The organism is Xylophilus sp. Leaf220 (assembly GCF_001421705.1).
GTDB lineage: Bacteria > Pseudomonadota > Gammaproteobacteria > Burkholderiales > Burkholderiaceae_C > Xylophilus.
Genome location: NZ_LMKO01000003.1, coordinates 1 through 54,376, shown reverse-complemented (window position 1 = coordinate 54,376; position 54,376 = coordinate 1). Strand labels below are relative to the sequence as shown.

Sequence of the window (54,376 nt, the reverse complement as noted above, 5' to 3'; positions counted from 1 at the left end):
GGCAAGAGCCCGATTACCGTCAAGAACGCGCCGGGCTTCGTGGTCAACCGCATCCTGGTGCCGATGATCAACGAGGCGTTCTTCGTGCTGGCCGAAGGCCTGGCCACGCCGGAGGACATCGACGCCGGCATGAAGCTCGGATGCAACCAGCCGATCGGCCCGCTGGCGCTGGCCGACATGATCGGGCTCGACGTCTGCCTGGCGGTGATGGAGGTCTACCTCGCCGAGTTCGGCGACAGCAAGTACCGCCCCTGCCCGCTGCTGAAGGAAATGGTGGCCGCCGGCCGCCTGGGCCGCAAGGCCGGCGAAGGCGTCTACTGGTACTGATGCGCAGGGGCATCGGGCGGATGCGGAACCAAGGCGCGCCGACCGGCGCCCTGCTCGCACCCGGTGCCGGAAGGGTCTTTCGTGATTCAGTTGCACACAATTATATAGAACGCTACATTGCAGCCATGCCTACGACGCTTTCCCCCGACAAGATGCTGCAGCTGGACCACCAGCTGTGCTTCGCCCTGTACTCGGCGTCGCTGGCCATCACCAAGCTCTACAAGCCCCAGCTCGACAAGCTCGGCCTGACCTACCCCCAGTACCTCACGATGATGGTGCTGTGGGAGCAGGACGGCCAGACGGTGTCCGAGCTGGGCGCGCGGCTGTCGCTCGACTCGGGCACGCTCACTCCGCTGCTGAAGCGCATGGAAGCCGCCGGCCTGCTGGCCCGGCTGCGCGACGTGACCGACGAGCGCCGTGTCCACATCACCCTCACCGCTGCCGGCCGCCGCCTGAAGGCGCGCGCCGCCGGCATCCCCGCCTGCCTGCTCCAGGCCAGCCAGTGCTCTCTGCCCGAGATCGCCGAACTGACCGGACAACTGCAGACGCTGCGCGACCGGATCCGGTCGGCGGCCTGACGCGCCTGACGCGCACTTTTTTCTTTCTCTCTCTCCCCCTCATCCAAACCGAAGGAATCACCATGGTCAAGAAGCTCGAAAAAGTCGTCTACACCGCCCACGCCCACACCACCGGCGGCCGCGAAGGCACCAGCAAGTCCGACGACGGCGCACTCAGCGTGACCCTGTCGACGCCGAAGGCCATGGGCGGCGCGGGCGGCGCGGGCACCAACCCCGAGCAACTGTTCGCGGCCGGCTACTCGGCCTGCTTCATCGGCGCGATGAAGGCCGTCGGTGGCAAGGTCGGCGTGAAGGTGCCGGACGATGTGTCGGTCGACGCGAGCGTCTCCTTCGGCCCGATCGAGAACAATGCCTACGGCATCGCGGTCAAGCTCGAGATCAACCTGCCCGGCCTCGACGCCGAGCAGAAGAAGAAGGTCGTCGACGCGGCCCACCACGTGTGCCCGTACTCCAACGCCACCCGCGACAACGTCGAAGTGGAACTGGTCGTCGCCTGACGCACCTGCGCCGGGCCCGTCCGGCAGGCGCTTCCAGGCGCCCCCCTAACGAAGCCGGCCCCGTGCCGGCTTTTTTGCATGCGCACAATGCACGCATGCAAGCAGACACTCCCGACAGCGCCCGACACCCCTTCGAAACCCTGCAGCCCGACGTGGTGCTCGATGCCCTGGCCTCGGTCGGCTTCTACGGCGACGGCCGGCTGACCGCCCTCTCCTCCTACGAGAACCGGGTCTACCAGGTGCGTCTGGAAGACGGCAGCCTGGTCGTCGCCAAGTTCTACCGGCCCGGCCGCTGGAGCGATGCGCAGATCGCCGAAGAGCATGCCTTCGCCGCCGAACTGGTGGCGGCCGAGGTGCCGGTGGTGGCGCCGCTGGTGGCCGCCGGCACCACCCTCCACCACCATGCGGGCTTCGTCTTCAGCGTCAGCCCCAACCGCGGCGGCCGGCCGCCGGAGCTGGACGATTTCGACGTGCTGGAGTGGATCGGCCGGTTCATCGCCCGGCTGCACACCGTCGGCTCGGCGCGGCCCTTCGTCCACCGGCCGGCGCTCGACCTGCAAACCTTCGCGACCGAACCCCGGGCCTGGCTGCAATCGCACGATTTCATTCCGCTGGACGTACGGGGCGATTGGGACCGCGCGGTCGAGATTGCTATAAATTCAATAGCTAGCAGCCGGCTATCCGCGCTGGCCCCGGCCACTTCCGACGATGAAGAAGACGCCTACTCGGACGGACCGCCGGAGGGCCCGCTGCCGATGGCCGCGATCCGGCTGCACGGCGACTGCCACCCGGGCAACATCCTCTGGACCCCGTCGGACCAGGCCGGCGGCGGGCCGCACTTCGTCGACCTGGACGACGCCAGGACCGGGCCGGCGGTGCAGGACCTGTGGATGCTGCTGTCGGGCGACCGCGGCCAGCGCACCCGGCAGCTGTCGGCCCTGGTCGACGGCTACGAGGAGGTGCGCCGCTTCGACCGCCGCGAGCTGGCGCTGATCGAGCCGCTGCGCACCCTGCGCCTGCTGCACTACAGCGCCTGGCTGGCCCGCCGCTGGGACGACCCGATCTTCGCGATCAACTTCCCCTGGTTCGGCAGCAGCGACTACTGGCGCGGCCAAGTGCGGATGCTGGAGGAGCAGGTGGAGGCGATGGCGGAAGACCCGCTGTCCGTCTGATCCTGCTCCCGCGGGTGACAACCGCTGACAGGTCGGCCCGCCGGCGGGGCTAGATTGGTCCGCTTCCGCAACCACCACCGCACAGAAGGAAAAACACATGGGTCTCATCAGCTTCATCAAGGACGCAGGCGAAAAGCTCTTCGGCCACGCCAACGCGGCGACGCCGGCCGCCACCACCACGGCCGCCCCTTCGACCGACGACCTCAACGCCAAGGCCGGCGCCGCGATCAAGACGTACATCGAGACGCAGAAGCTGGGCATCACCGGCCTGACGGTCACCTACGACGGCGCCGCAACCAAGGTCACCCTGGCCGGCCAGGCCCCGACGCAGGAGGCCAGCGAGAAGGCCGCCCTGGCCGCCGGCAACGTCAGCAGCGTCACCCAGGTGGACAACCAGCTCACCGTGGCCGCCGCCGCGCCCGACTCGCAGTACCACGACGTGGTCAAGGGCGACACCCTGTCGGCCATCGCCAAGAAGTACTACGGCGACGCCAACAAGTACCCGAAGATCTTCGAGGCCAACAAGCCGATGCTGAGCGACCCGGACAAGATCTATCCCGGCCAGAAGCTGCGGATTCCGGCGCTGTGAGGCCGGCGGCCCTCCGAAGGGCCGCAGCCTTCGCGCCAAGCAAAAGGCCGCCGGGGCATGCCCCGGCGGCCTTTTGCTTGGGCGCTGACGACTAGGCCGCGCGCACCATCGACAGCACCTTGCCGGCATCCAGCGTGCGGGCACGCTCCTGGATTTGCGGCAGGTAGCGGGTCTGCAGGCCCTGCGCTTCCTGGGTGACGCTGGCGTAGGCGTCCTTCAGCATCTGCGTCGACAGCGTCCGGCCGCCGGCGTAGTAGCGCTTGGCCACATGCCCCAGCGCATAGGTGCTGGCGAAGCTCATGCCCGAGCTGACGGCCTGGTTGCCCACGCCGCGCAGCAGCCCGCCGCCCACCTTGCCGAGCAGCCCGCCCAGCAGCTTGCGGCCGGCCTGCTCCAGGTACTGGGAGGTGAGCCCCACGCCCACCGTCGCCAGGAAATCCTTCACATGGCCGCTGTCGAGCTGGTAGCCGTGGGCCTGGCCGATGCGGTAGACCAGCTTCATCTGCAGCGGGATGATGGCCATGGTCGAGAGCGTCTCGGGCAGCAGTTCCAGCGCGCCGTTGAGGATGGCGGCGTTGAGGATCGACTTGTCGAGCTCCGCGCCGTCGGCCGGGATGGTGGTGATCGGCGTGGCGGCACTGGCGGCCGCAGCACCGGCAGCAGAGGCCGCCGGCGCCAGCGGCACCGCGGCCAGGGCCTGCGCGTCGGCGTCGAAGCGGCCGGCGGTTTCCGCATCCAGGCCGAGCGTCTGCCGCAGCGTGCCGAGGAAGGCGACTTCGGCCGCCGACTGGGTGCCGTCGGCATCGCAGACGCAGACGGCCATCTCGTAGGCCAGCTGCCTGGCCTCCTGGCTCTGCAGCCGGCCGGCCACGTCGGCCAGGGCCACGCGCTTCATCAGCACGTCCTGGTAGAGCGTCGGCAGGTGGATGCCGTCGGCGGCCGAGAGGCCCTCGGCGATGCGCTTGATCTCCTCGCGCTCCCGCTCGTGCTTGCCGCCGTCGGCGAAGGCCGCCAGCAGGCTGATCGTCACGATGCTCCGGGTGTCCTGCGGTGCGAGGCTCATTCTTCGCGGCCTCCGCCGATGCCGAGCAGCATCAGGAGCGACTGGAACACGTTGTAGAGGCTCAGGTACACGCCGAGGGTCGCGGTGATGTAGTTGGTCTCGTGGCCGTCCTGCACGCGCTTCAGGTCGTACAGGATGAAGGCCGAGAAGATGCCGATCGCCAGCACCGCCAGCGTGATCATCAGCGCGCTCGACTGCAGGAAGAAGTTGGCGATGCCCGCCACCAGCAGCATGATCGCGCCGATGAAGAGCCACTTGCCCATCGAGGACAGGTCGCGCTTGATCACCGACGACAGCGTCGCCATGCCGAGGAAGATCGCGCCGGTGCCGGCGAAGGCCGTCATCACCAGGCCTGCGCCGTTGGCCAGGCCCAGCACGGTGCCGACCATGCGCGACAGCATCACGCCCATGAAGAAGGTGAAGGCCAGCAGCACCGGCACGCCGGCGGCCGAGTTCTTGGTCTTCTCGATCGCGAACATGAAGCCAAACGCACCGGCCAGAAACACCACCATCCCGACGCCGGGCGACATCGCGCGGGCGATGCCCGTCTCGACGCCGATCCAGGCGCCCAGTACGGTGGGCAGCATCGACAGGGCGAGCAGCCAGTAGGTGTTGCGCAGCACCTGGTTGCGCTGCACGGTGGTCGAATCGGTCGACTGCGGTGTGCCGTAGACCGGAAAATTCTGGTTCATGACGATTCCTTGGTGGGTGGTGAGCGCCGCGGGTCGCACCCGGAGGGGATCGCGGCTTGTCACCACTGTAGCCCTGCGGAGACTTCGGTAAAAGTCGAATTTTCGACACCCTCCCATCGGTTTATCCGTACTATTGCGGCCTACCGTCCGACAGAAACCGCATGAACTTCAAGCACCTGCATTACTTCTGGGCCGCGGCCAAGGCCGGCGGCATCGTGCGCGCCAGCGAGCAACTGCACGTCACGCCGCAGACGCTGTCGGGCCAGATCAAGCTGCTGGAAGACCGGCTGGGCTGCGCGCTGTTCCAGAAGAGCGGCCGCGGCGTGGAGCTGACGCCGCAGGGCCACACCGCCCTGAGCTATGCCGACCGTATCTTCGCGCTGGGCGCCGAGCTGGAGACGGCCCTGGGATCCCGCGGCGATCCGCAACGGGGCCTGGACTTCCGGGTGGGCATCGCCGACGCGGTGCCGAAATCGATCGCCTACAAGCTGCTGGAGCCGGCACTGGGCATCGGCCAGCCGGTGCGGCTGATCTGCCACGAGGGACACTTCCGCGACCTGCTCGGCCAGCTCTCGGTGCAGAAGATCGACTTGGTGATCGCCGACGAGGCGATGGGCAGGCAGACCAGCGTCAAGGCCTTCAACCACACGCTGGGCACCACCACCATGAGCTTCTTCGCGGCCAAGCCGCTGAGGCGCACGCTACGCGGCGTGTTCCCGCAGTGCCTGGACGACGCGCCGATGCTGATCCAGGGCGCATCGTCGGCGGTGCGCCAGCGGCTCGACCTGTGGCTGGCCGAGCACGGCCTGCGGCCCCGGCTGATCGGCGAGTTCGACGACGCGGCCCTGCTGAAAGCCTTCGGCGGCGAAGGCCGCGGCGTGTTCATGACGCCGACGGTGCTGGAAGAGGAAACCTGCGCGCAGTACGGCGTGGAGGTGGTCGGCCGCACCCAGGAGTTGCAGGAGGAGTTCTTCGCGATCTCGGTCGAGCGGCGCATCACCCATCCGTGCGTGGTGGCGATCACCCAGGCCGCGCGCGGCAAGTTCCTGCGCCGCTGACGAAAACGCGAACGCCGTGCCTGCGACAGTCGCAGGCACGGCGTTCGGGGTGAAGACTCAGCGCAGCGGGATCAGAGCGCCGCGTCCTTCAGCTTCTTCAAGGCACGTGCCTTGATGCGCACCGATGCGGGCTTGGCCGGGAACCAGCGCTCTTCGCCGGAGAACGGGTCCTTGCCGAAACGCTTCTTCTTGGCGTCGACCTTCTGCACGCCGATCTTCAGCAGGCCCGGCAGGGTGAACTCGCCCTGGCCGCGCTTGTGCACCGAGCCCAGGATCGCCGACTCCAGCGCCGCCATCACGGCCTTGACCGCCTTGGCCTCGACGCCCGACTGCTCGGCCAGGTGCAGCGCGAGCGCGCTCTTGGTGAAGACTTCCTTGACCGGCTTGATCGCCACCGGTGCCTTCGCGGCCGCAGGCGCAGCGGCCTTGCGCGCGGCCGGAGCCTTGGCCGTGGCCTTCTTGGCGGCAGCAGGCGCTGCAGCGGCCTTCTTCGCCGGTGCGGCGGCCTTCTTGGCGGGCGCGGCAGCAGCCGAGGTCTTGGCGCGGGCCGAGGTTGCGGGAGTCGTCTTTTTTGCAGTTGCCATGTTTACTCTATCGTTGTGGTGAAAGGAGGTGCCGCAGGGCGGCTCCAGCTGCATTTTAAAAGTGCGCCGATGCGGGGCCTGTGTCGGCCCTTTACCGCGGGGCCGGGATGCCGGCCGCGCGATGCATGCGAACCATCGAATGCGCGGCACGGCAGTGGTGGTCGAACGACCTGCCGTCTGACGGATTCATGGCCCAGGCGAAAGACCGAAGCGGCTCGACACGGGAGATTCCGCCGCCGAGTCTGCTATTAATTATATAGCGCCATGTCGGCACAGGACGCCGGCTGCAGGCCCGTTCGATGCCGAATCCGTTCGGTCGCCCGTCACACCTTCGCCAGTCCCTCGTCGACCGTATCGGCCACGGCGAACAGGGTGAGGAAGCCGCTCATCTCGAACACCTCGCGCACCATGTCGCGCAGGCCGACGAGCACCAGCTTGCCCTTGCTGGCCCGCAGCTTCTTGCCTGCCAGCAGGATCACCCGCAGTCCGGCGGAGCTGATGTAGTCGAGGGCGGAGAAGTCGAACACCAGGCGCTGGGTGCCGGCACCCAGCTGCTCGTTGACCATGCGCTCCAGTTCGGGCGAACTGCTGCTGTCGAGCCGGCCGGTCAGTCGCAGGATCAGAACGTCGTTGCGGGTTTCCAATTCGAGATTCATGGCGCGGGTCTTTCGGGGTTGCGGCGCGTCGGGATGCACCGCCGCGCGGGATTGTAAGGTTGGCTCTGCATGGGCACCGCCGGGCGCGATGCTCTACTTCGCCGTCACCGCGGCAGTGGCGGGCACGCCGATCACCTCGGCCACGTTGAGCAGCAGCAGCGGCGGGTACAGGTCGAGTTGCTGGGCGGTGTTCATGTTGACCAGCAAGGAGAAACGCTGCAGCGTCGACGCCGGCACCTGCTCGACCGGCTTGTGCTCCACCAGGATCTGCAGCGCCTTGGCCGCGGCGAAGCGGCCGATGTTGGCGCCGTTGGAGAACAGGCCGAACATGCAGCGCGCCTGGCGCACGATGCTCTCGGTCGCGCAGAAGGTGGGCAGCCGAGCGTCGAGCGCCGCCTGGGTGACGAGATCGCGGTGGGTGAAGGCGAGGAAGGTGCTGGGGCCGATGTAGAGGAAATCGGCCTTGCGCTCCGCGATGCCGCGGATCAAGCCCGGCAGCGCCTCGGCGTCGGGCTGGCCGTTGGCGGCGAGCGGGATGTCGGCGTTGACCAGTTCGAAATCCTGCGCCTTGGCCAGCTCCCGCAGCCGCTCGCGCACCAGGGCCGAATTGGGCTCGGCCGGGTTGTGCAGGTAGCCGAGCCGGGTGAACGGACGGTATGCCCGGATCGCGTTGAGCTGCACCGGCACCGGCGCCACGTGGCTCACGCCGGTCACGTTGCCGCCGTGCTTGTCGAGGGTGCGCAGCAGGCCGGCGCCCACCGGGTCGGTGACCTCGGTGAAGACGATGGGGATGTCGCGGATCGCATCGGCCGGCGGCGACTCGGCCTTGCCCGCGAGGGCCAGCGCCGTGGGGGTGCCCCAGACGTAGATCAGCTGGGGCTTGGCGTCGCGCACCTGCTTGCGCAGCGCGGCCGCGTCTTCGGCACGGCCGGTGGCGCGGATCGGCACGTAGCGCACCGACAGGCCACTGCGCTGCAGGTAGCTCTTGAAGCCCGCCTCGATGTTCTGCTCGTCGCGCGGCAGCACCATCGCGACGGTGACGGTGCCCGCGGCCTGCGCGGCGGCCAGGCTGGCGCCGGGATCGGGCGCGGCGGTCTGGGCGAAGGCGGCCGGCAGGCCTGCGCACGCGAAGGCCAGGGACACCGCGGCGGCCTGGCCGACACGGGCGAGGCGAAGGGAGACGGACGATAGTTGCATGGTCGAATTCCTCAAACGGCGGTTTCAGCGGGTGCGCAGGGCCGGTGCCGCGGGCCCGGCGCGCAGGCCCAGCCAAACGCCGGCGGCGGCCACCGCCAGCAGGACCCCGACCGCGGCCACCGCGCCCGACAGGCCCAGCAAGGCGATCGCGAGCGCGGTCGCGAACGGCGCGGCGATGCTGCCGATCCGCTCGATCAACCGGAAGGCGGCCAGCGCCTGCTCGGGCGTCGCGCTGCCGGGGCCGGTGGCGGATTCCTCGAACACCTCGGTGACCAGGGCGATCTGCGGCGACGACTGCGTCGCCTGGCCGACGCCCAGCAGGGCGCAGCAGGCGGCCATGCCGGCGATGCCGCCGATCGTCGGCAGCAGCAGGCAGGCGGCGGCGGCGAGCAGGCAGCCCGCCACGATGAAGGGCTTGCGCTGGCCGAGCGCGTCGGACCAGTGCGCCATGAGCGACGCCGTGGCGGCGAAGCACAGGAAATACAGCAGCATGACGCGGCCCGCGGTGGCCGCCGGCTGCTCGATCTCGCGCATGTAGAGCGGCACGACCACGACCAGCACCGTCACCGCCACCAGCCGCGCCGGCACGGCCGAGCCCATGATCACGCACATCGCGCGCGGGTTGCGGAACACGGCCGCGTAGCCGCGCCAGCCGCCGGCCGTGGCCGTCGTCGCGCGGGTGCCGGCGCCAGCCGGGCGCGGCAGCCGCAGCCGCAGCACCGCCAGGAAGGCGCAGCCCATGCAGAGTGCGCAGGCCAGCATCGCGTAGGCATCGCCCACCCGCCCGGCCACCATACCGCCGAACGGGGGGCCCACGATGCCCGCGGCGACGATGGCGGCCGCCACCTCGGCCAGGTTGCGCGCCCGCTGCCCGGCCGGCGTACAGCGCACGATGGCCGTCTGCACCAGGATCAGGCCAAGGCCGTAGGCGACGCCGCTGACCGCGCGCAACAGCACCAGCACGCCCACCTCGCGGGTGAAGGCGGTGCACACCAGCGCCGCAGCACCGGCCAGCGCACCCAGCATCAGCGCGTGCCGCAGGTCGAAGCGCCGGGCCAGCACCGGGCCGGCGGGCTGGGCCAGGGCCAGCGTCGCCATGAAGGCGGCGACCGGCAGGCCGGCGACCATGGCGGGCGACAGCCAGTCGCCGGGCGCCTGCATCTCGCTGGCGAAGACGGTGAAGAACGGCCGCAGCAGTTCGTCGGACAGCGCGATCAGGAACACCGCCAGGCGCAGCCGGGTGAGCTGCGGGCCGAATGCGGCGGCGCCGTCGGCATCGGAAGCGGACCCGGCGGGGACGGTGTCGCCGGTGGCGCCCAGTGCAGCACGGCAGCGCGCCGCGGCTTCCGCCAGGCTGGTGCTTTCTGCCGCGGCCACATGCGATGCGCCGCCGCGCGGCCGCAGCCGGTCGATCCGTCGCCACACACGGGCCAGACGGTAGTCGAGCAGCGGATGCAGCAGGGAACGCCGCCACAGACCGCGCGTGAGCTCGCGCACCAGGACCGCGCTGATCACCAGCGCCAGCACCAGGTCCACCAGCATCGCCCCGAGCGCGCGGTCCACGTAGTCGGCCGGATAGGCCGCCACGACCCGCGCGCCGCTTCCCGCCACCGGTGCGGAGCGCTCGGGCAACGGCCGGGCCGCGTCCGGCACTTCGCCCAATCCGATGCGGGCCAACTCGCCGCCGTCCGGCGCGCGCAAGGCCAGCCAGGTCAGCTCCGGCGCCGCGGCCAGACGCTCGCGGAACAGCGCATCGAGCCCGGCCAGGGACTGCAGCGGAACGCCGGCGCGCAGGGCGCGGTCGATCTGCCCGGCCGCGGTGGTCGCGACCGCGCTGGCATTGGCCTCGATCTGGTTGGTGACGAAGGGGCGTGCGGATTCCCGCGCGATCCAGATCATGCCGAGCGGTGCCGCCAGCAGCGCGACCAGCAGGACGAGCAGGATCCCCCGCGCGGGCAGGCGCGCGTCGGCCTGGGCACCGGTGCCGCGCTGCAGCAGGGTGACGGTCTGCCATCCCCAGCCGTACAGGACCAGGTAGAAGACGCCCAGCGTGAGCGCCACCAGCGGCAGCGCCTTGACCACGATGTCCAGCGCCGCGTCGCGCGCCTGCGAACGCAGCAGGCCGGGATCGGACACGATCCACACCGTCGCCGCCGGGACGCCTGCGGGGTCCACCATCGCACTGCCGGTCAGGACATGGCCCGGCACGTTGCGCACTTCGATGGGCTGCGTACCGGTACGGCGCGAAGACGCGCCGGTGACCGAGCCGAGCAGTTGCGTATTCCACCGGCGGTCCACCAGGCGCCGCAGGCCTTCGTCGCCGGTCTGCGCCACCGGCGCACCGTCGCGGGCATCGATGAAGACCGCCCGGACGGCGCCGTCTTCCCGCCGCAGGCGCTCCAGCCGCTCGTGCAGGAACTCGAGGTCGCCGGTCGCGAGGCCCAGACGCATCGCGTTCTCGCCCTCTTCCGCCAGCTGCCGCACGACCCGGTCGGTACGGTCCTGCGACAGCGTGGTCAGCACCTGTTCCACCCGCCATGCGATCAGGACCAGCGACAGGCCGAACAGCACCGCGCAGAACAGGCCCGCGAACAGCAGCGACTGGCGCCGCAGCCGGTGCCGAACGCCAGTTTCCGACGCCGGCATTGAATTTGTCATCTCGTCCATGCAGGACTCCCGTAACATCGTGTTTCGTCGGTCCGCTGCGGCGTCGGCCTGCCGCCAGGGAAAACCCGCAGCAGGCCTGGCACGGCGGCGAAGGCATCCGCAACCGTCTCTTCGAGGAACCCCGGCCTTGTATTCATCGCGCTCTGCCTCGCCGCTGCTGCACCCTGCACCGCGGGGCTTCTCGGGCAATCCGAACCTCCATACCCGGCTGCTGGAGCCCGCAGACGAGCCCTTGTGGACCGCGCTGCGCAACGAGGTGATCGCCGCCCTTCCCGACCCCGACTGCTACGTGCGGGAAGACGACGAGCGCGCCTTCTTCCTGCAGCACTGCACGCCGCACGGGGAGACCATCGGCGTGTTCCATGGCGATGCCATGGTGGCCTACGCCATGCTCGGACTGCCCGCGGCGGACGATCCCGACAACCTGGGCGTGCGGCTGGGGCTGGACGCCGCGGGCCGCGCCGCCACCGCGCACCTGTCGAGCTGCATGGTGCGGCCGGGCTGGCGCGGCCAGGGGCTGCAGCGGACGCTGCTGGGCGCCCGGCTGGCCCTGGCCCACGCGCACCGGCGACACCTGTGCATGGCGGTGGTGTCGCTGCACAACCATTCGAGCCGCCACAACATGCTGCGCCGCGGCCTGCATGTGGCCTGGGTAGGCGATCTCGACGGTCTGCGCCGCCAGATAGCCCTGATCGACCTGCACCACGGCCTGCACGTCGACACCGGCGACGAGCGCCTGATCGACAGCGACGACCTGGACGCGCAGCGGCAGGCCTTCGCCGACGGCTACGTCGGCGTGGGGGAACTGCGTACCGACGACCAGGTCCACCTGCGCTTTCTGCGGCGCCTCGTGATTCAAGGCGTCCCCTTGTAGGTCAGCGACACGACGGTCACGTCGTCCGACTGCGGAACGCCGTCCTCGAAGGCGTGCACCGCCTGCAGAACCTGCTGCGGCAGGCCGGTGTGGCCGGCTCCGGATCGCCCCAGCAGGGCCAGCAGCGCGGCTTCGCCCAGCAGATCGCCGGCGGCGTTCGTGGCCTCGGTCACGCCGTCGGTGTAGAACACGATGGTCTCGCCGACGGCCAGCATCGTCTCGCCCTCGGTGAAGGTCTGGTCCTCCAGCACCGCCAGCGCCATGTTCTGGCCGCTCGGGAAATACCGGGCCTCGTGACCGGCGATGCGCACCGGCGGGTTGTGTCCGGCGTTGACGTAGGTCAGCCGGCCGGTGGGCAGGTGCAGCAGGCTGAAGAAGACGGTGACGAACATCATCTGTTCGTTCTCGGCGCACAGCTGGTTGTTCAGGGCTTCGATCGCGGCCCCGGGCCGGCGCAGGAACAGCGCGTGGCTCTTGAGCAGCGTGCGCGAGATCGCCATGAAGAACGCGGCCGGCACGCCCTTGCCCGAGACGTCCGCCACCACCACGGCCAGATGCTCGTGGTCGACCATGAAGTAGTCGTAGAAGTCGCCCCCGATCTCCTTGGCAGGAACCATGGTGGCCCGCACTTCCACGCCCGGCGCGTCGGGTGCCGAGCGCGGCAGGATCGACAGCTGCATCTGCCGCGCGATCTCGAGCTCCTGCTGCAGGCTGGCGAACATCGCCTGCGTTTCCATCGCCGCCTGCAGGTCGCGCAGCAGCTTGAGCAGCTGGTTCTGCTGGTTGGTGACCAGGCCCGACATCCGGCCGAGGATGCCGGCCAGCTCCGCCAGTTGGTTGGGCGATCCGTCGGCGCCGGCGGACGCCTGCGACCCGGCGGGATCTGCGTCGGCGTCCTGCGTTTCTCCCAACGCGGCCAGGATTTCCAGCCGTGCGTTCGAGTCCAGGCTGTCGGCCAGGGTCCGCAGTTGGTCGCGGATCAGGCGCTCCTGCTGGCGGCGGGTGCGCACCCGCTCCTCGCGCAGCGTCTGCAGGTTGAGCAGCTCCGTCCGGATGGCGACGATGCCGCGGGCGATGTCCCCGGACTCGTCCTCCGCCTCGTCCTCGCCCTCGTCCAGGGCGGCGTCGGTCGCACCGCCGGCCAGGGCCTGCAAGACCCCGACCGAGCGCGACAGAGGCTCCATCGCATGGCGCAAGTACATCAGCAGGCCGCCGACCAGCGCGGCGACCAGCAGCACTGCAGCACCCGCCAGGAAGAGGTCGGCGCGGCGGTCGGCCCGCGCGACGGACGTCACGTCGCGCAGCCAGACCAGGGCGCCGATCACGCGGCCGTCGGGGTTCTGCAGCGGCCGGCTAACGACCTGCCAGACGAAGTCGTGGCTCTGCTGGAGCGACACGGCCGCCGTGCGGACCGGCACCGCGATGCCCTGCTGCTGCAGCCGCCCGGGCTGGGTCGAGACCACTTCGCGGCCGCGCATGTTCAGCAGCGCGGCCTCGCCGCCCAGGCCCGAGGCCAGGCCGGCCAACCGGGCCCGCGCGTCCCAGCCGACCGCGATCGCGCCGCCATCGAAGCCGCGCACCGACACCCACGCATAGTGCTGTGCATCGACCTGGCTCAGGCCCTGTACCGAGCCGGCGCTGCCCGCGGCCGCCACCACCCAGCCGGCCCGCGCGAGCGGTGCCGGGTCGAGGCTGTTGTCGGTGCTCGCCACCAGTGCGCCCAGGGCGTCGAACACGTCGACGCGCAGGCCCGCGGCGCCGGCCACCGCCGCGTCGAGCCGCGCGCCCAGGGCCGACCGGTCCCGCTGCGCCCAGACGGCGGGCCAGGACGGGTCTTCCAGAAGGCGGCGTGCGGTCGCATCGGCCAGGTCGAGGCTTTCCTTCTGCAGCCGGTCCCAGGCGATGGTCTGGCTTTGCAGCAGCACGGCGTCGTAGCGTGCCTGCTGGCGCTTGTCGCGCAGCCAGGATGCGGCGCCGAAGGCCGCGCACAGCATCAGGATCGCGACCAGCACGATCAGGGTGATCCGATTCTTAAGCGCCACGCCGGCCCTCCCCGGGAACAGTGGGCGCCGTACGGGGTACGGCGATCACGGGTACGTCCTGCGCCTGCGCCGAGGAGGCCAGGGCTTCCACGGCCCACGGCCGGCCGGCGAACGCCAGGGCCACCAGCGCGGCACCGGCGGCCGCCCTCCACCAGAAGCGGGTGCCGGCACCGCCCCGCACCTCGCCGAGCCGCCCGAGCCGGACACGCCGCAGCGGAGCCGACAGTGCGTACCCCAGTGCGCCAGCCGCAACGGCCTGCAGCAGCGGCACCAGCCACGCGTGCAGGAAATTCCAGCCGGCCGAGGTGGTGGACAGCGGCGCGTGGAGTGCCCGGCCGTCACCGACCAGGCCGACCCCCACCGTCACCGCCAGCAGCAACGCTCCCGCCAGAGCCGCCGCGCGAACAGGTCTGGCACTTCCGACGTCGTTCTGGAGAAAGCCCAGCGCCAGGCATCCGCCCGCGAGCAGGGCCGCGCCCACGGCCCATGTCGCCCGTGCGGCGCCCAGTTCGGGGAAGGCCGCAGCGCAGGCGGGCAGGGCCGCCGCCGCGGCGCCCACGCCGACGGCCCAGAGGCCGCCCCATCCGGCCTGCGCACCCTCGGCCGCTGCCGGCCGCAGGCGGCTGCGCCAGGGGCTGCGCGCCACGTTCCAGCGCCACACCATCGCGAGCGCCAGCAGCACCGGCACGAAGACCGCCACCGCGACATCGACCTGTGCGGTGACCCGCAGGAGCCCGACGGCGGCAGGCCCGAAGCACAGCACGCCCAGGCACCACGCCGCCAGCGGCCACCACGGCCGGCGGCCGATGGGCAGCAGATCCTGCCGGACCCGCATCGCACGCTGGACACCTTCGCAGGCGGTCAGGGCCACCCCCATCGCTGCCCCGGCCAGGACCGCGGCCAGCAACGCTACGACCGACCCCTGGAGGGCCCACGACACGAAACCGCCCAGTGCCAGCAGCACCAGCGCCGTCAGGGCCGCGACGATCGCCGGGCTGGCGCTGCGGCGCACGCCCACGGAGGCCAGGGCACCCGCAGCAAGGGCCAGCACCCACAGGCCCACCAACCACGGCGCATGCGACACCCAGGGCTGGGCCCATCCCGGCAGCGCATGCATCGACGCGCAGGCCAGCGTCGCGCTGCCGCCGGTACCCGCCATCAGGGCGAGCCACGCGCACTGCGCGTCGGAGGCCACCACGCGGCGGACCTGCAGGTCCGCCGAGAACCTGCCGTTGCCTTCCGCATCGGCGATCAGCTTGTCCAGCCAGTCGCGCCGGGAAGGCGACGGTTCGGTTTGCCGCAACGAGCCGATCTGGCGCCGTGCGCGCACCAGCATCTCGTGCACCGACCGGGCGGCGCGGGCCATCTGCTGCGGCCGCAGGTCGAACGCCCGCCGCTGCAGGACGAGCGTCAGGCGGTCGTAGCGGGCACCGAAGATGTCGCGCGCCGCATGGCGCACCGCCCGGTCGCGGGAGTCGCGGCCCGCGGCGTGGGCCAGGACGGCGGCCAGCCATGCCAGACCGGCGAAGAGCAGGCAGCCCAGGGTGAGCGGAGCGGCCACCGAGCGCATGAAGGCGATCAGGCCGGGGCTGCGCACCACCAGGCGCACCACGCCGACCGGCACGCCCTGCACGACGAGCGACTGGTCCACCGACACCGCCGGCGGCGACAACAGCCCCAGTCCCAGCGGCAACGTCTCCACCGTGTTGCGCTGCGTGCTGCGCCAGAGATCGCGGCCACCCGAATCCAGCACCGCGATGCTGTCGACTTCCGGATAGGCCACCATGCGCTGCTGCAGCAAGGCCGGCACGCCGACCAGCTGCTGCAACGGAATGCCATATCCCAGGGCGCGGTCGAGCCGCACGGCCACGGCCTGGGCCATCAGGCGGGCCCGCGCCTCGTCTCCTGCCGCGCGGGACGCAGCCAGCGTGGCATAGGTGTAGGCAGACAGGATCACGGCGGTCAGCCACAGCAGGCCTGCGGCGCCCACTCCCAACCGGGCGGGTACGCCCCACCGACGCGGCAACAGGCGGATCATTCGACGCGCTCGCTTTCGTCCACCTGCATGAGGCAATGCTCGAAACGCTGTCCGACGCCCTGGCTGGCCCGCGACATGTCGTGCAAAACCCGCGCTTCCTCGGCCGCCTCGGCCTGCTGGCGCCGCCGCAGCAGCTGCACCGCCCAGGCGGCGCCGCACACCGCCACCACCAGGCTCGCCAGGAGGGCGACACCCGTCGACTGGAAGCCCGGGGCGACCGTCACCTCACGGTGGTAGGCGCTGGTGATCAGGCCGGCCGTCTCGCCGAAAGGCCCCTGCAGCGCGATGCCGATCACCGGTTCGCCCGCCACCTGGGTGGTCCAGACCCGGCGCGCATGGGCCGGCACACGCGCCGCAGCCAAGACCTCCGGGGCCAACGGCTCTCCAACGGAGCCGCGGTCGGTGCTGAAGAGCGTGTGGCCCGCGAGGCTCGCGACATCGATCGCGCGCAGTTCGGTGTCCCGCTCCAGCGCACGGTCGAGCCGGGCCTGCAGGCTCGGGTTGTCGACGAGGTCGAAGCCCAGTGCCAGATCGGCCTCGATCGCCTCCTTGAGATCGAAAAGGGTGAGCGTCAGGCGCTGTTGCTGCAGGGCGTTGGACTCTTCGTCGCGCAGCGCACCCAGGGAAGCGGCGATCCACGCCACGCCCAGCACTACCAGAAGCAACCAGATGCCTGCTGCCTCCCACACCCATGGCAGGGTCACGGACACGGCGGAAGGGGCAGGCGCCCCGGTGCGGTTGATGGTGGAAAGCGTCGGCACTTGAACAATTCCGTAGGGCGAGGGGTGCAACCGCGTGCCACAATTCCGCAGTCGCCTGGCGACATATTGTCATCCATCCTCGCAAACAGTTACCACCCGCGATGACGACACCTGTCGAGATGCAACGCAAATTCGAAGCCGATACCGAGGCCGTGTCGTCGTTTCTCGACGCTTTCGAGGAGTGGGCCGAATCGCACGAAGTGCAGCCTTCGGTCTATCTGCCCCTGCGGCTGATCCTCGACGAATGGCTGACCAACGTGGCCATGCATGCCTACGCCGGGGCTGTCGGACCGGTCGACGTACGCGCCAGCAGTCCTTCCCCCTCCTGCGTGGAGGTGGTCGTCCGGGACTGGGGCACCGCTTTCGATCCTCTGGCGGCCACGCCGCCGGACACGGGGCTGGACGTTGAGGAGCGCGATATCGGCGGGCTGGGGATCCACTTCATGCGCCGGATGGCGTCGAAGATCCATTACGAGCGTATGGGCCCCTGCAACGAGCTGTCGATCGTGAAGTCGGGAAGCGCATCTTGAGCGTCGGGATGAAGGGACGCCCAACGTAGACCGGCCTAGCACCGGAGCTCGGCCAGTTGCTGTGCATGGGTAGCCAAGCGCAGTTGCCGTGATCCCCTGGCTCGACTACCGCACTCGCCGCTGGCGGATCTTCTGGTGGCGACTCTCCAGCCAGCCTGCCAGCAGCACTCGCAGGACGATCAGGCCGCCCTTGACCGCCAGGCTGGTAGCCAACGGTGCTTCACCGGCGTCCGGTCGGCGCAAAGCGACAGTACTTGCTCGGGCGGGCGGCATACCGAATGCGGCCGGTGTGGATGACGGCTCGTCTCGACCCTGCTGAACGTCACTGCTCGCGAGGCGCCCCGATTCCCGTTTCGAGCCGTGCTCGCTGGCATACACCTTGGTGAATTCCGCACCCAGCAGGAACACCTGTGTGGCGTAGTACACCCAGATCAGGATGATCGCGATCGAGCCCGCGGCCGCATAGGTCGAGCTGATGCCGGCCTTGCCGACGTACAGGCCGATCAGCACCTTGCCCAGTTCGAACAGCACCGCCGTCACGACCGCGCCGACCCACACGTCGCGCCATGCGATCCGGGTGGACGGCATCAGTTTGAAGATCATCGCGAAGAGCAGGGTCTCGACGCCCAATGACAGCGCCAGGTTCAGCACCATCAGCACCGTGGTCCAGCCCGGCATCAGGCTTTGGAAATAGGTGTCGATCGCGGCCAGACCCGCGCTGATCGACAGCGACGCCATCATCAGGAAGGCCAACCCCAGGATCAGCCCGAACGACAGGAACCGCGCCCGCAACAGGCCCCACAGCCCACTCGGCTTGGACTTTTCCGGCACGTGCCAGATGCGGTCGAGCGCGCTCTGGATCTCGGCGAATACCGTCGTCGCGCCCACCAGCAGGAAGACGATGCTGATTCCGCTGGCCACCAGCCCCTCGGCCGGCTCCCGTGCGCTGCTGATCAGCCCCTGGATCGCCTCAGCCCCCTCCTTGCCTACCAATCCGGATATCTGTCCCTGCAGCGATCCCCGCACCGCCTCTTCGCCGAACACGTAGCCCGCGATGGCGATGAGGATCACCAGCAGCGGCGCGATGGAGAACACCGTGTAGTAGGAAATGGCAGCGCCCATGCTGGGGGCGTAGTCGTCGACCCAGGCGAGAGCCGACTTCTTGGCGATATCGAAAATGGTGGAGGGCTTCATGGCAGGTCCTGGTGGAGCGCCACTTGTATCCGGCTGCAATAGCCTGTCCTGTAGGCGGGGACGACGCGACTGCGAACGCCGGGCAAAAGATCGCTCCTGAACCGGCATCGGCAAGCGCCGTTCACCGCCCGAAGCGCGGCAGCGCCTCGACCTGCCCGGCGCCCATTCCTTGCAAGTCCATCACACGGGGAACGAGAAATTCCCGCCAATCGGCTTCGAACGCATCGACGCGCTCCAGGTAGTGCGCATGGCGAGCGGCATCGGTACCGGCCAGGCGCTGCCCGAACAAAACCAGGGCCAGGCCCGGCGACGACCAGGACCAGCGCCCGACGAAGACCGCCTGTGCCGATCGGCGCTCCTGGAAGTCCTGCGCCAGCGGTTGCAATTCCCGGTCCTGCGCCAGCACCCGGGGAACGAAGCTGGCGGGCCAGGCGGGCGGCAGCTTGGCAGGTACCTCGGGATGTGCGGCATACCAGGCCCGGGCCAGTTCGGTCTCGTTGTCTTCGCCCTCCTGCTGCGCATGGCGGATCGCAAGGACCGCGGCCAGGCGCGACGGCATCGGCTCCCGGTCGCCGGCCCTCTGCACCAGGGCGGCGGGCACGGCGAAGGTCAACACGAGCCAGATGCCGAGTGCCGCCAGCATGCTGGCGGCGCCCGACAGCGGGGCACAGGACACGACACCGCCGACCACCACCCAGAAAGCGCAGAAGATCCCCAGCGCCGCGGACCATTGCAGGGCCACCCGGGCGGTCGCGCCCGGGTCCAGCGCCAACGCAGGCAGCGTCGCGGCGACGGCCACGCCCCACAGCGCGATGAACCGCCAGCCCAGCGCTGCCACCAGGACAGGCCCCACCCCGTGTCGCGATTGCAGGCGCAGCAGGGCCAGGCGGCCCTGCTCGCGCTCTTCCTGCACCAGGCCCGCGCAGAGGACCAGTGCGACCAGCGGCAGCAGCAGCGCGACCATGGCCGGCAGGCCCGGCAGTGCGGCGTCGGCCAGCATCGGGTTGCGCAGCGGACCCGGGTCGCGTGCGTCGACATGGCGGCTATCGAGCGAGGCCTTCAGCCGCACGGGCAGCACGGCGAGCCTCTGTATTCCCAAGGCCAGTCCCGCGTCGACCGGCATGCGGGTGCTGCCGAGTTCGCCACGGCCCAGCTGGTAGGTCGCCACCGCCCGGGCCGGGCCGGGCGGCGGCCCGGCGCGGAACTGTTCGACGGCTTTCTCCAGCCGGGCGGCGTGCTGCACGGCGTCCTGCGCCGCGTCGCTACGCCACGCTCGGGCGTCGAGGCCGGCGGAGACCGCCGTCACCAGCAGCACGACCCACAGCGCCGCCAGCGCACCCCAGGCCAGGGGCTGCCGCGAAAACTTCGAACCTTCGGCCCGCCAATAGCAGGCAGAGAAAACGGGATTCATGGATCGAGCCTCCTGGCGCTGACGACGAGCGCCGCCAACGCGAGGGCCAACCAGGCCGCCATAAGCGCCCCGTCGGCCGCCGCGGAGCGGACGGCGAATCCCAGGCCCGGCGGGTCGTAGCGCCAGGGCGGGATGGCCTGCCACTGGGCATTGCCGGCATAGCGTTGCTCGAAGGAGGTGACGCCGCGCGTCGAGGCCAGGTCCCACTCGTCCACCCGGGTGGTGAACTGCTGCCGGTAGTCCTCGGCCCGGTTTTCGAAGTGCCGCCGATGGGCCAGGTCGGTGCCCGCCAACGCGGCGCCGACCGCCTGCACCGCGCCAACGGGACTCGCGATGCCGAACCACCTCAGCAGCTTCTGTTGGTGCTGCTGGGCATCCCAGAGTCGCGCGAAATGCAGGGCATGCACCCGGGTCGCGTAGGCGTCCCGGAACAGCCGCCGTTTGGCGTTCGCGCCGAAGGGCAGGTCTTCGAGCCGGGCGACCCGGTGGTCCGCCAGCAGCCGGGCGTCGAAAGCCCGCAGCCGCTCCGTGGCGGTGCCGTCGCCGGGCAGTCCCTGCTCCAGGTCGTGGTGGATGGCCGACCAGAACTGCGCGCCGGTGGGCAGCGGCGCCAGCCGCTCCACCGCGGTCGCCGCCATGCGTGGAACGACGAACACCCAGGCGAGCCACAGCGCCGCCAGGACCAGGAGCGCGGAGCGGGAGCTTCTGCAGTGCACCGACACCAGGACGGTGACGGCGGCCCAGGTCGCGTAGTGGGCCACCAACGCCAACCCCAGCAGCGCTACCGCTCCCCCTCCTTCTGCGTCCGCCACCAGCAGTCCGCCCGCACCCAGCGCCGGCACCAGCACGACGGCCAGCCCGGCGCACAGCCCCAGCCACTTGCCCGCCACCAGCACCGTGCCGCGCATGCCGCTGGCGTGCAGCATCCGCAGCGTGCCGAGCTCGCGCTCCTGTGTCACCGTGCCGTGCCCCAGCACCGCGATCAGCAGGGGCACCAGGGCCAGCAGCACGAAGGCCGGCGTGAATGCGCCCAGGCCCATCGAAGGCGCCGCGTCCGCGGCCGGCGCGAACATCGCCATGTTGCGGCGATGCGGCTCCAGCCAGAGCGCCTGGCCGGTGGAGGCGTCCACGCCGGGCTCGACCGCGGACAACGCCGACCCCGGCTTGAACGCGTACAGCCCGAAATGGGCGGCCCGGTGCGGATTGCGCTCGCCCTGGTGGTCCCACTGGGCGCGCACCGCCCGCTCGACCTCGGCGCGCTCCCGCTCGGCCTGCGCACGCTGCTGCGACGCTGTCGCCAGCACGGCGATGAACAGGGCCGCCAGCACCAGGCCGAAGCCCCAGAGCCGCCCGTCCCGCAGCCATGCGCGGGTTTCCTTGGCCGCGATCGCGCCGATCATCGCGCCGCCCCTTCCGGCATGCCGCGCGCATGGTGCAGGTAGATGCGCTCGAGCTCGCCATGGACCACGTCCCGCGCCGCGAAGTCCGCCACCAGGCGCCCGTCCCGCAGGATGCCGATGTGGTCTGCGACCTGCAAGGCGTTGAACAGGTCGTGCGTCGCCATCAGCACCGCCATACCCTCCGCCCGGGCCTGCAGCACGCTCTGGGCGAATGCGTGGGCCGCGGCGGGGTCCAGGCCCGACGTGGGCTCGTCCAGCAGCATCGCGGTGGCCTTGCGGGCCTTGGCGATGGCCAGCCCCACCTTCTGCCGCATGCCTTTGGAGTACCCGGACACGCGCCGGTCGTGGGCATCCTCGCCCAGGCCGCCGGCCTGCAGCAGCGCCCGGCATTGCGCCTTCGGCAGGTCGATGGCCGAGAGCATGCAGAAGTAGCGCAGGTTCTCGACCCCCGTCAGGTAGGGGTAGAGCGCGACGTTCTCCGGCAGGTAGGCCAGGCGCAGGCGGGCCTGCTGCGCATGCCGCGACGCGTCGATGCCGTCCACCAGCGCCTGGCCCCGTTCGGCCGGGACGAAGCCCAGGAAGACATTCAGCGTGGTCGTCTTGCCGGCGCCGTTGCCGCCGAGCAGCGCGTAGACGCAGCCGGCCGGCACCCGCAGGTCCAGCGCGTCGAGCGTGACCCGCGCGCCGCGCCGGACGGTGAGGCCCCGCGCCTCCAGAACCGCGTCGTCGCCCATCAGAAGAAGTAGCGCAGCGAGGCGCCGACGGTGGTGCGCGGGACCGGCGACAGCATCAGCCCGGCGGCGCTGCCGTAGGCGATCTCGCTGCCGAAGCGGTGCGGCTGGAAGACCGCGTACAGCGACAGCTCGGCCGACTTCCAGGCGTAGGTCCCGCGCAGGTCGTAGCGGGTGTAGAGCGGCATGGTGCGCTCCTGCGTGGCCGGTGTGCCGACGTAATACGGGATGTCGGAGATGAGGTAGGCATCGGCATTGAGGGTCACCTGCCCGCCACCGAGGGCGAAGCGGTGCTGGGCGCCGCCCTTGAGCTGCGTGGCCGGGATCGACAGCCGGGCGCCGGTATTGGGGGCCGGGTTGTTGGCCTTGGCTTCGAGGATGCGGCCCACGCTGGCGTACACGCTGCTCGCGCCGGCCAGCCGCCAGCGGGTTTCCAGCTCGAACCCCTTGCGGGTGGTGTCGCCCACCGACCGGAAGGACCCGTCCGCCTGGCCGACGATCTCGTCGCTGTTGAGGATGTAGTAGGCCGCGCCGGAGACCGTCCAGTCCTGCGCCGGGCGGGCGGTGAAGCCCAGGTCGTAGGAACGCACCTTGCTCGGCTTGACCTGGCTCACCACGCCGCCCGCCGCGCCCAGCGGCCCGGTGGCGCCGCTGCTGCTGATCTGCTCGGCGGCCGGCGACCGCATGCCTTCGGCCACGTTGGCGAACAGTTCGAGCTGCGGCAGCACCGTCCAGGACGCCCCCACCTTGGGCGTGAACACGCCCTTGCGGTAGCCGGTGCTGGCCGCCGGCAGCTTCAGGTTCTGGATGTCGTAGTCGAAGCGGTCGTAGCGCAGGCCGGCGCTCAGCTTCAGGTCGCGCGTCGCCTTCCACTGGCCCTGGGCGAACAGGCCGTAGGTGAGCAGGTCCAGGCCCTGGTCGTTCACGTAGTTGGCGGTGGGCAGGCGGTTGGTGAAGATGCGGCGGTAGGCATCGCCGCGGTCCTTGCGCAGTTCGGTGCCCAGCACCAGGCCCGCGTCGCCGAAGCGGAGGTTGTGGAACAGCCGGGCGCCGTAGATGTCGCGGTCGTCCACGCCGACCGTGTGCTGGGTGGCGTTGCTGGTGATGGCGCGCTGGCGGTCGAAGCTCTCGGCGTAGGCGGTGGCGTACCAGCCGGCCTCGCCCTCGGCCGGGGCGCGGTTGAAGACCAGGCTGGTGCGGCGGGCCGCACCGAAGCCGGGGTTGTTGGCCTGGGTGGAACGGGGATCCAGGCCGCGCTGCAGGTCGGGCAGCAGCAGATAGCCGGCCGCCTCGAAGTCGGCGACGTAGCGGGTCAGGCGCAGGCTGTAGCGGCCACCGTCGCGCTGGGTCGACAATTTCCACGACAGGCTGTCGCGGTCGGTGCGGGACGCGTACCGGTAGCCGTCGTTGCGGTAGATGTCGGCCACCAGCAGCGAGTCGATCTCGGCCACGCCGGCGGCGAACCGGTTGGACAGCACCAGGGTGGTCCGTTTCAGGCCGTAGCGTTCGGCCCCCACGCTGATGCTGGAGGGCGTGGCCGGACCGCCGTCGCGCGTGCGGATGTCCACAGCGCCGGCCCGGTTCTGGTCGCCGTACAGCGCCGAGACCGGCCCCTTGACGACGTCGATGCCGCCGATCAGCTCGGGGTTGAGCCATTCCAGGAACACCGGTCCGTGTCCGGCGCCGCCCTGGCTCGACGGGATGTTCTGCGGCACGCCGTCCACGTAGACCGCGGTGTCGGCGCCGTGGGTGCCCTGGGTGGCGAAGCCGCGCATGCGGAATCCGTTGCCGGTCTCGCCCTGGTCGATGTTGTTGGCCAGCACGCCGGGGACGCGGCGGAACACGTTGGAGATGTCGCGGCCGACGGTGGTGTTGGCGATGTCCGTTTCGCCGATGTGCTGCACCGTGGCCGGCAGGGCGGTCGGCCGGATGCTGAGCTCGGCACGGTCGCCAGGCTGGCGGGTGTCGGCCTCGTTGGTGCCCTGCACGGTGACCGTGGGCAGAGCGATGTCGGTCTGGGCCCGGGCCGAGGGGCTGGCCGCCAGGACGAGAACGGCCAGCATCGACGGGGACAAGGGCAAGGCACGCGGCAGCGTGACCGGAATGGACGGGTGCATGGGAATTTCGGAAAAAAAGGGATGCCGAAGGCCGGCAGGACGCACGCATGCGCCACAGCCCTGCCGGTCGGGCAAGGCTGCACACGAGAGGAGAGGCGGGACCCGGCAGCGGCTCGGCCGCAGGACGCCCGGCGTGTCAGGCGGCGGGAGGCCCGCGCGGCTCGGCCGCGAGTTCGCTGCGGCCCGTGAAGCGGCCTGGTGGCCAGGCGACAGGCGGCGGTTGGGACTCGGCATGGAAGCGCAGGGCATCCGGCGCGCCGCCCGCCGCATGCTGCTGTCCGTGGAACATGCACCAGACGCACCCGCGGTGCTTGCCGTCCTTGCCGCCGTCGGCGTCCGCCGGACCGTCGCCGTCCGGCTGGTCGAGGGCCCCCACCAGGCTGGCGACGGCGTCGGCCCCGAGCGGCTCCGCCGCGTGCTGCGCCATGTGCAGCGGCCACGCCAGCAGGACACACGCCATGGAAACGGCGATGACCCAGTAGGTGGTGAGCGTTCGGAAGCGGGACATGCGGTAGAAGCGGGTTTCGGCCCGGGGCGGGATTTTGCCTGACGCACATGTCGGCCCCGGCTGCCGTTGCGCAGCGATGGAATCCTCGTCTTACCGTTCGTTATGCCGCATTGAAGACAATAGCGGCCACGCGGCCCGGCGTTCGACCGGCCCCCTCTGCCCAATGCCCATGACCGAACCCACCCCTCTTCCCTTTTTCTCCCGCCTGTCCCTGGCCTTCGGCAGCTTCTTCGCGCTGCTGGGCGACGACCGTCTGGCCGCGCGCGTGCAGGCGCTGCGCGACGGCGCTCCGCTGGCCAGCGAGGTGCCGCCGCCCGCACCGGTGCAGGCGCCATTCCCTCCCCCACCGCCGGCCCCCGTGCGCGCAACGGCCCAGGTCGATGCCGCGCTGCAACTGCTGGCCCTGCTGCAGCGCGAATCGCGCTTCGTCGATTTCCTGCAGGAAGACATCGCCGCCTACTCCGATGCCGACGTGGGCGGCGCCGCGCGCCTGCTGCACGGCGGTGCACGCAAGGTGCTGCAGGACACCTTCGACCTCGAAGCCGTGCGCACCGAAGCCGAAGGCAGCCGCCTGACGCTGCCCGCGGGCTTCGACGCCGCCGCCGTGCGCGTGACCGGCAACGTGGTCGGCCAGCCGCCCTTCACCGGCACGCTGCAGCACAAGGGCTGGCGCGCCACGGCCGTGCGGCTGCCGGCCCTGACCGAGGGACACGACACGCGCGTGATCGCACCGGCGGAGGTGGAGCTGTGAGCGACGCGCGGTACGCCATCGGCATCGACCTGGGGACCACCCACAGCGCGCTGTCCTGGGTCGACCTGCAGACCGAAGGCGCGACGCCCGAGATCCTGCCGGTCGCCCAGCAGAGCGGCCCCGGCGCGGTGCAGGACTTCGCCCTGCTGCCCTCGTTCCTCTACCTCCCGCACGCCAGCGAATTCGCCGCCGGCGACCTGGCCCTGCCCTGGAACCCCGCGCCCGACCGCATCGCCGGCGAATGGGCCCGCAGCCACGGCGCGCTGACGCCGATCCGCCTGGTCTCCAGCGCCAAGAGCTGGCTCGGCCATGCGGGCGTGGACCGGCGCGCCGGCATCCTGCCGGCCGATGCGCCGGCCGAGGTCGAACGCATCTCGCCCCTGGCTGCCAGCACCCACTACCTGCAGCACCTGCGCGATGCCTGGAACCACCGCCATCCCGATGCGCCGTTCGACCAGCAGGCCGTCACGGTCACCATCCCCGCGTCGTTCGACCCGGCCGCGCGCGAGCTGACGGCCGAGGCCGCGCAGGCCGCCGGCTACCAGGGCGTCACGCTGCTGGAGGAACCGCAGGCCGCGCTCTACAGCTGGATCGCCGGCAGCGCCGGTGACTGGCGCAAGCAGGTGCAGGTCGGCGACGTGATCCTGGTGGTGGACGTGGGCGGCGGCACCAGCGACTTCTCGCTGATCGCGGTGACCGAGGACGCCGGCAACCTGCAGCTCAACCGCGTGGCGGTGGGCGAGCACATCCTGCTGGGCGGCGACAACATGGACCTGGCGCTGGCCCACGGCGTGGCGCGCGGCCTGGCCGCCGAAGGCAAGCAGCTGGACCCCTGGCAGATGCGCGCGCTGACCTACGCCTGCCGCCTGGCCAAGGAGCAGTTGCTCGGCGATGCCAGCCTGCAGAGCGTGCCGCTGGTCGTGCCCAGCCGGGGCTCCAGGCTCATCGGCGGGTCGATCAAGACGGAGCTGCAGCGCGCGTTGCTGACCGCCCTGCTGCTCGAAGGTTTTTTCCCGGCGGTGGACAGCAGCGCGCGGCCGGTCAGCCGCCCGCGCGCCGGCCTCACGCAGATCGGCCTGCCCTATGCGCAGGACGCCGCCGTGACGCGCCACCTGGCCGCGCTGCTGGGCCGGCAGCTCGGCGCCACTGCGCAACTGGCGGGCTTCGCACCCTCTCCTGAAGGCGCCAGCTTCCTGCATCCCACGGCCGTGCTGTTCAACGGCGGCGTGTTCAAGTCCGACCTGCTGGCCGACCGCGTGCTCTCCACGCTCAACGCCTGGCTGGCCGCCGACGGCGCGCCCGCCGCGCGGCTGCTGCAGGGCGCCGACATGGACCACGCGGTGGCGCGCGGCGCGTCCTACTACGGCCAGGTGCGCCAGGGCCAGGGCATCCGCATCCGCGGCGGCACGGCCCAGGCCTACTACGTGGGCATCGAGTCGAGCATGCCCGCCGTGCCGGGGCTGGAGCCGCCGGTGCAGGCGCTGTGCGTGGCGCCCTTCGGCATGGAGGAAGGCTCGGAAGCGCCGCTGCCGCCGCAGCAGCTCGGCCTGGTGGTCGGCGAATCGGTGCGCTTCCGCTTCTTCGGCTCGTCGGTGCGGCGCGACGACCGGCCCGGCACGCTGCTGGACTTCTGGTCGCCCGACGAACTGCAGGAGCTCGCGCAGATCGAGGCCACGCTGCCGGCCGAAGGCCGCGCCGCCGGCGACGTGGTGCCGGTGCAGTTGCGCGCGCGGGTGACCGACATCGGCACGCTGGAGCTGCTGGCCGAGGCCGCTGGAGGGGCGCACTGGAAGGTGGAGTTCGACGTCCGCGACGCGTGATGGCGGCCGCCTTCCGCATCGGCATCGACCTGGGCACGACCCACACCGTGCTGGCGTACGCGCCGGTCGGTGCGGACGACATCCAGGTCTTCGCGGTGCCGCAGAGCATCGCGGCCGGCGAGGTCGCGCCGCGGCCCCTGCTGCCTTCGCTGCGTTTCCATGCCGCGGAAAGCGCGTTGGCAGCGGCCGACCTGCCCTTGCCGTGGCCCTCGGACGAGCCGGCCATTCTGGGCGCCTTCGCGCGCGAACTGGGCCAGCAGACGCCCGGCCGGCTGGTGGCCAGCGCCAAGAGCTGGCTGTCGCACGCATCGGTGGACCGCACCGCCGCCATCCTGCCCTGGGGCGCACCGGACGATGTGGCCAAGGTCTCCCCGCTGGAGGCCAGCGCCAGCTACCTGCGCCACCTGCGCCGCGCCTGGGACCGGGCCCATCTCGAGGCACCGCTCGCGCAGCAACCCACCGTGCTCACCGTGCCGGCCTCGTTCGACGAAGGCGCGCGCCAGCTGACCCTGCAGGCCGCAGCGCTGGCCGGCCTGGGCCCGGTCCACCTCATCGAAGAGCCGCAGGCCGCGTTCTACGACTGGGTGTTCGACCACCGTGACGACCTGGCCCGGCAATTGGCCGGCACGCGCCGGCTGCTGGTGGTCGACGTAGGCGGCGGCACCACCGACCTCACGCTGGTCGATGTCGCGTTGGATGCCACGGGCCGGCCGCAACTCGCGCGCACCGGCGTGGGCGACCACCTGGTGCTGGGCGGCGACAACATGGACCTGGCGCTTGCCCGCTGGATCGAACCGCGGCTGTCGGGCGGCACGCCGGGTCAGCGCTTGAGCGCCATCCAACTGGCGCAGCTCACCCAGCGCTGCCGCAGCGCCAAGGAGCGCCTGCTGGCGCCAGACGGACCGGCGGAAACCACGGTCACGTTGCAGGGCGGCGGCAGCCGGCTGATCGGCGGTGCACGCTCGGCCCCACTGACGCGGGCCGATGTGGACACGCTGCTGGTCGACGGCTTCTTCCCGCAGGTCGCGGCCGACGCCCAGCCCCGGCGCGCCCGCGGCGGCCTGGTCGAGTTCGGCCTGCCCTATGCCCACGACGCCGCCATCACGCGCCACATCGCCGCCTTTTTGCAGCGCCAGGGCGGCGACCTGCCCGACACGGTGCTGCTCAACGGCGGCGTGTTCCACGCCCCGGTGCTGCGCGAGCGCCTGCTGGCCACGCTGCACGGCTGGCAGCCGGCGAACACCCCGCCGATCCGCCTGCTGGAGGCACCCCGGCTCGACGCCGCCGTCGCGCGCGGCGCGGTCGCCTACGCCATGGCCCGCGCCGGCAGCGCGCCGCGCATCCGCAGCGGCGCCGCACGCGCCTACTACCTCGCGCTCGAAGACGGCCAGGGCGTCTGCGTGCTGCCGCACGGCACCCCCGAGGGCGAGACCGTGCGGCTCGATGCCCGACGCTTCCGCCTGCGCCTGGGCCGCCCGGTGCGCTTCAACCTCGCCACCCGTGCCGCCGACCTGCGGCACCGCGCCGGCGACCTGGTCGCGCTGCAGGACGGCCTGCAGCACCTGCCGCCCATCGCCACCGTGCTGGAGTCCCGGGCAGGCGCAGCCGGCGAGGTGCAGGTGGTGCTCGATGCCCGGATCACCGACGTCGGCACGCTGGAGATGCATTGCGTGGCGGTGGAGGAGGCCGATGCGCCCGGCCAGCGCTGGAAGCTCGAATTCCAGCTGCGCGGCGGTGCGGCCGCGCAGGATGCCGAGCCACCCGTCGCCGCCCATCCGCGTTCGGCCGAGGCGCTGGCCGCCATCGACCGCGTCTACGGCGACAAGAAGCAGGCCGTGGACGCCAGGGAAGTCCGCCAGCTGCGCGCCACGCTGGAACGCCTGCTCGGCGAACGCGCCACTTGGCCTGCCGCGCTGCTGCGCACGCTGTTCGGCGCGCTGCTGCAGGGCGCCCGGCGCCGCCGCCGCTCGCTGCAGCATGAGCGCACCTGGTTCAACCTGGTCGGCTTCACGCTGCGGCCGGGCTTCGGCGATCCGCTGGACGGCTGGCGCATGGAACGGATGTGGGACCTGTTCGGCCCCGGCATCGCACACAGCGACGACAACCAGCAGTGGTCCGAATGGTGGACGCTGTGGCGCCGCATCGCGGGCGGCCTGGACGCCGAGCAGCAGCAGATGGTCTACGAGGCCGTCGCCTACTACCTGCAGCCGACCGGCGGCACCGACATCGCCGTGCCCGAGGGCCCGCCGATGCGCGCACTCGACGACCTGCTGCGCATGGCGGCCTCGTTCGAACGCATCCAGCCGGCCGACAAGATGCAGTTCGGCAGCTGGCTGCTGCAGCGGCTGCAGCAAGGCGCCACGGCCGAGCTGTGGTGGGCGCTGGGCCGCCTGGGTGCGCGCCAGCCGCTGTACGCCAGCCTGCACCATGTGCTGCCGCCCGCCACCGCACAGGAGTGGCTTGGGCGGATCGCCGCCATCGCTCCGGACTGGGCCCGCCACGAGGCGGCCGCCTTCGCCGTGGCCCAGATCGCCCGGGCCACGGGCGACCGCGCACGCGACCTGCCCGAGGCGCTGCGCCTGCAGATCGCCGAGCAGCTGCAAGCCGCCCCTGCGGCGCCCAGCTGGGCTGCGATGGTGCGCGAGGTGACGGTGCTGGAGGAGGCAGACCAACGTCGCTTGTTCGGCGAGGCACTGCCGCCGGGGTTGGTGCTTTTGCGCTGGTAATTCTCCTGGCATGGCTTGCAGCAGCACCAATGCGAAAAGCCCCTGACCTGTGAAGATCAAGGGCTTTGCTGTCTGGTGGCCTGGGACGGAATCGAACCATCGACACGCGGATTTTCAATCCGACCAAGAAATGAGGATTGGCGCGGCTTTCAAGACCTTGACGGGAACAAACCTCAAAACTTGAGCTAGCTCTGCCGCGGCTTGGATAGAGCCTCATCCCACAAAAGCGGGGGCCCGAAGGGTCTTCATGGACCACAATTCGATCATGGAAAATTTTTCGTGGCCAACCCTCATAGGGTGTCTGTTTGCAGCGATCACGCTTGCGTTGAAGATCGCAGAAGCCGACGTCACCACTTGGCAACGTCTAGGACGGTGGGTAGGCCGAATCAAATGGCCTGCCTTGACACTGTTCGTCTTGGGCGGCAGCGCCAACTCCCTTATCGGCATTGTTGCTTTCTGGCTCGACCCATCTCCTATCGCACGGATCGATGTACTACGGCTCCTCCTGCATGTTGGTGTGGTGTTGCTACTGCCTAAGCTGCTCCTCGACGAGGTTGTCGAGAGCCGTCGCCGCAGAAGGTCGACTGGCAAAAACACAGCCCGCTAAAGGCGCTGGCAGCTCACCACTAACTTCATGCCTTCCACACGAAGGCGCCGGAAAAGATTGACTGCGTTTGTCCTATAAGCACTTGTGATTACCCGCCCAGGCCGCTCATGTCAGCGGACTCTTAATCCGTAGGTCGAGTGTCCGAGTCACTCAGGGCCCACCACCACTTAAAGCGCGTCATCGCTGCAAAGCCCGCTATCCAAAAGATAGCGGGCTTTTTCGCTTCTAGGTCCTGAAATGAGACGGATATGGGGCGCGTCTCATATCCAGTCCATCGATGGATGCTTGAACATCGAGAAGACGCAGTCAGCCTGTCGACTTCGGCTGCCGCGGTTCTGCGGTCGCAACCAACCGATCGGCTGGAAACTGCCGCATGAACTCCATGCTGCTGCCGGCCGGCGCGTCGAGCCAGTCGCTGTAGAGCCCGCGCGGCAGGATCACCACCATCCGCTTCTCGTCGCCGAGCTTGTGGTAGTTCCGCATCAGCTCGTGGTCGTCAGCGTTGACGGTCAGCATGGTCATGCTGTGCGTGTTGAGGGCCGAGTTCCACTCCCAAAGCCCGGCAATCCCCAGGTCGACGCCATCGGCCCGCTCGATCCGCGTCGGCACGGCCTTGCCCGATCGCCAATCCGGCTCGTAGATGGCCGCGGCCGGGATGATGCAGTGCTGTGAACGCTTCCACGCATCGCGAAAGCTGGGCTTCTCGGCAGCCGTCTCGCTCCGGGCGTTGTAGGTGCGCTTGGCCAGGCTGGAGTCCTTCGCCCAGAACGGCAGCAGGCCGAAGGTGCCGGTGACGGCCTCAAGGTGGCCCACGGCTTCGTCGCCGGCATCGGCCGCCTTCGGCCGCCGCAAGAACGGCCCACTGTACCCGGGCCACAGGTCGGTCTTCGCCCAGTCTGCCGGCGGCGCGACTGACCAGCGTTCGAGAAACAGCGCCTGTTCAGGCGTTCGGTAGTGTGAGCACATGGCGCTATTCTGAGCACCCTGGACCCAGCGGCTGTCAGCGACGCACGGCACCAGACATTCCATCGCCCCAGGAGCCTGCCATGCCTCACCCTGCCGCCGTACCAATGCCGACCCCGGAGGACGGCGTCTCGCAGCCCGTGCCGTCCGCCTGGCGGCCCATCCTCGCCGCGGTGGTCGACCGCTTCGCCGTCGGCGACTTCGGCCTTGCGCAAAGCGTGGCCGGCGTAGCGCCCATCCCCGCAAACCTGGCCGACGACATCCGCGCGATCGTGGAGCTGACGGGCGAACGGCTCGCCCCTCTGCCGCCCGAAGCGTGGGAGCGCGCCAGCGCCGAGTGGTACAGCGACCGGTGGATCGTGCTGGTGGATCTCTGGACGACGAGCGGGCCGAGCGACTTGGTGATGGCCGGCCGCATGGACGAGACGGCGGCCGGCCTGCAGTTCACCGTCGAGATCGTCCACACACCTTAGCGCGCCAACCGCTCGTCGGCCCCGAACGTCGGCCGGCGGGCCGCAGCATATGCGGCAGCCTCGGCGCGTAAAGCCGATTCTGCCCGGGCGCCATTCTGCACCAAGCACTGTATGCTTTTACAGTGGTTTCCGATCTTTTCCCATCGCCAGGACTTCTACCCGCAGTGGGTGGGGACGAGATCTCTGCCGGCCATCAGCACCTGCCGCCGGCCGAGTCCGTCCAAAAGGGCACGGTGCTTACGGTCGACATGGACAGCAAGCGGGCGGGCCGCGTCCGCGTCACGTACTGCGCGACATCGAGTAAGCACTACAAATCAGTCAGTTACTTCTGGACAGCAGTTCATGCGGGCCCTGTACCTTCCGCGCCCCTGGATCCCCAGGGTCGGGTGCGCCGCACTCCAGAGCAGGTGCTAGCGGCAATCGACGCGGCGGACCGCGTTGGGCAGGGAAGAGTGCTGGCCAGTGTCGACTGGGCGCAGCACGACGCCGAGGGCTGCGCGCGCGACAGCCTGACCGTCCGGCTGCACGGGGTTGACGCCAGCGGCAGGATCAAGCACGACGACATCGTGAGAGCGCGCGACCTGTATCGAGAGGCGATGGAGCGCGTTTTCGGCGGACCGGTGCAGCTGCTGGCGGCCGTACAAGCCGCAAAGCGCCATCGGGTGGGCGACGACCTGTTGCAAGGCGATATCGAGCTGATGAAGAAATGGCAGAGCCGCGCAGCCCAGACGCGCGGCCACGGGCTGGTCGATCTGCCGCCCGAACTGACGACGCGCGCCTGGTTCGAGCTGGGCGTGCGGCCACCACCTGACACCCGAGCAGCGGCAGCTCGCATCCAGGCGGCCCGGGAGGCAGCAGCGCCGCGCACCAAGCAGATTAACCTTTTCTGAGGCAGCTATGCAAGACGACCACCCTACCCTGCTCTACACGCCGGAACCTCCGACCTCCATGCATCGCCACCACCGCTTCGAGTGGAGCACCAAGAACATCCTGCCCCTGGCGCCGGACGCGTACATCGTGCGCGGAAGCGGCGCACTGTGGCAGGTCCGAGTGAAGGAGACGCTGGCCCTGGTCTATGCAGGGCCTGGGCCGGTCACGGTCGAGCGGTCGAACGCACCGTTTTGATCCTGTGCTTTGCGACGCGGCTAGCGGGAATGCTTCATAACGACACCGAAGGTTTCAGCGACCGAAGCATTGACCTGCTCGCCGATTGCATCAGTCGCAGGGCTTGCTTTTGTCACAGTCATGCGTGCCTCGTCGTATGCTTTCTTTGCCTTCTGTGTATTAACGCCACACAACGTGGAATCGACCTTCCCTGTCTTCTGCACGCTGGCGGCGCAAGCGGAGTTTGCTGCAATCACGGCCTTGCCCGAGCTGATCATGTCGGACTCGGACGCACTACAAGCGCTGGCCAGAGCCAGTGATGCCAAGCCGCAAAGGAGGCTCAAGCGCCGGCTGTTACGGATGGGTAGTGAGGGGCTATAGCGTTGCGACGGCATGGGTGTGTCTTGGGCGATGAGGCGGAAGTTATAGCACTAGAAGAAAACGGGACGCCCGCTATAAACAAATTTGCTTGCAAAATACGCTTTTTTGTTTATAATTCACTTATCGCAACAACGGGGAGGTAAGTGAAGATCAGCGAATTCAAGCGGTGGCTTGAGTCGCAGGGAGTCCGAGTCGAGAACGGTACGAACCACTGGAGGCTGTACCTGAACGACAAGATAAGCACCCTGCCCAGGCACCCGTCGAAAGAGCTGAAGGAAGGCACGAGACGCGCAATCCTGAAGCAGTTGAACATCAAATGAGGAGGGGCCCGAAAGGGCCTGCTTTGGTGATCCTGCACTTCACCGACTCCCAAATCCGCAGCATGGGCTGCGCAGGAGATACTGATGAACCGGCAAACTTTTCCCGCTCGATTCGAGCCCGATCCCGACGGCGGCTACGTGGTCACCTTTAGGGATATTCCCGAGGCGATCACCCAGGGCGACACCATGGAGGAAGCCCAATCCATGGCAGCCGACGCGCTGCTGACTGCAATGGATTTCTACTTCGAGGATAGGCGCCTTGTGCCGGCGCCGAGCGCGGTCCAGCCTGGAGAGATCATGGTAAGCCTGCCGTTGTCCGCAGCAGCAAAGGTCGAACTCCTCAACCTTGTGGTCGAGCAGAATGAGCGACCGATCGATTTAGCCCGGAAGATGAACATTCGACCGCAGGAAGTCACCCGCCTTCTCGATCCGAAGCATTCGACAAAGATTGACACGCTAGCCACTGCATTTTCAGCTTTGGGAAAGAACTTGTGTTTGACTATTTGCTGATTGGTTTATTATGAGCGATAACGGAAAATTTTCTCTAGTAGATTTTAGTGCTTTTGCAAAACCTGTCGAAGTTTTAGTTCAAGCAATCACTAGCGCAGTTGGAATTTGGTATGAGCCACATCAAATGAAACGAATAGCTCGCGCCAAAGGCGAGGTTTCGTTAATTGAATTTGCGAATCAGCAGAAGCTTTCCGCACTCGAAAGTCGCGCCGTAAATCGCATAGTCGTTCAAGAATCGCGTGCGCAAAACAATATCGAGTCTATCGCCTCCCAATCCTTGCCGCTGGTGAAAGAAGATGCGCATCCTGAACAATTGAAAAGCGATTGGCTATCGAATTTCTTCGACAAAGCAAAACACATCTCTGATGAGCAAATGCAAAGCGCATGGGCTAAAGTTTTGGCAGGAGAGGCCAATACGCCAGGAAGCTTCTCCAGGCGTGCCGTCAATTTGCTAGCTGAAATAGACGGTGCAGATGCATTTCTTTTTGACACTTTGTGCAGGTTCCGTGTCTCTTTCCCAGAGGAATATGTAATAGTTTCAGAAGTCAGGAACGAAATTTACAACAGGCATGGAATTAATTTTGCGTCGTTAACACACCTCGAAAACTTAGGGCTAATCGCATTCAGCAGCCTATCAAGCTTTTTAATCCAGCCTGATCAAAATAAATTAACCGCCCAATACTGCGATCATAAATTAGATCTAACGTTGTTTGCAATGCCTATTCCTGAGCTTTCTGTGGGCCGAGTAATGCTGAGCGGCCCGGGATCAGAAATTGCAAGTTTATGCGTGCGAGAAGAGATTCCTGGATTTTATGAACATCTAAAACACATTTGGAGCGCTCATCTAGCCCATACAGACATCTGAAAAATCTAGCAGTGAAATCAGCCCGTATGATTTCTTGAAACCTTTGCGTTACCAACAACCAATACTGCAAGCGAAAACAAAACAATCATGCCGAAAAACTATGAGCCACCCTTATCCGATAAATTACTTATTGTGGCCTTTTTTGGAAGTCAACTTGGCTTATTGTCCATTTTGTTTGCAGGCATATGGACGACTCACATAACGAAATTTTATGTTCCGACAACGCTTATATTTATTTTTTTTGTGCTGATCTATCTTTGGGCTGAGCGAGCCGACAACAGCAAAATCAGAGACAAAATAATTTCCGCCACCATTAGATCTGCCGCAGGCTCCATTGCTATTGTTAGTTTTGGATTTGGGATCAGCCACATTTATAAACTCATACCCGTAGCCCCAAATTACAAAACAGCTATTCCCGTTGCATTGGGCGCATTTACAATTGGCCTAGGATGCTACTTTATTCGAAGAAAATACCGGAGAATATGGGGAGCCACTGAAATTGTGGCTGGTATAGCCATAGTCGTTTATCGAACATATACCAAGAATTACTCTGCAAACTTGATGGACGCCGAATATTTCATAGCATTCATTACAGCCGGCATTTACTTAATGGTACGAGGATTCGACAACCTAGAACAAGGGGCAAAAATTATCGCTGAGAAAAGGCGTTTAGATAAGCAAAAGCGAAGGCAGGCTAAGGAGTTTGAAAAAAAACGCTCAGGCGTTACCGGTGAAATCGCCCACGCCCCGTCCACATTCGCGAATCAATGATATTTAAGCCGCATGCTCAACGCATATTACTCAGCTAGCACAAGCGGCAGAGTACAAGCGCGAAGAGCGACATATATTTCTTGCTCATACGCTTCTCTAACACGCAGTTCGGCTATCGCGTGCGCCACCCACGTGTCAACGTTATAGGGCGGTCGCAGCGAATCGAGCGGCATGGCTGGCCGTGCAGGCGTCTGCACACGACACTCGACCGGCACCGGCACTTTGACCTGCACCGTGCGGGAAGTGCCACAGCCGGCCAGCGCGGTCGCTGCGGCGATCACGATCGCTGCCTTCATGGCTTAGCCCTCCCCTGTTCCCAGCGCTGCAGGCGGACCTGTACGCTGGCGTAGTCGTCGCCGGCGACGGCCGCACGCGTAGCGATCTCTTGCGTGGCGCGCTGCTGGGCAGCCACGGCCGCGGCGCGGGCGGCGGCCTGTACTGGCTTGGCAGCGGCCGCACGTTTCTTGGCCACGTCTTCCAGCGCCTCGACGGCATCGCTGGCGGCCGTCGCATCGGCACGCGCCTGGTCGCGCTGCTGCTCGGCCACGGTGCGGGCGTCGCGGGCGTCAATCCAGGCCCAGCCAAGCGCCGCGTTTGCGGCGATGCTGGCGGCCAAAAGGTAGGCGATTGGGTTCATAGGACCACCTGGTGCTGGACGATGGCGGCGATCTCTGCGCGCTTGGAAGGCGGCAGGGCGAAGAATCGTTGGTCGACCGTCAGCCCGTCCGCCCGCTTCGACAACCCGAAGGGCTTGAGCTCGGCGGTGCAGCGGGCCATGGAGCGATCGCGGGTCAGGTTGAGGGCATAGCCCCAGTTCACCGGTAATACGCGGCCCCAGGGCAGCGGCAGGGCCGCCACAAGGTGGTAGCGGCCGCCCTGCTCGAAGAGTGCCCAGCCCGGGCGGGACTTGTCGCACCAGATGTCGCCCCAGGCCTGTTTCGGTCCGGTGGGCCACGTCACCCCCATGCGGATCGCCAGGTTGGTGCAGCGGTTGCGCGACCCGAGCCAGGTGCGGCGGGCCGCGTCGCTGCGGGCCGGCTGGTCGCTGTAGTAGGTCGGCGTCTGCTGGTCGACGGGCACCAGCAGCGGAACGCCCTCGGCCTGGCTCATGGGATCGAGGCCGGCCAGGTCGTAGCCCAGCTCGACCTGGTCGAGCGGCACCTTGCCGAGCGTGACGTCGGCATAGGTGGCCCAGGGCCGCTGGTCGCCGTTGATGCCCCAGTTATTGCCGTAGACGCAGTCCCAGCGGGCCAGGCCTTCGGCCGTGCGCGGCAGGCCCCGCACCAGGTGCGGCACCACCAGGAACGCCGACAGGCCGAAGATCTTGACCCAACCGCCCCGCAGCCAGGCGCCGAGCATGCTGGCGGAGGCCTTGGCCTTGTAAGCGAGGGGCACCGGCAGGCACCAGAGCAGCACCAGGGGCGGCAGCACCCAGATGGCGAGCAGCGCGGCGATTGCCGCGGCTGCGATGACGTACCAATTCATGATCCGCTCCTCGCGCAGTTCTCGTACATGCGCACGATGGTTTCGGTGTGGGCCCGGCGCTCCAGCGCGCTGGCACCGGCGCGCAGGGTGGGCAGCAGGGGGCAGGCGCGCTGCAGCTCGTGGATTTCCACCAGCGTGCGCACGTCGGCCGATGCTGCTTGGCATGCCTGGGCGGTAACGCTGGCCTGCGGTTCCGCCGGCGGCGTCGACGCGCAGCCGGCCAGCAGGACAGCGGCGGCAAGAATAAGGAATGCGCGCTTCATCGGGCACCCTCCCCGATCCGGGCGTTGGCCTTGCCGATCGCGCTGTTGATCGCCTTGCGGTCTTGCTCGATGGCGGCCGCCGGCACGCCCGCCGCCTTCGCTGCCTTGCCGGCAGTAGTAGCCGCGGCCTGCGCAGTTTCCGACGCGGCCGCAGCCGTGCTTGCGACCTCAGACACCGTCGTGGCCACCTCCTTCACGGTGCTGGCCGTGGCATCCAACCGCTCTGCCGTGCGCGCCTGGCGCCCGGAGATCACGTCGAGCACCGCCTGGTGGGTGCGCTGCAACCGCTCGATCTCGGCGCTGGCGTCCTCGCGCGTCGACTGCACGCCGGCGTAGTAGCCCAGGGACATGCCGCCTCCGAGCAGGCCGCCCAGGATGACGGCCTGGTGCATGAAGTAGGTGATACGGGCGCGACGGCCGGATGCCGCTGCCAGGACTGCGGCGCAGTCGTGCCCGCTGGTGTTATGCGTGTCCATTGAGTTGTTCCTTGAGGGAGGCGACCTGCTCGCGCAGACCCTGCATTTCGCGGGCTTGCTGGTCGAGTTGCTGGGATTGCGCGGTGAGCTGGCGGGTCATCTCGCCGAGCTGGCCGCGCAGCTCGCCGAGGGCCTGCACGGCTTCGTTGCGACCCTCGGCGAACCGGTCGGCCCGCTGGGTCATGTCGAGCAATGCGGCCTTTGCCTCGGCCGCGGCCTCTTTCCAATGCTCGATCGCACTGATGTTTGCCTCGTTGTTGGCAGCACCCACGGCGCGCTGGCTGCGCTCACGCCAGAGGTAAACCAGCAGCGCGATGGTGATCGCGCCGTAGGCCCCGAACGGCCCTTTGAGTTCGGCGATCAAGCCGACCATGTCGCCCATGCTCACTCCAGCGCCAGGGTGACGGCCTGGCGAATAAGGGCTTCGGGGTACGGCTGATGGCCGTTCTCGTGGGCGACGATGGCTGGCAGGATGCGCTCCAGCGTGCGGGCGTCCTGCAGGTCGATCTGGTCGCCGGGCTGCACCCCGAGGGCCTTGGCGACCTGGCGGGCATAGGCGCCGGTGTCGTTCTCGACCGGAGGCGCCCAGCGACCGATGATGGCCGCCGGCGTGCGCAGGTTGTACTTGCGCTGGTAGCTGAGCAGCACCTTGGCCAGGGCGCGCAAGCCCCACACGGGTCCAGTGAAGACGACGAAGCGCGGGTCGCTGGATTGGTCAGTGGCCATGCCCTGCCAGCGCTCGGTGGTGCGGTCGATGTTGCCGGGGTTGTGGTTGCGGATGCCGCGGGGAATGGTGGCCATGGTGGTCTCCGAATGGGCGTAAAAAAACCCGCCGGGGCGGGTTGCATGTTGGGTGGGGCAGCGTCAGGGCGCCGGTTCGCCGGCCAGGATCTGACCCGCCCGGCCCGTCCCGTCGAGCAGCCCGAGCGCACCGAGCGCGCCGATGAACTCCACCGTCGTCGGGTCCGTGCGGTCGATGTCCATCGCGTCCTTGTAGCGGGCGATCGCCGAGCGCACGCCGGCGCGCTGCGCGACCGTGAGGTTCTTGATCGCCGGTGTCTCGGCCACGAACTCCGCGAAGCTGAAGTTGTCGATCAGGATGTTCTCGCCGTCGGTCAGCAGCTTGCGGAAGTCGGTCTTCGTGTAGACCGTGGGCCGCACCACCGGCGCCGGCTCGGCCGCAGCAGGGGCAACGAAGGCGCCATCAGCCCAACCCCAGCCGATACCCACGCCTAGGCCCTGCTCATGCGGGGTATCGAGCGGTTCGATGTGATCCCATTCAGAAGCGATCGCTGCCAGGAACGCAGCCCCCTCTTCGCCCTCTTCCACCACGATGACGTTGGCGACCTGGGCACCATTGATCAGTGCGTATTTCATATTTACACCACGTAAGAAAGGACAATCACGCCAGAGCCGCCGTTCCAGCCCTTCTGGTTTCCGACGCCGCCGCCGCCGCCGTTGCCGCTGTTGTTTGGTTGATCGGCCCAACCAACAGTCCCGAACAATGCCGAGGGGCCGCCGACGCCATAGCCGTTGACGCCAGGGCCAGGCATGCTGAGCTGGAAGATGTTGCTGGCTGACGTCGTGCTGAAAGCAGGACCGCCTGCGCCTGCGCCGGCGCCGGAGCCCTGAACGTTGCCGTTCCCGCCGCCTGCTCCGTATCCGCCGGGATAACCGCCGGAGTATTGGCCTCCAGGGACGTTGCTGTAATAACTGCCCTGCGTACCTGGCGCGCCATGAGTGCCGCCGCCGCCGCCTGAGCCGGCCATTACGTTCGGTGTGCCCGAAGAGCTATTTGCGTACCCGCCTCCGCCGCCGCCGCCGCCGGGCGCCGACAAGCCGTTGAAGGTTGTCGTCCCACCGGCTTGCCCAACCGTTCCAAGGGCCGTCTGGTTTTGGCTCCCAACACTCGATGCTGCGCCACCGATTCCGCCCGCACCGATGACCGCGTTGATAGCCGCGGTGACGATCGTCTGCCGGAGGATGCGCCAGCCGCCTGCGCCTGCGCCGCCGTAACCGGTGACGACGCTCGGTGAGCTGTAAGCGCCGCCGCCGCCTCCGCCGCCGCCGCCGACCAGTTCAGCCGTGACGACGCCGCCCTTGTCGAGTAGCGCCTGCGGTGGCGTCCAGACCTTGGACGCGGTGATGATCTCGATTACCAGCTTGCCGCCGGATGCGAAGAGGTCGCTAGACGATCCCATTATTGGATGCTCCAGTCGCCGAGCGCGGCGATATAAGTGAAGGTCAGCGTGCGACCCTTCGAGTTGCAGTTGTAGTTTTCCGGCAGGCCGCCGACCTTCTTGCCTTGCGGATTGACGACGGCGGGGTTCAGGTTCCAGGTGCGGGTCGCGTCGTACAACGTGATCTGCGATCCGTTGGCCGCCGTGTTGGGGAACGGGACGAGGAAGCCGGCCGCGCTGGTGTCGAGCGGATACCACCCGCCGGGCGCTGCGTTGAAGCTGGCGGCGATCAGTGCCGTGGGCGCGACCTTCGGCGTCAGGGGCGACCAGTTGGCCGCGTCCTGGCTCGGGTCGGTCGCGCTGGCGCTGGTGCCGCGCTTGCGATAGCCCATGTAGTCGATCGGCGACCAGACGGTGGCGCCGTCGTTGTAGTTACCGGCCGCCCACTTGGCGGAGCCGGAACCCGCCGCGGCCTGGGCTGCCGCCGCCTGGGCACCGGCCTGGGCCGCCAGGGCAATGCCGGCATCGGTGTTGGCCGACTGGGCATTGGCCTTCGTCGCGTCGCCGATCGCCTTCAGCATATCGCCCCAGGGTTTCAGCTGCGGCAGGAACGCGTCAGACCGGGTGTCGAAGTTGGCCATGTCCGTGGTCGACGGCGCGGAGCCGAGGACGGGCAGATCCGGCACGGGGGTGATGGCCATTAGATTTCCTCCAGTTCAAGGGTGACCAGCGCTTCCTTCTGCTGGTCGAGATCGATCGAGAATTGCCGGTAGAAGCCCAGGATCAGNGGGTGATGGCCATTAGATTTCCTCCAGTTCAAGGGTGACCAGCGCTTCCTTCTGCTGGTCGAGATCGATCGAGAATTGCCGGTAGAAGCCCAGGATCAGCAGCGACTCGAAGTACCCGTCGTCGCTGAAGTCGTCCAGGCCGCTCCAGACCGCGACCTTCGCGTTCAGCGCGGTGCGCAGGTCCCGCACGGTGTTCACCAAGCCCTTCGGCAGCTCCAGCACCTGGTCGGTCCGCGGCACCGTGCGGCGGGGCACGAACGTCACGTTGCCGGCGAAGTCCCGGGTGGTGTTGCTGAAGTTCAGGGCATCGCTCTTGGCCTTCTTCTGCACGTTGCCGATGAACTCGCCATTGCCGATGACCAGCGCCGCGCACTTCACGGCAGAGCCGAAGCTGTTCTCGAGCGTTACGGTGATCACGGCGCCGGTCGACGGCGGCAGGTCGGTCAGCAGTAGGGACGGCAGCACGATGAACTTGCCGAAGAAGTAGGTCTTCCAGCTGGTCGTGCGCCGCGCGATGCGGCTCACGGCCCGCCGGTAGATCTCCTGCCCGGCCAGGGTGACCACCACCGTCACCTTCGTGGCCTGCAGGCCGCCGAGGAAGAGGCTCCCGACCCGCTGCCCTGGCGTCAGGACGACGGTCATCGTCCCGGCCGAGGTGGTGGCGTTGTTGCGCTCCAGCTCGAACATCGCGCGCCGGTTGGTCGCGCCGATGTCCTGCCAGCTGGTCGGATCGTTCTCGGGCAGCGTGTTGGTGCCGGCCGCTACCGCCTTCACGCACTGGTATTTGCGGTGCGTGGTGGTGCGGATCCGCACGTCGCCCACCACATAGGCCGAGCTGGACGACCAAAGCGTTTCCCCGGAGTCGGGCTCTGGCACGCTGCTGCTGGTCAGGACCGCATCGGTGATGGGGATGGGGGTTACGACGATCATGCTGCTGCCCTGGATGCGAAGGAGTCCTGCCCGCCCGAGACGTTGCGCAAGGTCTTAGCCGATTCGGCCGTGTTGGTAGCTGTGGCCTTGGCCGCGTCCTTCATCTGCCGCACTTCCTCGCGCAGCGCAGCCAGCTCGACCACGATCGCGTCATTGGCCGCAGCACCACCGCCGCCGAACGCGGATGCCAGCTGCTGCTGGTTCCAGATCCGGCTTTGGCCCGAGGCCTCCAGTTCCCAGCCCCGCTCGCCCACGATCCGCAGACCGCCCGCGTGCATGCCACCCGTGGCGAAGGCCGGCACGCCGGCCCCAGCCGCCGCGGCGAGGACATCGCCGTAGAAGTAGCCGTCATGCGCGGCCACGTCGCGCAGCGAATACCCCGCCGCCTTGGCCGCGTTGTAGTAGCCCGCCACGTCGCCGGTGCCGGCGTACTTGGCGAAGACCGCATCCAGGCCGCCCAGGTTGGCCGCGTCTGCACCGGCGATCACGCGATTCACGTAGCCGTCGCTGAAGACGTAAGTACCATTCGCCTGGCGGCCGAGCGACGAGCCGCTGCCCGCGCCGCCGCCGCCAGGGCCCGCACCGACCACCGCACCGCCGCTGCTCGAGCCGGCGCCCGTTGCAGTTCCCGCAGGCTTCGCCGGGAACATCGCCTTGTGCAGCCGGTCGATCGCCTCGGCCACGCTCAGCACCGATGTGTCGACGCCCTTCATCGTGTCGACCAGGTTCTTCGACTCGCGCAGCACGTCGTCCAGGCGCTTCAGCTCGTCCTGCGTGGTCTTGAGCTGCTTCTCGGCGGTGGTGAGCTGGACGCCGTTGACTTCCTCGAGTTCGGACAGCTGGCCGGCCAGCACCAAGCGGTCCCGGTCATATTCCTCCCGGGTCGCGTACTTGTCCTCGCCCATGCCGCTGCGCACGCCCGCGATGGCGGCCTGCAACTCCTCGTTGCCGCTCACCCCGCTGATCAGCGCCTTGCGGATGTAGGCCATGCCGTTGGCGGCCGTCACTGCCGTGACGCTGGTCACCTCGCCCAGCAGCGAGCCGATGCTCGACTTCAGGGTCTGGCCGATCGCGCCCAGGCCGGTGACTGCCGCCTGCTGGATGCCCTGCAGGTCGCTCAGCACCGTCTTGCGGGCGTCGACGGCGCGCTGCACCGCCGAGAAGGCGTCGTCCACCAGCTTCTCGCGCTCGGCCTTGGCCTTGGCTTCCGCCTCTGCAGCCGCCGCGGCGGCCGTGCTGGCGTCCTCGACCAGCCACAGGTCGTTCGCCAGCTTCGCCAGCGCGGGGCTCAGCGCCACCAGCCGGGCATACTCCTTGGCCCGGTCACGGTCCAGTGCTTCACGGGTGCGGCCTTGGGCGCGCAGCAGGCGCTGTTCGTAGTCAAACTGCGTGTCGCCGATCTCCTTGTTCCGGGCGTCGGCTTCTGCCTTGGCGGCGGCCGCGGCCTGCGCGGCTGCGGCTTCGTCCTGCAGGCTGTAGATGTAGCGCTGCTTCTCGCGCAGCAGCGGGTCCATCGCAGCCAGCTCGATGTCGCGGCGGGCGGCCAACGCGCCGGCGGCGTTGCCCTGCAGCTCCATGATCTGGATGTCCTGGTCCCGGGCGGCGTTGGCGAGCGCCGTCGCTGCGGCCGCTGCCGTCGCGGCGTCCTGCACTTCCCAGAGGTCGTTCGCCAGCTTGGCCAGGGCCGGGCTCAGCTCGGCCGCGGCGGCGTACTCCTTGGCCCGGTCCCGGTCCAGCGCCTCGCGGTCCTTGCCCCGGGCGCGCAGGATCTGCTGCTCGTAGTCGTAGGTCTTGTCCGCGATGGCCTTGTCGCGCTCGGCCTTGGACGCCGCCGAGGCCGACGCATCGTTGGCAGCGTCGGTGATCGAGGCGAACACGGGCGCGAACTGCAGCAGGGCCGCGTACATCTTGCGGCCCTCCTCCGTGTCGAGCTTCGTCTGGTACAGCTCGACCATCTCCCGGTAGGCGTCGCGCGACTTCGGCAGCGTGACGCCTAGAAGTCCTGCAGGAAGCTGCCCGCGGCGGCGCTGAACTTGTCTATGCCGCCGAACAGGTCGACCAGGGCCGATGCTGCGGCACCACCAGCCAGGGACGCCTTCAGGGCGGTCTGGCCGAGCGAGTCGAAGATGGCATTCGCGCCCGACAGGCTGTTGGCCAGCCGGCCCAGCGTGTCGATCGCCGACTCGCCCGCCCGGCGGAACGGGTCCAGAGCCGAGGCCGCCGAGACGGTCTGACCACCAGCAGCAGGATCTGCGGCGCCGGCGTAGGCCACCGGCAGCGCGCCGGCCGCGTCCTCCTGGATCGCAGCAGCAGCGGCAGCGGAGCCGGCCTTCGCACCCGACAGGATGCCGCCCGCCACCAGGTTGGCCAGGTCGTCGCCCAGGCTCTTGAACGTAGCGGCCAGCTTCTCCTGGATCTGGGCATCGGTCAGCCCCTGGGTGCTGATGAAGATGTCCTTGGTGAAGCCGTCGATCGCCTTCGAGTTGAGCCCCAGCACGTCGGAGAAGCCCTTGACGCTGGTGAACATGGAGCCCACCGACTGGTCGATTGCCAGCTTCGTGGCGGCCGGCAGCGCGGACAGCTCGTCGCGGTAGGACGGGCCCGAGAACAGGGTGCCACCCTTGCGGATGGTGGTGAAGCCGGACACGTCGGACTCGGCGCCCAGCGTGCCCTTGAAGCCGACATCGGTCTTCTTCTCGGAGCGGAAGACACCCAGGGCGTTCAGGGCCACCACCGCGGCTAGCGCGTAGGGTGCTGCGGCGCCGATGACGCTGCCGATACTGAAGGACGCGCCGCCGACCGTGCTGGCGCCGACGGCGCTGCTGATGCCGTTGGCGATGATCGCGCCGCCTTCGCCCGCGAAGAAGCCGGTGAGGCCAGACGACACGCCCGAGGCCAGCGCACTGCCGGCGCCAGAGATGAGGCTGAATGCGCTCGACGCCAGGTTCGCGCCGCCGAGCACACCACCAGCACCGCCCGCCTGGTTGCCGACCAGGCCTGCAGCGCTGGCGGCCGAGCCCGCCAAGCCGGTGATGCCCGTCATCACACCCTGCACCAGCAGCTTCAGCACGCTTGTCTTGAAGGTGTTCTTGATGCCGTCCCAGAAGGACCGGAAGAACCCTTTGCCGGCCTCGAAGCCCCGGAAGAGGCTGTCGGTCAAGCCGTTGTAGAGGCTTTCGGTGAAGGCTTTCCACTGGGAAGCGGCTTCGGCAGCGATGCCGTTGGCGCCCTTCTGGCCGGCGATCTTGCGCAGCAGTTCCGCTTGTCGCTCCAGTTGGTCGGCCTCCGCGCTGTTGCCGTCGATGAGGCGGCGTGTGACGGCCTGGCGCTCCAGGGCCACGGCCATTTCTTCCGTGCGTGCGGCCTCCAGCAGGCGCACCTGCTCGGCGGTGGCGCCGATGGTCTTCGCCTCGAACTCCAGCTGCTCGAGCTGCTTGTCCAGCGCGGCGGTGTCCTTGTACCGACCGTCGAGGCGCTTGTCGGCCTCGGCGTTGTACTGGGCGTAGGACTCCAGCAGCTCGCGGTTCAGCTGCTTCTCGCGCGCGCCGATCTTCTCGTCCTGCTCGGCGATGCGGGCCTTCGTGGCGGCCACGTCCTTCTGGCTGTTCTGCTTCGTGCCGTAGATCGCCAGCTCTTCGGTCATCAGGGCCCGGCTGGTCGCCAGCGCCTTGATCTCGGCGTCGGCCACCTGTTCGATGGCCTCGATCTCGCCGAGGGAGCCGCGCTTGCGCAGGGACTTCAGTTCCTCGGTCGTCTCTTTCGCCTGCGCCAGCTGCAGCTTGTCCCGGCCCTTGATCTGCTCGATCAGGGCGGCCATCGCATCGGCTGCGGCCGCGGCGGCGTTCTTGTCCTTGTCGAGGACGTTGGTGAAGTCGAGGTTCTTCTTGACCTCCCTGCCGCCACCGCCCAGCGCGTCGAGGTCCTTCATCCGGGCGCGGATGCGCGAGCCCATCGTGTCCTCGCTGAACGTGGTGATCACGCTCTCGCCCAGGTCGCTCACGATGGTGCCGGCCTCGCTCATGCCGGTGCGCATGTCGGCCAGCGCGCCGGTGAAGTCGCCCTTCATCGCCTTGCCGATGGCCGAGCCGACCGCGCCGAAGTAGGCGACGCCCGCAGCCGCATAGGCGCCGATGCCTTCGGCCATCACCTTGATGCCGCGCCAGCCCAGCTGCGCGGCGTCGGCCACGTAGGTCAGGCCGGTGACGGCAGTGGTCGTGAACTGCTTGATGCTGCCGTCTTCCGACAGGCGCTTGATCTCCGCGCGCAGGCCGCCGGTGCCGTTGCTGACGTCGAGGAACGCCTGCAGGCCCTGGTCGAGGGCGGGGATCATGGCCAGGGCCAGTTGCTTCTTCCAGGCGTCGCCGCTCGAAGTCAGCCGGTCCAGGTTGTCGTCGAAGTTGGCGGCCGCTGCCGCCTGCTCGGTCGTCACCTTGGCCTGCAGCTCGCCCACAGTCGCCAGGTCGTTGAAGAAGGGCAGCATCTTGGCCCCCTCCTTGCCCAGCAGCGCCTGGGCGACGGCCGCCTTTCCGCTGCTGTTCTCGAAGCCGTCCATCGCCTTCGCGATCGTGCGCAGCTGCTCGTCGGGCGACTGCTTCTTGAAGGTGTCGAAGTCGATGCCCAGCGCGCGCACCGCCGCCCCGGCGCCCTTGCTTTCCTCGGTCGCGCCGGCCATGTTCTTGGCGAGCTTGTTCATCGCGCCGCCGATCGACTCGGCCGACTGGTTGCTGTACTTGCCGACGGCGGCCAGGCCCGACAGCGCCTCGACGCTGGCGCCGGTCTGCATCGCCAGGTCGTCCAGGGCTGCGCCGGTCTCGACCGCGCCGCTGATCAGGCCCTTGAATGCGGAGATGGTGAAGCCGGCCGCCAAGCCGCCGGCGATGGCGCCGACGGTGGTGGCGATGCCGGACTTCAGGCCGTCCATCGTGTCCTGGACACGCTTGGACATCTGCAGGGCGCGCTGCTCCGCAGCATCGGCGCCGCCCGTGAACTGAGCGTAGTTCAGCCCGAGCTGAACGACGAGGGAGCCGAGTGCAGCCATGGGTCAGGTTTCCTTCTTGTTTTTGATCAGCTCGGAGTCGGCGTCGAGCACCGCGGACTCCATCAGCTGCAGGTCGGAGAAGAGCTGCTGGCGCTCTTTCTTGGGGACGGAGAACTGCATCCAGGCGTGGATCGCGGCGTAGTCGAAGCCGGTGCGCACCGCGCCGATGCCGGCGTGGCGCCACTGGGTGCGCAGCGCGTGGAAGCGCTCGAAGGTCTGGACGTTCTCGGCGTACAGGCCGAAGTGCTCGTGGCTGTCGTCCTCGGGCTGGACTTGGGCTTCCACCGCCTCGATGTCCTCGGCGCTGGCGCCCATGGCCCGCATGCCCTCCACGATCGAGGCGTCAACGGAAAGGGCCGGCGGCGGGCCATCCCGCACGCCGGCCCAGTGCCGCGCCGCCCCGATCAGTTTTTTTCGCGTGCGCCGGTGTTGGCGCGCCAAAAGGCGATGACCGTCTCGCGCACGGCGCCGGTCAGCTTGCAGAAGGCGTCGAGGTTTTCCGGGGTGAAGGGCACGTCGTTCTTCTGCTCGTCCTTCATCTTCCAGCCCACCAGGCGGTCGCGCACCAGGTCGACGTGCTTGAGCTGGAGCAGCGCCTCGCGCTCGTCTTCTTCGGCGCGTTTGAATTCGCCGGTGAAGGACTCCTGCTTCCAGGAGCCGTTTTTCTGCTTGACGCTGACGGTGACGGTTTCTTCGAAGGTTTCGGTCTGGGAGAGATTGAACATGGTGGTCTCGGATGGGAGGGAACGAACAAAGGCCCGCGGGCGAGGTGCCGGCGGGCCAGGGAGGGAACGGGGGTGGAAGCCGCCGGGCGGGCCGGCGGCGGGGGTCACTTCACGGTGAGCGCGATCTCGTCGTCACCCGTGTTCGGGTTGATGTCGAAGCCCAGGTTGAGCATCGCGATGCCTTCCTGGTCCTGCAGCGCGGCGCTGGTGATCTGGATCTGCGGCAGGTCGACCTGNATCTCGTCGTCACCCGTGTTCGGGTTGATGTCGAAGCCCAGGTTGAGCATCGCGATGCCTTCCTGGTCCTGCAGCGCGGCGCTGGTGATCTGGATCTGCGGCAGGTCGACCTGAACGATGTTGCCGGCCACGGTGCCGTGGATCAGCTGGGCCGCGCCGACCGTGCTGTCGACAATCGTCCGGCCCCAGTTCTTCTGCGCCATGGTGGTCAGCTCGATCATTGCGGTGCCCTTCGGCTGGCGGTCGGGACTGCGCGGGCCGGCGCAGTTCACCAACTCGCGCCAGGTCAGCTGGTTCGCCACGTCGAAGCCGAACGCCTGCATGCACGCGGCCACGCCGAAGATGCTGAAGCCGGGCGTGTTGATCTTGGCGACCGTCTGGGGCTGCTTGAACTTGCTGTAATCGACGGTGCTGTTGGCCGGCTGCACCACGTCGGCACCGTCGCTGTACGTGCCGATAAAGTCAAACTTCATCACCGGGATGGTCTTGGCATCCGTCTGGAAGCTGACCGTGCCCTTCGCCGCGGTCAGCTTGAAGAGGAGGCCGTCCAGGTAGCCGTACATGGTGAGGGTGGGTTCGCCCTCGCTGACGGGCAGGTACTGCACGCTCTGACCCGCGGTGACGGTCTCGGAAAAGCCGCAGGCCTGGAGGATGTCGCCCCAGGCCGGCGCGGTGCCGGCGGTGCCGCTGCCGGCCAGCTCGATCTCGAACTGGAAGCGGCGGTGCACGCCGACCGCCATGCTGCCGCTGTTGCCCTTGTAGGGGCGCAGCAGGTTGCGCTGCACGAACTCGGCGGTCACCAGCTCGGGCGTGAAGGCCCGGACCAGGATCGCATTCGCACCGGCGGTGGGGATCGGGTCCACGCCCGGGGTCACTTCCCGCTTGACCAGCAGGAGCATCTTTTTCATCGACTTGGCCATGGGTATTACTCCTGGGTGGCGCTTGCTGCGTCGGCAGCGGGATCGGGCATGNCGTACCAGGATCGCATTCGCGCCGGCGGTGGGGATCGGGTCCACGCCCGGGGTCACTTCCCGCTTGACCAGCAGGAGCATCTTTTTCATCGACTTGGCCATGGGTATTACTCCTGGGTGGCGCTTGCTGCGTCGGCAGCGGGATCGGGCATGCGGGTGCGTGCGCCGGTGATGGGGTCACGGCTGTAGCGGCCGCCGATGCCGGTGAAGTCGTCCGGCGGGTGGATCGGCTCGGCGACGGGCTTGGCGGGCGTGTCGGCCGCCGGGGCCGGCGTGGGCGCCACCGCCAGAGGAGACACAGGCGGCGGTGCGGCCGGCTGCACGAGGGTGACGGGTAGCGGCGCTGCCAGGACGGCAGGCAGGGCTGCGCCTCCCGCGGTGTCGGGTTTGGGCATGGTTTCCTTTCGGGAAGGGGGTGGGATCAGTACCGCGGGGTGCGGAGTCGGACGGTCAGAAACTGCGCGAAGACATCGGGGTCGTCTTCGTAGTCGGCATCGCCGGCGTCTTCATCGAACTGGAAGGCAGGCTGCAGCGCTTCCATCGCGGCGAGCAGCTGCGGCATCAGGGCGATCAAGGTGTCCAGGTCCTTGTCCATCGCCACGATGTTCACGCTGTGCTGGTCGTAGCCGCCGCCGGCGCACCACTTTTCCTCGGGCTTCGAGTCGATGTCGAAGACGACGGCGGGCCAGGTGGGCACCGGCGGCAGTTCGACCGCCCAGGTGTTGGGCAGCACCGCTTCCAGCGCCGCAGAGACGAGGGCATGCACGTTCATCGTTTGAGACCCACTTTCTGCAGTTCCTTGGCCAGGGCGTCGCCCATGGCCTGCAGGGCCGCGTCGCGCTTGTTGACCAGGGCCCGCGCCAGGAACGGCGTGCCGGTCCGGCGCTTGGTGGTGAACTCCAGGAACGACCAGTAGAAGGGATCGTCGGCGAAGCGCTTGACCACCCTGCCCTGTTTATTGACCGCCAGCATGCTGGAGGCCTTCTGTTTCTTGGTGAGGCTGCGGCCGTGCCGCACGCCGAGGTTGTATTGCACGGTGCCATCTGGCGCAGCGGACTCGCGCTTGATCACGATGTTCTTCAGCAGCGCGCCGGTGCGGCGCAAGCCCAGGCCTTGGGCCACGGACTTCGCCTCGCGCTTCACGATGTTGCCGCCGGCGACCACCATGCGGCGGCCGATGCGGTTCTTCATCTTGTCGGCGTTGAGCTGGGCGAAGTTTTGCCGCATCTCGCCGATGCCGAGGATGCTGGATTCAGCCATGGTTCACCCCGCTGTCGCACGTGGCGATGACGCCGGGGCGGTAGAGGATCTCAAACTCGGTGCGGGCCTCGGCCACCAGGCCTCCCACGGCCGTGGCGCGTTTCTCATTTCCGGACAGGTGCCGGACGCTGCCCCAGACCCTGGCGACGGGCACCCAGGTCTGCTGCATGCCGCCCGAGGTGCCCTTGTCCACCTGCAGCGCCTCGATCAGGATGCGCTGGTCGCGTTTGCCGGCTAGCCGCATGTCACACCCCCAGACCGACGCGCCAGGGCTGCAGCAGGGAGCGGGAGCCCATCGGCAATTGCGCCATGGCGCCGCTCACCGTGTCTTCGCGGTTGGCGAACAGGTGGCCGGTGATCAGCAGCACGGCCGCGGTGATCGATTTGTTCACCAGCATGGGGTCGTCGCCTGCCGTGCCGTTCAGCACCGCCGTGGCCAGGCTGTCGGCGTCGGGGTAGACGTTGCGGTTCAGGAAGGCCTGCGCCTGTTCCTCGGCCGCCTCCAGGTAGATCTGGATCTGCTCGGCCGGGTAATCGTCGTCTGCGCGCAGATGGGCGCGCGCCCTGTCGAGCGAGACCAGCATGGTCATGCAGTCGGCAGGAGGGCCTGCAGCTCGGCTTTCGACGCGCTGGCCTTGTAGGCGATGCCCGCCGCGTCCAGGGCCGTCTTCAAATCGGCGACGGTCTGGGGGCCCGGCGGTACCGCTGGAGCGCCCTGCGCGCGGATCGCGTCGGCGATCTCCTCTGGGGTGCTCTTCGACGCGTAGCCGGCCGGTGGATAGTTCGCGGCCTGGTAGCCAGCGGCGACGAACTCCTTCACCGTGGGGCCATCGGCGCGCAGCTCGTCGCTGCCAACGGAGCGGGCGGGCCGCGCGACGGGTGCGTCGTCGGGGCCGATCTCGACCGCATTGCCGCGCTCGACCAGCTGGCGGCCGCGGCTGCTGTCCATCTGGGCGATGGTGCCGGCACGGGGGTCCGGCATCTGGAATTTGATCCGCATGGAATATCTCCTGGAATGCGAAGAGCCCGGCGGGCCGGGCTCTTCTAGGGTTGCGGGGACGTCGGCGGCGATCAGGCGACGTTGCCGAAGTCGCCGTAGATGAAGGCCTCGGGGCGGAACACGGCAAGCGCCAGGCGCTCCTCGGCGAGGATGGTCACCATGTTCTTGGTGAAGTTGTCACCGTCCTCGGTCGAGACTTCCACCCGCGCCAGCCAGCGGTCGAACACCTGCGCGCCCAGCTTGAAGGCGCCGACCAGGAACTTGTCGGTGCTGATGGCCTGGGTTTCCACGACCGGCAGGTTCCAGAGCGTGGCGCCGATGCTGCCCTGGGGGTTGCCGATGATGTAGCGACCGTTGGCGTCCTTCTGCATCTCGATGCGGGCCCAGTCGGTCGGGTTCATCACGATGCCGGTCGCGGGGTATTCGGCCAGGAAGGCCTGCAGCATCGCCAGGCGGATGCTGTCGATGTTGGTCTCGGTGCCGGCCGGGTCGAACGGTGCGACGAAAGCAGAGGCCTGCGGGATGATGCCCAGCAGGTTCTGGCCTGTGCCGTCGCCGTTGAGCAGTTGGCCCTCTTCCTTGAAGGCCAGGCCGTAGCGCAGGCGGCCGTCGATCATGCTGGCCAGCTGCGAAGCGTCGCTCAGGATCTGGCGCGAGGCCTTCACGTAATGGGCGATCACCTTCGCGGTGGTGCTGATCAGGTCGTACTTCAGGCTGGACTCGGGCTTCTGCGTGCCCTCGGCCACCATGGCGGCGTTGTTGGTGAAGCCGGTTTCCTTCACGTACTCCAGGGCGTTGCCGTCCATGGTGCCGGGGGTGATCAGGTCACGCACCGTCATGCGCCGCTGCGGCAGCGCCAGCACGCCTGGCAGGCGGGTGCGCTCGACCAGGTCGCCGGCCGAGCCGTCGGCGTCGGTGGTGAGCCCGGTGATGGCCGCATGGATCGGCATGTCGACGCGGCCGCGCGGGGTGGTCTGACCCATCAGGGCCTTCACGCCGTCGGTGTTGACGAACTGCTGACCGAGCGACTGGTGCTGCACGTCGCCACCGGCGCCGTTGGCCTCGATCTTCGCGAGCGCCTGCTGGGCGTGCTGCAGGTTGGCCTGCAGCTCGCCGTGCTTCACCAGCAGCTGGTCGACCTCGGCCTTCGTCTCGCGGGAGAGCTGGCCAGCGCTCTTCGCCTCGCCGAGGGCCTTCTCGCCCGCGGCCTTGACCTCGTCGCCGATGCGCTGCAGCTGGACCTTGAGGGACTGGGCATCGTCGTCGGCCGCGCACAGGACCAAGCCGGAGCGCTTCATGTGACGGAAGAGCGCGTCGTTGACGATGGCTGCCGCTGCGATCAGAGCAACGACGATGCGATTCTTGGAAGTTTTCATTGGGGTACCTTTTCAGTTGGAGAGGGTGAAGCCCTGGAGGGCCTGGACGACTTGCGCTGCTGCGGCGGGCTTGCGGGCCCCGCCGTGTTCGGTGGGATCGCCCGCACCGCTGCCGGCGGGATCACCCACGCCGGACTTGAATTCGCTGAGCAGGCGCATGGCCTCGCTCTTGGGCATGCCGCCGGCGCGCAGGCCGGCCTCAATGCGGCGGATGGCCGACGCGCTGGCCTTGCCGGCGCCCTTCTCGACCTGGTCGGAAGGCAGCAGCTCGTCGGCGAAGCCACCCTCGATCGCGGCCTCGCCGCCGATCCAGGTCTCGGCGTCCATGAGCTTTCCCATGGCCTTGGCGTCCTGGCCGGTGCGGGCGGCATAGATGCTGGCCATCGCCACGTCGAAGGGCTTGAGCGTGTCGGCCACCTCAATCAGATCGTTGCGATTGCCGATCGCCATCACCCAGGCGTTGTGGATCATCAGGAAGCCGGCCCGGGCGATCTGCACCGTGTCGCCGGCCATCGCGATGACCGAGGCGGCCGAGGCGGCCAGGCCCAGCACCTTGACCGTCACTTCGCCGTCGTGCTCGCGCAGCAGGTTGTAGATCGCCAGGCCCTCGAACATGTCGCCGCCTGGGCTGTTCACGTTCACCGTCACCGGGCCCGGGCCCATCGCACGCAGGGCGCCGGCGATCCGCTTGGCGGTGACACCCTCCCCGCTCCAGTAGTCGTAGCCGATCACGTCGTAGACGCTGATCGTGCGGTCGTCGGCAGCCTCGGTCGTCGCGGCGCGGACGCCAGCGTTCCAGCGGTCCAGGGCGCGGGGCTGCAGCTGGCTGGAAACGGCCGCGCAGGGGCGACCCTCCGGCGCGCCCGGCAATGTTTTCTTGCTCATGGATCAATCCTTGGAGTCGGGGGAGAAGCCCAGCAGCGCGCGGAGTGCGGCCCGGGCCTGGGTGGTTTCTGTTGCGGTGCCGACCGCATCGAGCGTGGTCATGGCCGACTGGACGGTCAGCACGGCTGCGTTGCCGCCCATCGGCTCCCGGTCTTCCAGCTCCCGCACTTCGTCGCGGGTCAAGATGCCGTTATTGACCATCGCGCCGTAGAAGGCAGCGCGGCCGGCGCTGTCGGCGCGCAGCAGTCCCTCGACCGCGAACTTCGCGTAATACCGCGTCCGCTCACCTGGAGTCAGCAGGTCCTTGGCGATCGCCTGCTCGATACGGCGCAGCCACGGGCCCAGGGTGAAAGTCAGGAAGCCGATCATCTGCTGCTCGATGCCGGTGCCCCAGCTGGTGGATTTCTCGGTGTGGCCGACCATCCAGGGCGGAACGCGGAACCAGCGGCAGATCGCGTCGGACGGATTGATGCCCAGCGTGCCGGCCTCCGTGCCGCCTTCGAGCAACGGGGCCTCGCCGCGCTCGATCGTGCCGGCTAGGTTCTTTTTGAATTCCTTGCGCTGGTCGGGCTTCAGGAACGTCGCCACCTTGTAGTAGATGGTGGGCAGCATGCCGTTGCGAAAGGTCGTGGCCGCCGCCTTCTCCGCCGCGATCGCCGCGCCGAAGACCTTGGCCCCGTACTGGATGACGGACACCCCGTTGATCCCGTCGAGCGTGAAGCCGGGAATGGTCCAGATGTTTGCCGTCGCGATCTCCCGCAGCGAGCCGTTCGCCCGTGGGTAGT

The 54,376-nt window shown here is 68.5% G+C and carries 59 protein-coding genes (1 of these 59 cut by a window edge); 19 read left to right on the top strand and 40 right to left on the bottom strand.

What is annotated here, in order from left to right:
* The 5 genes from ASE76_RS06155 to lysM form a co-directional block, all read left to right on the top strand.
* Positions 1–327, top strand: partial view of a 3-hydroxybutyryl-CoA dehydrogenase gene (locus tag ASE76_RS06155; RefSeq protein ID WP_055836416.1) — the end only. 522 nt of this gene lie to the left of the window's left edge; only the last 327 of its 849 coding nucleotides appear in the window; its start codon lies off the left edge, out of view; its stop codon occupies positions 325–327.
* A gap of 125 nt (positions 328–452) precedes the next feature.
* The gene (locus ASE76_RS06150; RefSeq protein ID WP_055836413.1) at positions 453–905 is read left to right on the top strand and encodes a MarR family winged helix-turn-helix transcriptional regulator; all 453 of its coding nucleotides are present in this window, start codon (positions 453–455) and stop codon (positions 903–905) included.
* 62 nt (positions 906–967) lie between these two features.
* Complete coding sequence (locus ASE76_RS06145) at positions 968–1,402, top strand: organic hydroperoxide resistance protein (protein WP_055836411.1); 435 nt, start codon at positions 968–970, stop codon at positions 1,400–1,402.
* 95 nt (positions 1,403–1,497) lie between these two features.
* On the top strand, positions 1,498–2,574 hold the full coding sequence (locus ASE76_RS06140) for a serine/threonine protein kinase (protein WP_055836408.1): 1,077 nt from the start codon (positions 1,498–1,500) through the stop codon (positions 2,572–2,574).
* A 97-nt stretch (positions 2,575–2,671) separates the two neighbouring features.
* Positions 2,672–3,163 (top strand): peptidoglycan-binding protein LysM, encoded by a 492-nt coding sequence (gene lysM / locus ASE76_RS06135; protein ID WP_055836405.1) that lies wholly within the window; start codon positions 2,672–2,674, stop codon positions 3,161–3,163.
* A 91-nt stretch (positions 3,164–3,254) separates the two neighbouring features.
* On the opposite strand, the gene ASE76_RS06130 is transcribed toward lysM, so the two are convergent.
* The gene (locus ASE76_RS06130) at positions 3,255–4,226 is read right to left on the bottom strand and encodes a YcjF family protein (protein WP_055836403.1); all 972 of its coding nucleotides are present in this window, start codon (positions 4,224–4,226) and stop codon (positions 3,255–3,257) included.
* Positions 4,223–4,918: a Bax inhibitor-1/YccA family protein gene (locus ASE76_RS06125; RefSeq protein WP_055836400.1), complete on the bottom strand. Its 696-nt coding sequence runs from the start codon at positions 4,916–4,918 to the stop codon at positions 4,223–4,225. The genes ASE76_RS06130 and ASE76_RS06125 overlap by 4 nt, the downstream gene beginning before the upstream one ends.
* Positions 4,919–5,079: 161 nt before the next feature.
* Between ASE76_RS06125 and nhaR the strand changes: the two genes are divergently transcribed.
* The gene (gene nhaR, locus ASE76_RS06120; protein ID WP_055836397.1) at positions 5,080–5,976 is read left to right on the top strand and encodes a transcriptional activator NhaR; all 897 of its coding nucleotides are present in this window, start codon (positions 5,080–5,082) and stop codon (positions 5,974–5,976) included.
* A gap of 71 nt (positions 5,977–6,047) precedes the next feature.
* Here nhaR and ASE76_RS06115 read toward each other — a convergent pair whose 3' ends face one another.
* The 4 genes from ASE76_RS06115 to ASE76_RS06100 all read right to left on the bottom strand — a co-directional run bounded on the left by ASE76_RS06115 (position 6,048) and on the right by ASE76_RS06100 (position 11,080).
* Entirely contained in the window at positions 6,048–6,560 is a 513-nt protein-coding gene (locus ASE76_RS06115) for an HU family DNA-binding protein (RefSeq protein ID WP_055836394.1), read from the bottom strand.
* Between the two features lie 323 nt (positions 6,561–6,883).
* On the bottom strand, positions 6,884–7,216 hold the full coding sequence (locus tag ASE76_RS06110; RefSeq protein WP_055836392.1) for an STAS domain-containing protein: 333 nt from the start codon (positions 7,214–7,216) through the stop codon (positions 6,884–6,886).
* Between the two features lie 93 nt (positions 7,217–7,309).
* Entirely contained in the window at positions 7,310–8,413 is a 1,104-nt protein-coding gene (locus ASE76_RS06105; RefSeq protein WP_156362544.1) for an ABC transporter substrate-binding protein, read from the bottom strand.
* 24 nt (positions 8,414–8,437) lie between these two features.
* Entirely contained in the window at positions 8,438–11,080 is a 2,643-nt protein-coding gene (locus tag ASE76_RS06100) for an MFS transporter (protein WP_168389225.1), read from the bottom strand.
* 127 nt (positions 11,081–11,207) lie between these two features.
* On the opposite strand from ASE76_RS06100, the gene ASE76_RS06095 reads away from it, so the two are divergent.
* Positions 11,208–11,954, top strand: coding sequence for a GNAT family N-acetyltransferase (locus ASE76_RS06095; protein ID WP_055836381.1), 747 nt, complete (start codon positions 11,208–11,210; stop codon positions 11,952–11,954).
* On the opposite strand, the gene ASE76_RS06090 is transcribed toward ASE76_RS06095, so the two are convergent.
* From ASE76_RS06090 to ASE76_RS06080, 3 genes are read right to left on the bottom strand one after another with little or no spacing between them, the layout of a single operon-like run.
* Positions 11,936–13,996 carry a PP2C family protein-serine/threonine phosphatase gene (locus tag ASE76_RS06090; protein WP_055836380.1) on the bottom strand — a complete coding sequence of 687 codons (2,061 nt, stop codon included), beginning with the start codon at positions 13,994–13,996 and terminating at the stop codon, positions 11,936–11,938. The genes ASE76_RS06095 and ASE76_RS06090 overlap by 19 nt on opposite strands.
* The gene (locus tag ASE76_RS06085) at positions 13,986–16,034 is read right to left on the bottom strand and encodes a hypothetical protein (protein WP_156362542.1); all 2,049 of its coding nucleotides are present in this window, start codon (positions 16,032–16,034) and stop codon (positions 13,986–13,988) included. Before ASE76_RS06085 ends, ASE76_RS06090 begins: the two co-directional genes overlap by 11 nt.
* Positions 16,031–16,744 (bottom strand): hypothetical protein, encoded by a 714-nt coding sequence (locus tag ASE76_RS06080; RefSeq protein WP_168389224.1) that lies wholly within the window; start codon positions 16,742–16,744, stop codon positions 16,031–16,033. Before ASE76_RS06080 ends, ASE76_RS06085 begins: the two co-directional genes overlap by 4 nt.
* Before the next feature lie 152 nt (positions 16,745–16,896).
* On the opposite strand from ASE76_RS06080, the gene ASE76_RS06075 reads away from it, so the two are divergent.
* Positions 16,897–17,325, top strand: a complete 429-nt coding sequence (locus ASE76_RS06075) for an ATP-binding protein (RefSeq protein ID WP_055836371.1) — start codon at positions 16,897–16,899, stop codon at positions 17,323–17,325.
* A gap of 105 nt (positions 17,326–17,430) precedes the next feature.
* Here the strand turns inward: ASE76_RS06075 and ASE76_RS06070 are convergent, their stop codons facing one another.
* The 6 genes from ASE76_RS06070 to ASE76_RS06045 form a co-directional block, all read right to left on the bottom strand.
* Entirely contained in the window at positions 17,431–18,519 is a 1,089-nt protein-coding gene (locus ASE76_RS06070; RefSeq protein ID WP_082448070.1) for a YihY/virulence factor BrkB family protein, read from the bottom strand.
* Positions 18,520–18,640: 121 nt separating this feature from the next.
* Complete coding sequence (locus ASE76_RS06065) at positions 18,641–19,930, bottom strand: DUF3526 domain-containing protein (protein ID WP_055836368.1); 1,290 nt, start codon at positions 19,928–19,930, stop codon at positions 18,641–18,643.
* Positions 19,927–21,330, bottom strand: a complete 1,404-nt coding sequence (locus tag ASE76_RS06060) for a DUF3526 domain-containing protein (protein ID WP_055836365.1) — start codon at positions 21,328–21,330, stop codon at positions 19,927–19,929. Before ASE76_RS06060 ends, ASE76_RS06065 begins: the two co-directional genes overlap by 4 nt.
* Positions 21,327–22,064 (bottom strand): ABC transporter ATP-binding protein, encoded by a 738-nt coding sequence (locus ASE76_RS06055; RefSeq protein ID WP_055836361.1) that lies wholly within the window; start codon positions 22,062–22,064, stop codon positions 21,327–21,329. The genes ASE76_RS06060 and ASE76_RS06055 overlap by 4 nt, the downstream gene beginning before the upstream one ends.
* Positions 22,064–24,178: a TonB-dependent receptor gene (locus ASE76_RS06050; RefSeq protein WP_082448068.1), complete on the bottom strand. Its 2,115-nt coding sequence runs from the start codon at positions 24,176–24,178 to the stop codon at positions 22,064–22,066. The genes ASE76_RS06055 and ASE76_RS06050 overlap by 1 nt, the downstream gene beginning before the upstream one ends.
* 136 nt (positions 24,179–24,314) lie before the next feature.
* The gene (locus ASE76_RS06045; RefSeq protein ID WP_055836358.1) at positions 24,315–24,686 is read right to left on the bottom strand and encodes a hypothetical protein; all 372 of its coding nucleotides are present in this window, start codon (positions 24,684–24,686) and stop codon (positions 24,315–24,317) included.
* A gap of 169 nt (positions 24,687–24,855) precedes the next feature.
* Here ASE76_RS06045 and ASE76_RS06040 point away from each other — a divergent pair, with 169 nt between their 5' ends.
* From ASE76_RS06040 to ASE76_RS20455, 4 genes are all read left to right on the top strand, one after another.
* Positions 24,856–25,437 carry a DUF2760 domain-containing protein gene (locus ASE76_RS06040; RefSeq protein WP_369793376.1) on the top strand — a complete coding sequence of 194 codons (582 nt, stop codon included), beginning with the start codon at positions 24,856–24,858 and terminating at the stop codon, positions 25,435–25,437.
* The gene (locus tag ASE76_RS06035) at positions 25,434–27,257 is read left to right on the top strand and encodes an Hsp70 family protein (RefSeq protein WP_055836352.1); all 1,824 of its coding nucleotides are present in this window, start codon (positions 25,434–25,436) and stop codon (positions 27,255–27,257) included. Before ASE76_RS06040 ends, ASE76_RS06035 begins: the two co-directional genes overlap by 4 nt.
* Complete coding sequence (locus tag ASE76_RS06030) at positions 27,257–29,983, top strand: Hsp70 family protein (RefSeq protein WP_055836349.1); 2,727 nt, start codon at positions 27,257–27,259, stop codon at positions 29,981–29,983. Before ASE76_RS06035 ends, ASE76_RS06030 begins: the two co-directional genes overlap by 1 nt.
* 247 nt (positions 29,984–30,230) lie before the next feature.
* The gene (locus tag ASE76_RS20455; protein WP_156362540.1) at positions 30,231–30,590 is read left to right on the top strand and encodes a hypothetical protein; all 360 of its coding nucleotides are present in this window, start codon (positions 30,231–30,233) and stop codon (positions 30,588–30,590) included.
* 306 nt (positions 30,591–30,896) lie between these two features.
* Here ASE76_RS20455 and ASE76_RS06025 read toward each other — a convergent pair whose 3' ends face one another.
* Complete coding sequence (locus ASE76_RS06025) at positions 30,897–31,556, bottom strand: SOS response-associated peptidase (protein WP_055836346.1); 660 nt, start codon at positions 31,554–31,556, stop codon at positions 30,897–30,899.
* Positions 31,557–31,636: 80 nt separating this feature from the next.
* Here ASE76_RS06025 and ASE76_RS06020 point away from each other — a divergent pair, with 80 nt between their 5' ends.
* The 3 genes from ASE76_RS06020 to ASE76_RS06010 all read left to right on the top strand — a co-directional run bounded on the left by ASE76_RS06020 (position 31,637) and on the right by ASE76_RS06010 (position 33,151).
* The gene (locus tag ASE76_RS06020; RefSeq protein ID WP_156362539.1) at positions 31,637–32,026 is read left to right on the top strand and encodes a hypothetical protein; all 390 of its coding nucleotides are present in this window, start codon (positions 31,637–31,639) and stop codon (positions 32,024–32,026) included.
* Between the two features lie 233 nt (positions 32,027–32,259).
* Positions 32,260–32,916, top strand: a complete 657-nt coding sequence (locus tag ASE76_RS06015; RefSeq protein WP_156362538.1) for a hypothetical protein — start codon at positions 32,260–32,262, stop codon at positions 32,914–32,916.
* 58 nt (positions 32,917–32,974) lie between these two features.
* Positions 32,975–33,151: a hypothetical protein gene (locus tag ASE76_RS06010; protein ID WP_156362537.1), complete on the top strand. Its 177-nt coding sequence runs from the start codon at positions 32,975–32,977 to the stop codon at positions 33,149–33,151.
* A 20-nt stretch (positions 33,152–33,171) separates the two neighbouring features.
* On the opposite strand, the gene ASE76_RS20450 is transcribed toward ASE76_RS06010, so the two are convergent.
* Positions 33,172–33,408, bottom strand: a complete 237-nt coding sequence (locus ASE76_RS20450; RefSeq protein ID WP_156362536.1) for a hypothetical protein — start codon at positions 33,406–33,408, stop codon at positions 33,172–33,174.
* Positions 33,409–33,654: 246 nt separating this feature from the next.
* Here ASE76_RS20450 and ASE76_RS19910 point away from each other — a divergent pair, with 246 nt between their 5' ends.
* From ASE76_RS19910 to ASE76_RS20445, 4 genes are all read left to right on the top strand, one after another.
* Positions 33,655–33,831, top strand: coding sequence for a type II toxin-antitoxin system HicA family toxin (locus ASE76_RS19910; protein ID WP_055843110.1), 177 nt, complete (start codon positions 33,655–33,657; stop codon positions 33,829–33,831).
* Positions 33,832–33,915: 84 nt separating this feature from the next.
* On the top strand, positions 33,916–34,341 hold the full coding sequence (locus ASE76_RS05995) for a type II toxin-antitoxin system HicB family antitoxin (RefSeq protein ID WP_055836327.1): 426 nt from the start codon (positions 33,916–33,918) through the stop codon (positions 34,339–34,341).
* A gap of 10 nt (positions 34,342–34,351) precedes the next feature.
* Positions 34,352–35,206, top strand: coding sequence for a DUF2806 domain-containing protein (locus ASE76_RS19905; protein ID WP_082448066.1), 855 nt, complete (start codon positions 34,352–34,354; stop codon positions 35,204–35,206).
* Positions 35,207–35,293: 87 nt separating this feature from the next.
* Positions 35,294–35,977: a hypothetical protein gene (locus ASE76_RS20445; protein WP_156362535.1), complete on the top strand. Its 684-nt coding sequence runs from the start codon at positions 35,294–35,296 to the stop codon at positions 35,975–35,977.
* Between the two features lie 292 nt (positions 35,978–36,269).
* Here ASE76_RS20445 and ASE76_RS05990 read toward each other — a convergent pair whose 3' ends face one another.
* From ASE76_RS05990 to ASE76_RS05880, 23 genes are all read right to left on the bottom strand, one after another.
* Positions 36,270–36,614: a hypothetical protein gene (locus tag ASE76_RS05990; RefSeq protein WP_055836324.1), complete on the bottom strand. Its 345-nt coding sequence runs from the start codon at positions 36,612–36,614 to the stop codon at positions 36,270–36,272.
* The gene (locus ASE76_RS05985) at positions 36,611–37,462 is read right to left on the bottom strand and encodes a hypothetical protein (RefSeq protein ID WP_055836323.1); all 852 of its coding nucleotides are present in this window, start codon (positions 37,460–37,462) and stop codon (positions 36,611–36,613) included. The genes ASE76_RS05990 and ASE76_RS05985 overlap by 4 nt, the downstream gene beginning before the upstream one ends.
* Positions 37,459–37,725, bottom strand: coding sequence for a hypothetical protein (locus ASE76_RS05980; RefSeq protein WP_055836320.1), 267 nt, complete (start codon positions 37,723–37,725; stop codon positions 37,459–37,461). Before ASE76_RS05980 ends, ASE76_RS05985 begins: the two co-directional genes overlap by 4 nt.
* Positions 37,722–38,201: a hypothetical protein gene (locus ASE76_RS05975; protein WP_236698356.1), complete on the bottom strand. Its 480-nt coding sequence runs from the start codon at positions 38,199–38,201 to the stop codon at positions 37,722–37,724. Before ASE76_RS05975 ends, ASE76_RS05980 begins: the two co-directional genes overlap by 4 nt.
* A complete protein-coding gene (locus tag ASE76_RS05970) occupies positions 38,188–38,583 on the bottom strand; it encodes a hypothetical protein (RefSeq protein WP_055836314.1) in 396 nt (131 codons plus the stop codon). Before ASE76_RS05970 ends, ASE76_RS05975 begins: the two co-directional genes overlap by 14 nt.
* 2 nt (positions 38,584–38,585) lie before the next feature.
* Positions 38,586–39,002 carry a structural protein P5 gene (locus ASE76_RS05965; protein ID WP_055836311.1) on the bottom strand — a complete coding sequence of 139 codons (417 nt, stop codon included), beginning with the start codon at positions 39,000–39,002 and terminating at the stop codon, positions 38,586–38,588.
* Positions 39,003–39,065: 63 nt separating this feature from the next.
* Complete coding sequence (locus ASE76_RS05960; protein ID WP_055836308.1) at positions 39,066–39,578, bottom strand: hypothetical protein; 513 nt, start codon at positions 39,576–39,578, stop codon at positions 39,066–39,068.
* 2 nt (positions 39,579–39,580) lie between these two features.
* Positions 39,581–40,402, bottom strand: coding sequence for a glycine-rich domain-containing protein (locus ASE76_RS20440; protein ID WP_156362534.1), 822 nt, complete (start codon positions 40,400–40,402; stop codon positions 39,581–39,583).
* The gene (locus tag ASE76_RS05955) at positions 40,402–41,082 is read right to left on the bottom strand and encodes a hypothetical protein (protein ID WP_055836305.1); all 681 of its coding nucleotides are present in this window, start codon (positions 41,080–41,082) and stop codon (positions 40,402–40,404) included. The genes ASE76_RS20440 and ASE76_RS05955 overlap by 1 nt, the downstream gene beginning before the upstream one ends.
* Positions 41,083–41,181: 99 nt before the next feature.
* The gene (locus ASE76_RS05950) at positions 41,182–42,099 is read right to left on the bottom strand and encodes a hypothetical protein (RefSeq protein WP_055836302.1); all 918 of its coding nucleotides are present in this window, start codon (positions 42,097–42,099) and stop codon (positions 41,182–41,184) included.
* Entirely contained in the window at positions 42,096–44,054 is a 1,959-nt protein-coding gene (locus tag ASE76_RS05945; protein WP_055836299.1) for a hypothetical protein, read from the bottom strand. Before ASE76_RS05945 ends, ASE76_RS05950 begins: the two co-directional genes overlap by 4 nt.
* A gap of 38 nt (positions 44,055–44,092) precedes the next feature.
* Positions 44,093–47,137, bottom strand: a complete 3,045-nt coding sequence (locus tag ASE76_RS05940; RefSeq protein ID WP_055836295.1) for a hypothetical protein — start codon at positions 47,135–47,137, stop codon at positions 44,093–44,095.
* 3 nt (positions 47,138–47,140) lie between these two features.
* A complete protein-coding gene (locus ASE76_RS05935) occupies positions 47,141–47,452 on the bottom strand; it encodes a DUF1799 domain-containing protein (RefSeq protein WP_168389222.1) in 312 nt (103 codons plus the stop codon).
* 89 nt (positions 47,453–47,541) lie between these two features.
* Positions 47,542–47,862: a hypothetical protein gene (locus ASE76_RS05930; protein ID WP_055836289.1), complete on the bottom strand. Its 321-nt coding sequence runs from the start codon at positions 47,860–47,862 to the stop codon at positions 47,542–47,544.
* 1,315 nt (positions 47,863–49,177) lie between these two features.
* Positions 49,178–49,465 (bottom strand): hypothetical protein, encoded by a 288-nt coding sequence (locus ASE76_RS05920; RefSeq protein ID WP_055836283.1) that lies wholly within the window; start codon positions 49,463–49,465, stop codon positions 49,178–49,180.
* 26 nt (positions 49,466–49,491) lie between these two features.
* A complete protein-coding gene (locus ASE76_RS05915) occupies positions 49,492–49,842 on the bottom strand; it encodes a hypothetical protein (protein ID WP_055836281.1) in 351 nt (116 codons plus the stop codon).
* Positions 49,839–50,330 carry an HK97-gp10 family putative phage morphogenesis protein gene (locus tag ASE76_RS05910; RefSeq protein WP_055836278.1) on the bottom strand — a complete coding sequence of 164 codons (492 nt, stop codon included), beginning with the start codon at positions 50,328–50,330 and terminating at the stop codon, positions 49,839–49,841. Before ASE76_RS05910 ends, ASE76_RS05915 begins: the two co-directional genes overlap by 4 nt.
* Positions 50,323–50,574, bottom strand: coding sequence for a head-tail adaptor protein (locus ASE76_RS05905; protein WP_055836275.1), 252 nt, complete (start codon positions 50,572–50,574; stop codon positions 50,323–50,325). The genes ASE76_RS05910 and ASE76_RS05905 overlap by 8 nt, the downstream gene beginning before the upstream one ends.
* Position 50,575: 1 nt before the next feature.
* Positions 50,576–50,914 (bottom strand): head-tail connector protein, encoded by a 339-nt coding sequence (locus tag ASE76_RS05900; RefSeq protein ID WP_236698355.1) that lies wholly within the window; start codon positions 50,912–50,914, stop codon positions 50,576–50,578.
* A 2-nt stretch (positions 50,915–50,916) separates the two neighbouring features.
* Positions 50,917–51,330 (bottom strand): HeH/LEM domain-containing protein, encoded by a 414-nt coding sequence (locus ASE76_RS05895; RefSeq protein ID WP_055836268.1) that lies wholly within the window; start codon positions 51,328–51,330, stop codon positions 50,917–50,919.
* 71 nt (positions 51,331–51,401) lie between these two features.
* The gene (locus tag ASE76_RS05890) at positions 51,402–52,706 is read right to left on the bottom strand and encodes a phage major capsid protein (protein ID WP_201781842.1); all 1,305 of its coding nucleotides are present in this window, start codon (positions 52,704–52,706) and stop codon (positions 51,402–51,404) included.
* Positions 52,707–52,718: 12 nt separating this feature from the next.
* Positions 52,719–53,591, bottom strand: coding sequence for a head maturation protease, ClpP-related (locus ASE76_RS05885; RefSeq protein WP_055836263.1), 873 nt, complete (start codon positions 53,589–53,591; stop codon positions 52,719–52,721).
* Positions 53,592–53,594: 3 nt separating this feature from the next.
* Positions 53,595–54,376: phage portal protein (locus ASE76_RS05880; RefSeq protein ID WP_156362532.1), on the bottom strand; the 782-nt coding region annotated here is incomplete at its 5' end.

Excerpts from the sequence above, each read along its gene's own strand:
- ASE76_RS05950 (WP_055836302.1), bottom strand. The coding sequence starts at position 42,099 with ATGATCGTCGTAACCCCCATCCCCATCACCGATGCGGTCCTGACCAGC.
- ASE76_RS06140 (WP_055836408.1), top strand. The coding sequence starts at position 1,498 with ATGCAAGCAGACACTCCCGACAGCGCCCGACACCCCTTCGAAACCCTG.
- ASE76_RS06115 (WP_055836394.1), bottom strand. The coding sequence starts at position 6,560 with ATGGCAACTGCAAAAAAGACGACTCCCGCAACCTCGGCCCGCGCCAAG.
- ASE76_RS05935 (WP_168389222.1), bottom strand. The coding sequence starts at position 47,452 with ATGGGCGCCAGCGCCGAGGACATCGAGGCGGTGGAAGCCCAAGTCCAG.
- ASE76_RS06100 (WP_168389225.1), bottom strand. The coding sequence starts at position 11,080 with ATGGACGAGATGACAAATTCAATGCCGGCGTCGGAAACTGGCGTTCGG.
- ASE76_RS20455 (WP_156362540.1), top strand. The coding sequence starts at position 30,231 with ATGGACCACAATTCGATCATGGAAAATTTTTCGTGGCCAACCCTCATA.
- ASE76_RS05920 (WP_055836283.1), bottom strand. The coding sequence starts at position 49,465 with ATGCCCAAACCCGACACCGCGGGAGGCGCAGCCCTGCCTGCCGTCCTG.
- ASE76_RS05970 (WP_055836314.1), bottom strand. The coding sequence starts at position 38,583 with ATGGGCGACATGGTCGGCTTGATCGCCGAACTCAAAGGGCCGTTCGGG.
- ASE76_RS06060 (WP_055836365.1), bottom strand. The coding sequence starts at position 21,330 with ATGATCGGCGCGATCGCGGCCAAGGAAACCCGCGCATGGCTGCGGGAC.
- ASE76_RS20440 (WP_156362534.1), bottom strand. The coding sequence starts at position 40,402 with ATGGGATCGTCTAGCGACCTCTTCGCATCCGGCGGCAAGCTGGTAATC.
- ASE76_RS20450 (WP_156362536.1), bottom strand. The coding sequence starts at position 33,408 with ATGATCAGCTCGGGCAAGGCCGTGATTGCAGCAAACTCCGCTTGCGCC.
- ASE76_RS06070 (WP_082448070.1), bottom strand. The coding sequence starts at position 18,519 with ATGAAGCCCTCCACCATTTTCGATATCGCCAAGAAGTCGGCTCTCGCC.
- ASE76_RS06055 (WP_055836361.1), bottom strand. The coding sequence starts at position 22,064 with ATGGGCGACGACGCGGTTCTGGAGGCGCGGGGCCTCACCGTCCGGCGC.
- ASE76_RS06010 (WP_156362537.1), top strand. The coding sequence starts at position 32,975 with ATGCATCGCCACCACCGCTTCGAGTGGAGCACCAAGAACATCCTGCCC.
- ASE76_RS06105 (WP_156362544.1), bottom strand. The coding sequence starts at position 8,413 with ATGCAACTATCGTCCGTCTCCCTTCGCCTCGCCCGTGTCGGCCAGGCC.
- ASE76_RS20445 (WP_156362535.1), top strand. The coding sequence starts at position 35,294 with ATGCCGAAAAACTATGAGCCACCCTTATCCGATAAATTACTTATTGTG.
- ASE76_RS06145 (WP_055836411.1), top strand. The coding sequence starts at position 968 with ATGGTCAAGAAGCTCGAAAAAGTCGTCTACACCGCCCACGCCCACACC.
- ASE76_RS05980 (WP_055836320.1), bottom strand. The coding sequence starts at position 37,725 with ATGAAGCGCGCATTCCTTATTCTTGCCGCCGCTGTCCTGCTGGCCGGC.
- ASE76_RS05975 (WP_236698356.1), bottom strand. The coding sequence starts at position 38,201 with ATGGACACGCATAACACCAGCGGGCACGACTGCGCCGCAGTCCTGGCA.
- ASE76_RS05890 (WP_201781842.1), bottom strand. The coding sequence starts at position 52,706 with ATGAAAACTTCCAAGAATCGCATCGTCGTTGCTCTGATCGCAGCGGCA.
- ASE76_RS05960 (WP_055836308.1), bottom strand. The coding sequence starts at position 39,578 with ATGAAATACGCACTGATCAATGGTGCCCAGGTCGCCAACGTCATCGTG.
- ASE76_RS06150 (WP_055836413.1), top strand. The coding sequence starts at position 453 with ATGCCTACGACGCTTTCCCCCGACAAGATGCTGCAGCTGGACCACCAG.
- ASE76_RS06045 (WP_055836358.1), bottom strand. The coding sequence starts at position 24,686 with ATGTCCCGCTTCCGAACGCTCACCACCTACTGGGTCATCGCCGTTTCC.
- ASE76_RS06020 (WP_156362539.1), top strand. The coding sequence starts at position 31,637 with ATGCCTCACCCTGCCGCCGTACCAATGCCGACCCCGGAGGACGGCGTC.
- ASE76_RS06030 (WP_055836349.1), top strand. The coding sequence starts at position 27,257 with ATGGCGGCCGCCTTCCGCATCGGCATCGACCTGGGCACGACCCACACC.
- ASE76_RS05995 (WP_055836327.1), top strand. The coding sequence starts at position 33,916 with ATGAACCGGCAAACTTTTCCCGCTCGATTCGAGCCCGATCCCGACGGC.
- lysM (WP_055836405.1), top strand. The coding sequence starts at position 2,672 with ATGGGTCTCATCAGCTTCATCAAGGACGCAGGCGAAAAGCTCTTCGGC.
- ASE76_RS05915 (WP_055836281.1), bottom strand. The coding sequence starts at position 49,842 with ATGAACGTGCATGCCCTCGTCTCTGCGGCGCTGGAAGCGGTGCTGCCC.
- ASE76_RS05990 (WP_055836324.1), bottom strand. The coding sequence starts at position 36,614 with ATGAACCCAATCGCCTACCTTTTGGCCGCCAGCATCGCCGCAAACGCG.
- ASE76_RS06110 (WP_055836392.1), bottom strand. The coding sequence starts at position 7,216 with ATGAATCTCGAATTGGAAACCCGCAACGACGTTCTGATCCTGCGACTG.
- ASE76_RS06130 (WP_055836403.1), bottom strand. The coding sequence starts at position 4,226 with ATGAGCCTCGCACCGCAGGACACCCGGAGCATCGTGACGATCAGCCTG.
- ASE76_RS05905 (WP_055836275.1), bottom strand. The coding sequence starts at position 50,574 with ATGCGGCTAGCCGGCAAACGCGACCAGCGCATCCTGATCGAGGCGCTG.
- nhaR (WP_055836397.1), top strand. The coding sequence starts at position 5,080 with ATGAACTTCAAGCACCTGCATTACTTCTGGGCCGCGGCCAAGGCCGGC.
- ASE76_RS05940 (WP_055836295.1), bottom strand. The coding sequence starts at position 47,137 with ATGGCTGCACTCGGCTCCCTCGTCGTTCAGCTCGGGCTGAACTACGCT.
- ASE76_RS06065 (WP_055836368.1), bottom strand. The coding sequence starts at position 19,930 with ATGAATCCCGTTTTCTCTGCCTGCTATTGGCGGGCCGAAGGTTCGAAG.
- ASE76_RS06025 (WP_055836346.1), bottom strand. The coding sequence starts at position 31,556 with ATGTGCTCACACTACCGAACGCCTGAACAGGCGCTGTTTCTCGAACGC.
- ASE76_RS05885 (WP_055836263.1), bottom strand. The coding sequence starts at position 53,591 with ATGAGCAAGAAAACATTGCCGGGCGCGCCGGAGGGTCGCCCCTGCGCG.
- ASE76_RS05895 (WP_055836268.1), bottom strand. The coding sequence starts at position 51,330 with ATGCGGATCAAATTCCAGATGCCGGACCCCCGTGCCGGCACCATCGCC.
- ASE76_RS05900 (WP_236698355.1), bottom strand. The coding sequence starts at position 50,914 with ATGCTGGTCTCGCTCGACAGGGCGCGCGCCCATCTGCGCGCAGACGAC.
- ASE76_RS06125 (WP_055836400.1), bottom strand. The coding sequence starts at position 4,918 with ATGAACCAGAATTTTCCGGTCTACGGCACACCGCAGTCGACCGATTCG.
- ASE76_RS06050 (WP_082448068.1), bottom strand. The coding sequence starts at position 24,178 with ATGCACCCGTCCATTCCGGTCACGCTGCCGCGTGCCTTGCCCTTGTCC.
- ASE76_RS06075 (WP_055836371.1), top strand. The coding sequence starts at position 16,897 with ATGACGACACCTGTCGAGATGCAACGCAAATTCGAAGCCGATACCGAG.
- ASE76_RS06085 (WP_156362542.1), bottom strand. The coding sequence starts at position 16,034 with ATGATCCGCCTGTTGCCGCGTCGGTGGGGCGTACCCGCCCGGTTGGGA.
- ASE76_RS06040 (WP_369793376.1), top strand. The coding sequence starts at position 24,856 with ATGACCGAACCCACCCCTCTTCCCTTTTTCTCCCGCCTGTCCCTGGCC.
- ASE76_RS05965 (WP_055836311.1), bottom strand. The coding sequence starts at position 39,002 with ATGGCCACCATTCCCCGCGGCATCCGCAACCACAACCCCGGCAACATC.
- ASE76_RS05985 (WP_055836323.1), bottom strand. The coding sequence starts at position 37,462 with ATGAATTGGTACGTCATCGCAGCCGCGGCAATCGCCGCGCTGCTCGCC.
- ASE76_RS19905 (WP_082448066.1), top strand. The coding sequence starts at position 34,352 with ATGAGCGATAACGGAAAATTTTCTCTAGTAGATTTTAGTGCTTTTGCA.
- ASE76_RS05955 (WP_055836305.1), bottom strand. The coding sequence starts at position 41,082 with ATGGCCATCACCCCCGTGCCGGATCTGCCCGTCCTCGGCTCCGCGCCG.
- ASE76_RS05910 (WP_055836278.1), bottom strand. The coding sequence starts at position 50,330 with ATGGCTGAATCCAGCATCCTCGGCATCGGCGAGATGCGGCAAAACTTC.
- ASE76_RS05945 (WP_055836299.1), bottom strand. The coding sequence starts at position 44,054 with ATGGTCGAGCTGTACCAGACGAAGCTCGACACGGAGGAGGGCCGCAAG.
- ASE76_RS05930 (WP_055836289.1), bottom strand. The coding sequence starts at position 47,862 with ATGTTCAATCTCTCCCAGACCGAAACCTTCGAAGAAACCGTCACCGTC.